Source organism: Bifidobacterium callimiconis (assembly GCF_003952005.1).
GTDB lineage: Bacteria > Actinomycetota > Actinomycetes > Actinomycetales > Bifidobacteriaceae > Galliscardovia > Galliscardovia callimiconis.
Genome location: NZ_QXGJ01000014.1, coordinates 1 through 57,671, shown reverse-complemented (window position 1 = coordinate 57,671; position 57,671 = coordinate 1). Strand labels below are relative to the sequence as shown.

Here is a 57,671-nt window from a genome sequence, read left to right as displayed (position 1 = left end):
ACCTCGAAGTCCTTGCCGTTCGTGCCGTGAACGCCCAGGTTCCAACGGGAGTCCACAACCTCCACGTCGGCCTCGGCCGCGGCGCCAGACAGCACGCCCGCGTCGGCCGCAGCGTCATCGTCGTCATCATCCACGCCGGCACCCGCGCCCTTGACCACGGTCACGTACTGGCCGAACGCCAGTTCGTAGCCGGCCTCCGCCCAATCGGTGGCCTCGGCCAGACGCTGATCCACCTCGTACGTCACCTCAACGTCGTCGGCCTCGCACACGTCGGGGAACGCCACGTCGAAGCGACAGGTCTCACCGGCCGGCACGTCGAAACGGTAGTCGGCGCTCCACGTCTGCACGCCGTTGACCAGCAGACGCGCGGTGAACACGTAGCCGGCGGTGGACACGAACAGGTTGTCGTTCGTGATCGTCACGTCGGTATCGGTCGGCGCGATCTTCACGTTCGCATACAGCTGCTTGACCTCCTGCGCCTTGGGGGACGCGGTACGGTCAGCGAACACGATGCCGTCGCCGGAGAACTCATAGTCGTGCGGACGGTCACCCCAATCGCCACCGTAGGTGAGGCGCTCGCTGCCGTCGCCGAGCTTCTGCCAGATCGCCTGATCGATGTAATCCCAGATGAAGCCGCCCTGATAGTGCGGGTAGCGCTCCAGCTCGGTGTACAGGTGCATGCCGCCCACGGAGTTGCCCATCGCGTGCATGTACTCGCAGGAGATGTACGGCTTCTTCGGGTCGTTGGTCAGGTACTCCTCGATCTCGGCCGGCTTGGCGTACATGCGGCTTTCGATGTCGGACAGCGCGTCGAACTCGCGGTTCCAGAACACGCCCTCGTAGTGCACCGGGCGAACCGGGTCGAGCTCGTGCGTCAGATCGCTCATGGCCTGGAACACGGTGCCGGCGTAGGACTCGTTGCCCATGGACCAGATCACCACGCTCGGGTGGTTGAAATCGCGACGCACCATATTGTTCACGCGGTCGAGGCAGGCGCCGAGCCACTCGTCCTTGTTGCCGGGCACGTTGGTCTCGGCGGTCACCTGATCGCCGGGGGCGTTCCACGTGCCGTGCGTCTCGATGTTGGTCTCGTCGATCACGTACACGCCGTACTCGTCGCACAGCTCGTACCAGCGGGTCTGGTTCGGGTAGTGGCTGGTACGCACGGCGTTGAGGTTGTGGCGCTTGAAGAAGCGGATGTCCCACAGCATGTCCTCTTCAGTGACGGCGCGGCCGTGGCGGGCGTCGAACTCATGACGGTCCACGCCCTTGAACACGACGCGCTTGCCGTTGAGCTTCATGATGCCGTCCTCGATGGCGAAGTGACGGAAGCCGATGCGGGTCTGCGCCACCTCGATCACGTCGTCAACCGTGTCGTTCAGCGGACCGTTGAGCGTGACGGTGAGCGTGTACAGCGTGGGCTCCTCGGCGCTCCACGGGTTCACCTCGCCCACGCCGGATTCGATGTGTAGGACGCCGTCGGCGATGTCCGCGGCGGTGAATTCCTGCTTCCAGATAACGTTGCCGTTGGCGTCGGTGATCTCGGCGACGCCGGAATCGACGGCCTCGGCGTTGGCGATCTGCGCGGTGACGTCGATCGAGCCCTCCTCGGCGGTGTGATCGTAGTCGGCCACGGTGCGCAGATCCACGACGTGGGCCTCGGGCTGGGCGGTGAGCTCCACGCTGCGGAACAGGCCATAGAGGCGCCAGTAGTCCTGATCCTCGAGCCAGCTGGCGGACGTGTATTCGTAGCAGGCGACGGCCAGCACGTTCTCGCCCTCGTGGATCGCGCCGGTCACGTCGAACTCGCTGGGCGTGAAGGAGTCCTCCGCGTAGCCGACGAACGTGCCGTTGAGCCACACGTAGATGGCGGTCTGCGCTCCCTGGAAGGTGATCGTGACGGGGCGCGCGGCAGCGATGGCCGCGGCGATCTCGCCGCCGGCGGTGAACGTGCGACGGTAGAGCGCCACGTGGTTGTTCGCGGGCACGTCGGGGGCGATCGGATCGTCGTGGCCGTCCCACGGGTACTGGATGTTCACGTACTGCGGGTTGAGGTAGCCGCCTTCGCTCAGGTGGGCGGGCACGGCGATGGTGCCGAACGCGGAGTCGTCGTAGTCGGGCTGGGCGAAGTCGGGGGCGTGCTTGCCGGGTTCGCTGGCCACGGGGTAGCCGTCGGCGTCGGTCGTGACCACGCGGACTCGCCATTCGCCGTCGAGGCTGGTGCGCAGGGCCATGGTCTCGCCGGGCTGGGGCTTGTGGTCGTAGAAGCGGTGGCTGGTGTGGGCGGGCAGACGGTTGACGGCGAACGTCTGCGGGTCGGTGATCCATGCGGCGCTGGCCTCGGTGGCGTGCGCGATGTGGATGGATTCCGCGAGGGGTGCGTGTGCGGCGGGCTGGGTGGTCATGTTCCCTGTCTTTCTGACATATAACGTCGTTGTCTCAGTCTGTGGCGGTCGTTACGGCGAGCGTGTCGACCGCATGACCAAGAGTTAAGTAAAACTCTTTACTGATAACAGTAATAACAGATGGTGATTTATGCAAGTCGACGCATCGTCGTGTCGTTGGCGGGGTGTTGTTAGGTGGCGATCTGTGGGGTATGTGAGCGTTTTTGTTGGCATTTTGTGCGACTGATCATGGATTTTTGTGCGATTTCAATGGCGGTGATGGACGTTATTTCCGCACCTCTATATAGAAAGCAAATCAACGCAACAAAAACATTTCAACGCCACACTGACTAATGTCGTTGATATTGCAACGATTTCCGATGCTGATCGCATTCGTCGCCGAAGATCCGAATTACTTGCGCAAGCGCACACGACACGCCCGGATTGCCAGCAAAATAGTAATGGATTTTACTTTATTGTGGTAACGGCATACACTAACGGATGTCAGATCAACGGAAGATCTCGCACACGTTTACGTCTTCTAAGGAGAAGCACGAACATGAAGGAAGAAAACCAGCCGACCACCGCCAAGTCGGGCGGCATCGGACGCCGTATCTGCTACGCCGTCGGCAACTTCGGCCAGTCCGCGTTCTACAACGCGCTGAGCACCTACTTCGTCGTCTACGTCACCAGCACCATGTTCGCCGGAGTCGACAAGGCGCTCGCCACCAAGCTCATCGGCATCATCACCGGCCTGATCGTGGCCATCCGCATCGGCGAGATCTTCATCGACCCGCTGCTGGGCAACCTCATCGACAACACCACCACCAAGTTCGGCCGCTTCCGTCCGTGGCAGGTCATCGGCGGCTGCACCTCTGCCGTGCTGCTCGCCCTCGTCTACACCGGCCTGTTCGGTCTGGTCAACGTGAGCGAGACCTGGTTCATCATCCTGTTCGTCGTCGTGTTCATCGTGCTCGACGTCTTCTACTCCCTGCGTGACATCTCCTACTGGGGCATGATCCCGGCCCTGTCCGAGGACTCCCACGAGCGCAGCGTCTACACCGCACTCGGCTCCTTCACCGGCTCCATCGGCTACAACGGCATCACCGTGGTCGTCATCCCGATCGTCACCTACTTCAGCTACGTGTTCACCGGCTCCCACACCGAAAGCCAGTCCGGCTGGACCGCCTTCGGCGTGATCGTGGCCCTGCTCGGCATCCTCACCGCACTCACCGTCGCGTTCGGTACCAAGGAGAACGAGAGCGCCCTGCGTTCCAAGGCCCAGGAGAACGGCAACCCGCTGCAGGCGTTCGGCGCCCTCGCCCACAACGACCAGCTGCTGTGGGTCGCCCTGAGCTACCTGCTATACGCCATCGCCAACGTGGCCACCACCGGCGTGCTGCTCTACCTGTTCAAGTTCGTGCTCGGCCAGCCCGCCGCCTTCTCCATCGCCGGCGTGATCCCGATCATCACCGGTCTGATCGCCGCGCCGCTCTACCCGATCCTCAACCGCTACATCCCGCGCCGCTACCTGTACCTCGCGGGCATGGTGTTCATGATCGCCGGCTACGTGATGTTCATCATCGGCGCCCAGAGCCTCACCCTCGTGATCGTGGCCCTCGTGCTGTTCTACATCCCCAGCACGTTCATCCAGATGACCGCCATCCTGAGCCTCACCGACTCCATCGAGTACGGCCAGCTCAAGACCGGCCGCCGCAACGAGGCCGTCACCCTGTCTGTGCGTCCGATGCTCGACAAGATCGCCGGAGCCTTCTCCAACGGCATCGTCGGCTTCATCGCCGTGGCCGCAGGCATGGTCGGCACCGCCACCGCCGACGACATGACCGCCGCCAACATCCGCACCTTCAAGATGTTCGCCTTCTACACGCCGCTCGCCCTGATCGTGGCCAGCCTCCTCGTCTTCATGTTCACCGTGAAGATCGACGAGAAGATGCACGCCAAGATCGTCGAGGAGCTCGAGGCCAAGCTCGCCAGCGGCGAGATCAAGTCCGAGGACGCCCAGGACGCCGACGTGGTCGAGGAAAACGCGACCGAGACCGCCGACGCATCCGGTGTCGCCGCCGGCGCTGGCACCGCAGCTGGTTCCGCCTCCGCCAAGTAGGCGCGAACGCAATCATCGGCCGTCGCCGAGCCTTGACGACGACGGCCGGCACCCTCCCTCCCCATCGGAGGCGGGCGAGCCCTTCACCTCCGCTCGCCCGCCTCCGTTTTTCATATCTTTTCCGTATTCGCATCGCAAGGAACCATCATGACCGTTACCGATACCTCCGCATCCACCGTCACCGAACGCACCGCCGACAAACCGCTCGGCCACGGACCCGACGCCGTACGCCGACCCTTCCGCTGGCCCGCCCTGCTCACCGACAACGGCCGCGGCATCGCCTACGGCGGCGACTACAACCCCGACCAGTGGCCCGAAGACGTATGGGACGACGACGTGCGCCTCATGGTCAAGGCCGGCGTGAACACCGTCGCGCTCGCCATCTTCAGCTGGGACCGCATCCAGCCCACCGAGGACACGTGGGACTTCGACTGGCTCGACCGCATCATCGACAAGCTCGGCCGCGCCGGCATCGCCGTCGATCTCGCATCCGCCACCGCCGCAGCACCGCTGTGGCTGTACGAGAAGCACCCCGAAGTGCTGCCGATCGAACGCAACGGCGACGTGGTCAACGCCGGCTCCCGCCAGTCGTGGCGTCCCACCAGCCCTGTGTTCCGCGAGTACGCGCTCGATCTGTGCCGCCGCCTCGCCGAACACTACAAGGACAATCCGTACGTGACCGCCTGGCACATGAACAACGAGTACGGCTGGAACAACCGTCACGACTACTCCGACGACTCGCTGCGCGAATTCCGTCGCTGGTGCGAGCGCAAGTATGGCACGATCGACGCGCTCAACGAGGCGTGGGGCACCGCGTTCTGGTCGCAGCACGTCAACTCGTTCGACGAAGTGCTGCTGCCGCGCCACATGGGCGGCGACTCCATGGTCAACCCCGGCCAGATGCTCGACTACGAACGCTTCGGATCCGACTGCCTCAAGGAGTTCTACAAGGCCGAGCGCGACGCCATCGAGGCCATCTGCCCGGGCAAGCCGTTCACCACCAACTTCATGGTCTCCACCGACCAGTGCTGCATGGACTACGCCGACTGGAGCGACGACGTGGACTTCGTATCCAACGACCACTACTTCACCGCCGGGCGCGACCACCTCGACGAACTCGCCTGCTCCGACTCGCTCGTCTCCGGATTCGCGCAGCGCAGGCCCTGGTACCTCATGGAACACTCCACGTCCGCCGTGCAGTGGAAGCCGCTCAACTCGCGCAAGCGCCACGGCCAGCTCGTGCGCGACGCCCTGGCGCACGTGGCACTCGGCTCCGACGCCATCTGTTTCTTCCAGTGGCGGCAGTCGCGTTCCGGCGCCGAATGCTTCCACTCGGCCATGCTGCCGCACGCTGGTGAGGACTCTGCCGTCTACCGCGAGGTATGCGAACTGGGCGGCATGCTGCGTACGCTCTCCGACGCCGGTGTGCAGGGGAGTGAGGTGCGGCGCTCGCGCACGGCCATCCTGTTCGACGCTGACTGCGAGTGGATGACCCGCTGCGAGACCTTGCCCAGCATGAAGCTCAACCACTGGCATGACGTGCGCGACTGGTATTACGCGTTCCTCGACGCCGGCGTACGCGCCGACGTGGTGCCGCTGCGCGCCGACTGGAGTGAGTACGACACGATCGTGATGCCGACGATGATCAACCTGTCGGAGTTTGCGTGTGATCGCGTACGAGGGTATGTGCGTGACGGCGGTCGCGTGGTGATCGGCTATGCGACCGGACTCATGGACGAGACGTTCCACACCGCGCTTGGCGGCTATCCGGGCATGCTGCGCGATGTGGCCGGAGTGCGTGCCGAGGAGTTCAACATCCTCGGGCCGGTGGATGGCGATCCGGACACGGTCGGTCTGTCGAGCGGTGCGATTGCGCGCCTGTGGGCCAACGTGGTCACGTCCGTGGCGGATTCGGCGGCCGTGCTCGCGACGTACGAGGGCGCGGACGCCGAGGAGTGGGAGCTTGACGGCGTGCCTGCGCTCGTGCGCAACGCCTACGGCGACGGCGAGGCCTACTACGTGGGCTGCGATCTCGACCGCAAGGCGCTGGGCGATTTCGTACGGGGGTATCTCGCCGGGGCGGGTGCTGCCGAGGTTGCTGCTGCCGATGCCGCGATTCTCCATACCGTGCGCGAGACCGCGAATGTCTGCTTCGACTTCTACCTGCCGCGCGGCAAGGAGGACGTGACTCTGGAGTCCGTGCCCGGTGACGTGATCATCGCCCACCGCTGCGAGCCGAACGGCAACGGCGGCTACACCCTCCACCGCAACGCCACCCTCATCACCCGCACCACAAAGTAGCCGCTTCCCTTCCCCTCTGCGCCAGTCGCCCTGCGGCTCCCCTCCCCACCGGAGGGGAGCTGTCGGCGCAGCCGACTGAGGGGAGGAGCTTCAATCCAACCACGTCAAGAACGAGCATTCCGCACAATTCGGTAGTCAATCCGAACTTGGTAGTCCAAACGCGACGTTCCAATCCCTCTGTGTTCGCTCGCACTGTCCCGTTCCGATTCCCAAATTCGCCAAGTGTCGCGTTCTGACTACCGGATTCGTCAAGGAATGAAAACCGATTATTGCGACACGCCGGAGCGGGTGGGTGTGCTACGGTTTGAGGCATGACGTTCTTTTCATGTTGTTGTCGCTAGCCGCCGCCCCTCAGGGTATGCGCACCGGACCGCGGATCGCGGTCGCCGAGTGCAGGCATACGGGGTGCTGGCCAGTGACGCATAACTGAAACAGAACGGTTTTTCATATTCCGCCAAGTCGGGCGACGAATCCATTTCGCATTTCAGCCGATCATCGGTTGACCATACGGATCCGATCTCACGAGCGAATCGCATACCGACGATCGACGGAAATCAACGAAATCCTTGGAACCTCCTCCCGGCCAGCACCGGACGGAATCCAAAATCCCCGCTCTTGTTTCACGCGATTGCAACACCGGTCGGCAAAGGGGTCGGCGGTGTTACCGATGCCGGTCAGATCGGCGCCACATCAAGCATCCGATACCAAACAAGCCAATCGCATATCGTGAAACAAGGGGAACCACAATGACCATCGTCAACTCCATCACCTCGCTCGTCGGCAACACTCCGCTCGTCCGCCTCAACCACGTGACCGACGGCATCGACGCCACCATCGCCGTCAAGGTCGAATACTTCAACCCCGGCGGCTCGTCCAAGGACCGCATCGCCGCCCGCATCATCGACGCCGCCGAACGCTCCGGCCAACTCAAACCCGGCGGCGTGATCGTCGAACCCACCAGCGGCAACACCGGCGTCGGCCTCGCGCTCGTCGCCCAGCAGCGCGGCTACCGCACAATCTTCGTGGTGCCCGACAAGGTCTCCGAGGACAAGCGATCCGTACTGCGCGCATACGGCGCCGAAGTCGTCGTCACGCCCACCGACGTGGAGCCCGACGACCCGCGCTCCTACTACGCGGTGTCCGACCGACTCGCCCGCGAGATCCCCGGCGCGTTCAAGCCCAACCAGTACAGCAACCCCAACGGTCCCGAAAGCCACTACCGCACCACCGGACCGGAGATCTGGGAAGGCACCGACCGCAAGATCACGCACTTCGTGGCCGGCATCGGCACCGGCGGCACCATCTCCGGCACCGGCCGCTTCCTCAAGGACGCGTCCGCCAACCAGGTGACCGTGATCGGCTCCGACCCGGAGGGCTCCATCTACTCCAACCCCGACAACGTGCACCAGTACAAGATCGAAGGCGTAGGCGAGGACTTCTACCCCGAGGCGTACGACCCGACCGTGGTCGACTCGATCGTGCAGGTCAACGACGCCGAGGCGTTCGAGATGACCCGTCGCCTCGCCGCCGAGGAAGGACTGCTCGTGGGCGGTTCGAGCGGCATGGCCGTCGTCTCCGCACTCAAGTACGCGCGCATGCACAAGCTCGGCAAGGACGCGCTCATGGTGGTGCTGCTGCCCGACTCCGGACGCAGCTACCTGGGCAAGATCTTCAACGACCAGTGGATGATCGACAACGGATTCGGCGACATCGTGGCGCGCACGGCACAGCCGTCGCTTGTGGACGCGGTGCTCAGCAAGCCGGTGTACGCGTAACGCGCGTCACCTCATCCGTCCGACAGTCGCCGGACACCTTCCCCTCGAGGGGAAGGGCGGAGGGTGGGAACCCTCCCCTCAGTCCGCCTCGGCGGACAGCTCCCCTCCCCGGGAGGGGAGCCGGAGTAATACGTAAACGACAACACAAAACACAACACCATAAAGGAAACCAGATCATGACCATCGACTTCACCGCAACGCAGCTCGCCACCCGCGCCATCCACGCCGGTCAGGAACCCGATCCGATCACCGGCGCCGTCGTCCCGCCGCTCTACCTGACCTCCACGTTCAAGCAGGACGGCGTCGGCCAGCTGCGCCACGGCTACGACTACAGCCGCTCGGTGAACCCCACGCGCGACTCCTTCGACACGCAGCTCGCCGCGATCGAAGGCGGCAAGTACGCGCTCGCCTTCTCGTCCGGACTCGCCGCGATCGACGTGCTGCTGCGCTCCACCCTCAAGCCCGGCGACCGCGTGCTGCTCGGCAACGACGTGTACGGCGGCACCTACCGACTGCTGAGCAAGGTATTCGTGCCGTGGGGCATCGGCCTCGACGTGGTCGACATCTCCGACCCCGACGCCGTGCGCGAGGCCCTGGAATCCAACGACTACGCGTACATCTGGGTGGAGACCCCGTCGAACCCGATGCTGCGCGTCACCGACATTGAACTCACCGCCGACATCGCCCACAAGCACGGCACCAAGATCGTGGTGGACAACACGTTCGCCTCGCCCGTGCTCCAGCACCCGCTCGAACTCGGCGCCGACGCCGTGGTCTACTCCACCACCAAGTACATCGGCGGCCACTCCGACGTGGTCGGCGGCGCGATCGTGCTCAACGACGAGGAGGTGCGCGACCAGGTGGCGTTCCTGCAGAACTCCGCCGGCGCCGTGCCCGGACCGTTCGACTCCTGGCTGCAGACCCGCGGCCTCAAGACCCTCGAGCTGCGCGTGAAGCGTCACAGCGCCAACGCGCTCGCCATCGCCGAGCACCTGGCCGCCCGCCCCGAAGTGGAGCGCGTGCTCTACCCGGGCCTCGAATCGCACCCCGGCCACGAGATCGCCGCCCGCCAGATGCACGGCGGATTCGGCGGCGTGGTCTCCGTGCAGCTGGCCGCCGGCCGTGACGCGGCGCTCAAGTTCGCCGCCGGCACCGAGATCTTCACGCTGGCCGAATCGCTGGGCGGCGTGGAGTCGCTGATCGAACACCCGGCCGCCATGACCCACGCGTCCGTCTCCGGTACCACCCTGCAGGTGCCCGACAACCTGATCCGCCTGTCCGTGGGCGTGGAGAACGTGGACGATCTGATCGCCGACCTCGATCAGGCGCTCGAGCGCAGCGCGCAGTAAGCGAGCGGGGGAGAAGGTCCGCGGGAATGGGGGATTCCCGCGGACCGGATTCCCGGCTTTTGGGGGTTTCTTACTCGCAGGGGGATGGGTCCCTCCCTCAGTCACGCCATTCGGCGTGACAGCTCCCTCCCGTGGAGGGAGCACGAAGCGATAGCACCTACGTGCTCCCTCCGAGGGAGGGAGCTGGCCGCCGTAGGCGGACTGAGGGAGGGCTCACCCCGCAGAGTGATGACACCCGCGTGCTCCCTCCAAGGGAGGCTGAGTCTGATCAGAAAATGCAAGGGGCATTTTCAGGACTCAGGTGAGCCGACAGGCGAACGGGATGATGTGTCGGCCGCAGGCCGTCCATTCTTGCGGGACGCTGTCACGCCGAACGGCGTGACTGAGGGAGGGATCTAGTTGTAACTGGGGGAGGGGTCCAGCCTCTACGCGCCTACAAACACCATGACGCTCTCGTCATCGTCCCGCACGCACCCATATTGCACATCGTGCTGTTCCCGCATATCGCGCCGTCGCGCTAGCCCAGCACTTTGGTCTTGCCGAGGGTGGCGATGGACTTGGCGTTGAAGCTGATAAGCGGCTTGCGTAGCACCAGACCGAGCAGCAGCATCGGCAGCACGAACGCCAGCAGACGGCCCATCGAAATCCAATAATCATTGCCGTAGATACCGGCGATGGCGGAACGGAACGCGTCCACCGCATGCGTGGCCGGCAGGAACGGGTGCACGTTCTGGAAGAACTCCGGCAACATGGCCACGGGGAACGCGCCGCCCGCGCCGGTGATCTGCATCACCATGATCAGCACGCACAACGCCTTGCCCGGATTGCCGAACGATACGACCAGCGTGTACACGATGAACGCGAACACCAGCGACGTGGTCCAGCCGGTCAGCATGAACAGCATCGGATGGTCACACTGGATCCGCAGATATGCCAGCTCACCAAGGCAGGTGACGGTGCTCTGCAACAGCGCCACGAATGCAAACACGCCGAACCTACCCAGATATAGCTCATGCGGGCGCGGCCGGTCGAGCGTATCCATCCGCTCACGCGACACCTGCGTGAGAATGGCCAGCGACATGAGAAGCGCGCCAAGCCACATGGCCAGCGCCGTATACATCGGCGCCATGGCCGAACCGAAGTTCTCCACCGTGAACACGGCATGACGATTCACGCCCGCTGGCGACACCATCGATGCAGCCAGAGTCGCGGGGTCGTCACCCAGCGCCGTCTTCACGGCCTGCATGTCGTCGCTGTCCAACGCCTTCTGAATCTTGTCGTGCAGCGCCGTCATCTTGTCGGACGAATCGCGTAGCGTCTGCGCGGCGGCCGTGATCTTGTCGTGCGCCGCGGTCATGTTCGACGCGATCGAATCCGCCGAACCGGACAGATCGTCCACCGTGGATTGCAGTCGCGTGGCCGCTTCGGTGCCATCGTCGTACGCCGAGGACACTGCCGACGCCATGCCGTCCAGCTTCTTCTTCAGACCGGAATCGAAGTCACGGCTCGCCTGATCCATGGCGGTGCGCGCGGCCTGCGCCTTGGCCTTGGCGTCGGTGCGCGCCTGATCGGCGTTCGCCATGCCCTTGTCCACGTTGTCGGCGGTGTTGTTGAGCGCATCGCGCACGGACTGCTGCTTGGCGATCGAATCGTCAAGATCGGCGAGCGTGCGCTCCAGCGCCTGTCTGCCGGCGTCGGTCTGCGGGTTGAGCGCGGCAAGGTTGTTTCGCAGCGTCTGATACGAGCTGATCTGTTCGTCAAGTTTGTCGGCGAGCGCGTGCAGCTGCCTGGATGTGTCCGCGCCCTGCGTGCCGATGGCGGCCATGGCGGTGTCGATGTCGTCGGCGGCGTTTTTGTAACTGTCCGCACTCTGTCCGAGTGCGTCGGACACACTCTGCGCCGACGAATTGAGTGCATCGGACACGCTGCTCACGCCCTGCTTGGCCTGATCGGTGGCGGTCTGTGCGGCCTTGGCGCTGTCTGACGCCTTGCCTACCAGGTCGGACGACGAGTCGATCAGTGACTGCGCCGACGTGATGACCTCGCCGTACTGGTCGAGGTTGTCGGCTGTGGCGTTGAGTCGTCCGGCGGTCTGCGCGATGTTCGTGTTGAGGTTGCCCACGAGCGTGGTGGCGGAGTCGCTGTCGAGTGCGTCCACGAGTTCGGATGCGATGGTGAGTCCCACCGTGGAGATCGTGGTGTCGAACACTTGGTTGACCTGCGCCTGCACGGCGTCGGCGCCCTGACTGGTCACCTTGGGGGCGAGCGGGTTCTTCTTCTCGTTCGAATAGTAGGTGAGGCTGGCGTGTTTCACGTCGGGGGAGAATACGGTCATCATGTCGCGGCTGAACGATTTGGGGATGACCACGGCGGCATAGTATTCGCCCGACTTAGTGCCTTCGATGGCCTCCTCGCGGCTGGTGAACACCCAGTCGAGCTGGTCGTTGGCGCGTAGTGCGGAGATCACGTTCTCGCCCACGTTGACTTTCACGGGCACCAGGTCGCTGCGGTAGCCTTCGTCGTTGTTCGCTACGGCGAACTTGAGGTTGCCGGTGTTGCCGAACGGATCCCAGTTGGCCGACACGTTGAACCATGCGAACAGTGAGGGGATGGCCACCAGTCCGATCACCATGGTGATGGCGGTGATGTTGCCGAACAGTCGACGTAGATCGCCGACGACGATGCGGCCGATGTTCTTCAGGGAGCGTATGGGCGAGTAGGCGGGTGTGGCGGGACCGCGCTTGCCGCGTGACGTGCCGGATGCGTGTGATGCGCTGGACTCGCGTGGCGTGCCGGATGTGTGGGTCGTGCGTGGCGTGCTGTTTCGTGTCATCGTCAGTTCTCCTTGGTGGCGGTATGTGCACCGGCATGTGCGCCGGTATGCGCGCTGAACGCGCCGAGGTCGGGAAGGCCGAGCGGCTTCTTGTGCAGGCGCTGTTCGCGGTAGATGTTGCGCAGCGCGTCGTCGTCCATGTCGCCGAGCGCCTTCTGTCGCTGGATGCTGTCGTTGATGAATTCGATGGCCATCAGGAAGCCGATGATCAGTACGATCCAGATGATCCACGCCAGCAGGATGGCGATCTTCTCGTTCGTGGACAACGAGAAGACGGTCAGGCAGACGGGCAACACCACGCCGGCGATTAGCGCGCCGAGCTTGAGGCGGGGGTATGCGCGTTCGAATCGTGCGGCTTTGCGTAGGATGCCGGTGCGGAACTCCGTCGAATCGCTCAGCGCGCGCATCACCTGGTTGAGCGAGTAGCGGTTGCGTACGGCGATGGGCTTGTCGCCGTTCAGCAGGTCGGTCTCCTTGAGCTGGCGGGCGAGCAGCGTGTTGGGGTTGTTCAGGTACGGGCGTACGGCCATGCCGATGAGGAACGCGACGGCCGCGAACAGCGCCAGCACGCCGAGATTACTCCAGTACTGGTGGTCGTAGAATCCGCCGATGGTCTCGCGGATCGCGTTGTTGCCGTACGTGATCGGCAGCCACGGGTAGATGCGCTGGAATTCACGCGGCATCATCTCGATCGGATACATGCCGGACGATCCGGGCACCTGCAGCACGGTGAGCACCACGCACAGGCCGCGGCCCACATGGGCGAGCGACACGCACAGTGCGTAGATGATCGCGCTGTACACCAATGCGATGAGCATCGACGTACCGACGTAGGCGAGCGGTTTCACCGTCTGGACGCCGATGACGAGATTGCCGACCGTGGTCACGACGGCCTGCAGGCAGGCGATCAGCCCCAGCAGCATCCAGCGGCCCATGTACTTCTGGTTCGCCTTCAGCCCGCGGATGCCCTCGTCGTCCACCTCCAGATGGAAGAGCATGGCGAGCGAGAACGCGCCGATCCACAGGGACAGGTTGGTGAACATCGGCGCCACGGCGGAACCGTAGGAGTTGAGCGGATAGATGGTCTTCGTCGTCAGCGTGGTGGGAGAGGCGACGAACTTCGCCACATCCTCGTCCGAGGCGCCGAACATGCTCTTGATCCGGCCGGTCGCGTCGGCGGCGGAGACCGCGTTGAGATCGGTGCCGATGGTCGTCAGCGAATCCTTGGTGCCGTCGAGCGCGTCGCGGGTGGCGGTCAGCGCCTTCGCGGTCTTGTCGAGCGTGGTCTGCAGCTGGTCGAGTGCCACGGTGGCCTCGTCGATGGCGGGACTCACGCCGGCGAGCGCCCCGGAGAGCGTGGTGGTGCTGGCGGAGAACGATCCGATCGCGCTGTTGAGCCCGGTGGAGGCATTGCCGTTGATGGCATTCTGCGTGTTCTGCAGCGAGGTGAGCGTGTTCTGCGTGGCGGTGTTGACGCTGTTCGACGCGTTGGCGATGGCGGTGGCACTGTTGCCGGCGTTGGTGCTGGCGGTGCCGATGGCGTCGAGTGCGCTCTGACTGTCCTTGTTGCGCTGTTCGAGTTCGCCGATGAGCTGTTTGCCTGCGTCGGTCTGTGCGAATTCGGAGGATTTGAGGGTTTCGATGACCTGGCGGTTCGTGTCGACGGCGGTCTGCGCGGTGTCGACCGCGGAATCGAGGCGTTGCTGGGCGCCGAGCATGGTGCCGCTGGCCTGGCCGATGAAGGTGTTCGCGGTCTGGGAGCCCTGGGAGAGCGACTGCGACGCGTTGGCGGAGGCGGCGGCGAGTCCGGTGTTGAGTGTGGTCAGTCCGTTCTGCGCGTCGGAGAGCGAGGCGATGCCGTCGTTGAGCGTGGTTCGCGCGTTGGTGGCCTTGGCGTCGATGGTGGCAAGGCCGGTCTTGGCCTGCTGCACCTTGGCGCTGCCCTGATTCACCGAGTCGATGAGTTCGGTGATCTGCTTTTGTGCGTCGTCCACGCCGGTGCTGGCTTTGTCGATGCCGTCGGAGGCCTTCTGATGGGCTTCGCTGGCGTGTACGTCCACCTGGTCGGCGGCGTTCGACAGCGTGGAGACGGCCACGCGGCTCACCGTGGATATGAACTGGCTATTGATCTGCTGTTCGAGCGTGGTGGCGCCGGCGTCGGTGACCCGGGGAGCGGTGGCGTTGATCTTCTCGTTGACGTAATACTCGAGCTTCGGCTGTGTGAAGTCGCCGCTGGTGATGGTGAGCAGGTCGGCGGAGAAGTCCTTGGGGATGATGATGGCCGCGTAGCTCGTGCCGCTGTGCACCTCGTCGAGTGCCTGCCCTCGATTCATGAACGTCCAGCCGAGCTGGTGATTGCTTTTGAGCGACGTCTCCACCTGGTCGCCGATGTCAATGCGGCCGGTGGCGTCACTGGTTGCGCCGCGGTCCTCGTTCACCACGGCCACGCGCAGGTTGCCGGTGTTGTCGTACGGATTCCAGAACGCGGCCACGTTGAACCACGAATACAGTGCGGGGATCACGCACAGGCCGGCCACGGTGACCACCGCCATGGGAATGGCGATGATGCGCCTGATGTCTCTGACCAGTACTTGGAATGCTTTCTTCATGCCGTCCTCATGCCGTTCTCGGAAATGGATCGGTGGTGTCGGTGGTGCCGTCGGTCAACGATGCGCTGATCGCTGATCGACGATATTGTCAACACATGTTAGTTTTACTACAGATATACGTTATACTACAACTGTAGTTTAATGAACAAGCGTGTATGGTAGCACGATGTCGTTGAGAAGACGTGATGTCGTCGATCAGAGGAAAGCGAGAACAAGTATGACGGAACATCGTCGTTCGTCGGAGAATGGCGCGACCGAGGACCGTCGGGTGCGCCGCACCCGCACCCGGCTCACCGAGGCGCTGCTCGAGCTCATGAAGAGCAAGCCCGTCGATCGCATCACCGTGACCGAGCTCACCGAACGTGCCGACGTGAACCGCGTGACCTTCTACTCGCACTACGGCAACGTGCGCGCCCTGCTCGACACCGTCATGGACGAGGTGACGGTCTCCTGCCGATCGCGCATCGAGACCCACGCCGATCAGATCATCGCCGGCGACTTCCTACCGCTCGCCACCGACATCCTCACCTATGTGGACGAGCACGAGCAGGTGTTCTCCGTGATGGTGTCATCTGCGGGGGAGGTGCTGTTCAACCGGCTCGCCGACGACATCCGCGACGTGTGCAATCGGGTGGTCGATCCGGTCTCGCAGGCCGTGGAGAGCACGGGGGAGAGGCTTGGGGACGCGGAGCTCAGGCGTGCCGAGATGATTCGCGACTACCAGTTCGACTACATCATGGGCGGCATCATGAACGTGGTGCGCAACTGGTTCGCCGGCGGGCGCAGGGAGCCGATCGAGTTCGTGGCGGCCATCCTCGCCTCCACCACCCGAGCCGCCGGCCCCGAATCCCTGCGCCGGAACCTTTCCCTCGCCCAGAAAGGGCCGGAGGAGGGCGAGACCGCTGGAAAAAATCGCAGAACTGCAAAGTAGCCTTTCAGGGGCGTTGCAATTCCGCGGCTCCGATTCCGCTATATTGCAGTTCTGCGATTTTCCCGACGCCAATACGCGGATATGGCGTTCATTTCGTGCCCCACGCATCTTCGTGCTCCCTCCGAGGGAGGGAGCTGTCACGCGTAGCGTGACTGAGGGAGGGCTTGTGGGCTGTGAGTTTCAATTGGTCTTTCTGCTTGTGTTCCCTCCCTCTGTCGTGGCGTCCGCCCCGACATCTCCCTCCCAAGGAGGGAGAACCCGGTTGATCTTCGTGCTCCCTCCGAGGGAGGGAGCTGTCGGCCGCAGGTCGACTGAGGGAGGGCTTACATGGCGTTGTGGTTCAAAGCGGCTTCGTGCTTCTCATCCCTCCCTCTGTCGCGGCATGCGCCCCGACATCTCCCTCCCCAGGAGGGAGAACGAAGGAGTGTCGGTGCTATGGTCGGAATCATGGCAGACATGAACGATGCGCGGGCCGCGCTCAGGCAATACTTCGGCTACGACGGGTTCCGCCCCGGTCAGGAGCCGCTGATCGACGCGATCCTGCAGGGCCGTGATGCGCTCGGCGTCATGCCCACCGGCGCCGGCAAATCCATCTGCTATCAGATCCCCGCCGTCCTCATGCACGGCGTCACCATCGTCATCTCCCCACTCGTCTCGCTCATGGCCGACCAGGTCGCCGGCCTCGAAGGCAACGGCATCCACGCCGTCTGCGTCAACTCCACGCAGACCCCCGAGGAACAGTCGCTCGCGCTCGCCGAAGCCCGATCCGGCCGCTGCAAGGTCATGTACGTGGCCCCCGAACGACTCGACACCCAACGGTTCGTCGAATTCGCGTCCTCGCTCGACATCGCGCTCGTCGCCATCGACGAGGCGCACTGCGTATCCCAATGGGGTCAGGACTTCCGCCCCGCCTATCTCGGCATCGGCGACTTCCTGAACCGACTGCCCGACCGGCCTGTCGTCGCCGCGTTCACCGCCACCGCCACCGAACGCGTGCGCCGCGACATCGTGAACCTCGTGGGCCTCCACGACCCGCAGATCAGCGTCACCGGATTCGACCGCACCAACCTGTACTTCGACGTGATTAAGGCCGTGCCCACCGTCAAACGCCAGTGGATCGAACGCTACGTGACCGCCCGCCCCGACGAATCCGGCATCATCTACTGCGCCACCCGCAAGGAGACCGAATCGCTCGCCGCCGATTTGCGCGCGCACGGCGCCAAGGCCGTCTGCTACCACGCCGGCATGCCGCCCGAGGATCGCCACGCCGCCCAGCGCGCGTTCGTCAACGACGAGGCGCCCGTGGTGGTGGCCACCAACGCGTTCGGCATGGGCATCGACAAATCCAACGTGCGCTACGTGATCCACCACAACATGCCCGACAGCATCGAGGCCTACTATCAGGAGGCCGGGCGCGCTGGACGAGACGGATTGGCATCGCGCTGCACGCTGCTGTGGAGCGACGGCGACATCGCCACCCGACGCCGGTTTATCGAAATGGAGAACGGCAACGAACGTCTCACCGACGAGGAGGCGCAGGCCGTGCGTAACCGCCACCGCGTGCTGCTCGACGGCATGATCGGCTACTGCCGCACCACCAGCTGTCTGCACCAGTACATCACGTCGTACTTCGGCGAGACCGGTACGGTGAAGTGCTCCGGCTGCTCCAACTGCGACGGCGAGTTCGAGACGATCGACGTGACCGACATCGCGCGTGCCGTGAGCCGATGCGTGCACGACGTGAATCAGCGTCTCGGCGCCGGCAAAATCGTACAGGTGCTGCGCGGATCCGACGCCCAGGAGATGCACGACTGGCGGCATCTTGATTCCGTGCCGACCTACGGCATGCTGCGTGACGTGCCCGCCGCGCGCGTCCGTGATGTGATCTCGCAGATGACATCCGACGGCTACCTGGCCGTGGCGGAGGGCAAGTATGCGGTGGTGGTCTTTGGACCGCGTGCGGCCGAGACCGTGGCGCCGGACTTCACCATGACGATCAAGCAGGTGAGCCGGCCGGCTGCCGATGATGGCGCAGACGGCGGTGATGGTGGTGCAACGTACGGCGGATCCGGAAGTGGTTCGGGCGCCGCGGGCTCGAGGCGTTCGCGCGGTTCGGTGCCCGCCGAACTCGACGGTGACGACGCCGACCTGTTCGTGCGGCTACGTGAGCTGCGCACGGAGATCGCGCGGGCGGCAGGCGTGCCGCCGTACATCGTGTTCGGCGACAAGACGCTGCGCGACATGTGCGTGCGCCGTCCACACACTGATGACGACTTCCTCGAGGTCAACGGCGTCGGCCAGAAGAAGCTCGACCAGTACGGCGAGCGCTTCCTCGCCGTGATCCGCGATTTCGAAGCGGGGGAGTGAGGTCACCCGTATCCTCGTGCTCCTTCCCGGGGGACTCCCGATATCTTCGTGCTCCCTCCTTGGGAGGGAGCTGGCCGGCGTAGCCGGTCTGAGGGAGGGCTTGCGGGCTGTGAGTTTCAAGTGGCCTTGTTGCTTATTCCCCTCCCTCTGTCGTGGCGTTCGCCCCGACATCTCCCTCCCGAGGAGGGAGAACACTCCATATCTTCGTGCTCCCTCCGTGGGAGGGAGCTGTCACGCGTAGCGTGACTGAGGGAGGGCTTACATGGCGTTGGGGTTCAAAGTGACTTTATGTTTCTCATCCCTCCCTCTGTCGCGGCATGTGCCACGACATCTCCCTCCCCGGGAGGGAGAACCCCGATATCGTCGTGCTCCCTCCTTGGGAGGGAGCTGGCTGGCGTAGCCGGTCTGAGGGAGGGCTTGCGGGCTTTCCGCTCGTGTTCCCTCCCTCTGTCGCGGCATGCGCCCCGACATCTCCCTCCCCGGGAGGGAGAACGAAGGGGATAGGCTATTCGATATGAGTCGGGATGAAGGAGGCTATATGGCCGGAAATGACGAACGCAGTGTGCGTGTAGCGACGATGGATGATTTCGATACGATCCGCGCGATGTATGCGCGCGCCCGCGAGCTCATGGCGGCGAACGGCAATCCCACGCAGTGGGCCGACCGGTTCCCGCTCGATTCCACGGTTCGCAACGATATCGAGGAGGGACGCGCTCGTTTGCTGATTGATCACGCGGGAGAGTGTGGCGACGGGGCGTCCGCCAGCACATCTGATGCGGTCGGCGGTGCTGATGCGGCAGCTGTCGACTCGGCGGGCGGTGCCGAACGCGTGCTCGCCGTGTTCGTGCTGTGCCCCGGACCGGACCCATCGTATGCGACGATCGACGGCGCATGGCTGGATGACGACGACTATATGGCCGTGCATCGCGTGGCCGCCTCCGGTCTCGGTCCGCACGCCGGCCGCGGCTGTCTGGACTGGGCCGTCGCGCGCTACGGCAACGTGCGCATGGACACGCACCGCAACAATCACGCCATGCAGCACGTGCTGGAGTCCAGCGGATTCACCCGCTGCGGAGTGATCGAACTCGTGAACCGCGAGGGCGACGCCGAACGTCTCGCCTACCAGCGTCACGATCGTTGACTGTCCGGTCTGTCCGCGGTCTGAACAGGCTGATTGTCCAGTTCAGGCCGACGGTGCCACGAGCGGTCCCGGCGGTTGCGATCCGGTCGGTCGCGGGCGACTATAGCCGTCGATAACCGACATGCATGACGAGGTGGTTGACTTGGCGGCCGCGGCGGACCACAGTAGGGGATGGGTTTCGTATATTCCGCCCAACGGGACTAACGGAAATCGAATAAAAAGGAGTCATCATGGCAGACGAGAAGTCCGAGAAGCCGGTCGTCGAAAGCTTCCAGTTGGATCACACCAAGGTCAAGGCGCCGTACGTGCGCTACATCGACACGGAGACCGGCCCCCACGGCGATGTGATCTCCAACTACGACCTGCGTCTGGTGCAACCGAACGAGAACGCCATTCCGACCGGCGGTCTGCACACCATCGAGCACACCATCGCCGTGCTGCTGCGCGAACGCATCCCGGGCTACATCGACTGCTCGCCGTTCGGCTGCCGCACCGGCTTCCATCTGCTCACGTGGGGCGAGCACTCCACCGAGGACGTGGCGAAGGCGCTCAAGGAGTCGCTCGAGTTCATCGCCTACAAGGCCACGTGGGACGACGTGCCGGCCACCACGATCGAAAGCTGCGGCAACTACCGCGACCACAGCCTGTTCACGGCCAAGGAATGGTGCAAGGACATCCTGGCCAAGGGCATCAGCTCCGACCCGTTCGAGCGCAAGATCGTCTGAGCGCAGGAATCGTCGTTCGGAAATAGGCGAAATCCGTGATTCGCAGCGTCAAACGGAAGTCTTCCATTACGGAAAACTTCCGAAAAGCGCTGTGAATCACGGATTTTTCATTGTGCGACCGCCTGCCGCGGCGCCGACCGGCCTGCCTACCGTGCGGCGATGACGGTGCTGACTTCGTCGACGATGTCGTGCATGCCCTTGCGGGCGCGTTCGGCGTCGCCCTTCCACACGGCGTCGGCCACCTCGTCGTGCGCGGCCAGTGCACTCGGTGACGGTCTGCTCGGATACATGTTGATCTCCACGCGCCCGCGCAGGATGGTCGCCACGATCGGTGCGAGCGAGGCGAACAGTTCGTTGCCGCTGTTGCGCAGCAGGGTGGAGTGGAACTCGATGTCGAGTTCGTGGAACGGTTCGAGATCGCCGGCCTCGCCGTGTTTGCGCATTTCCATGGCGAGTACCGGCATTTTGGCGCGAACGTCGAGCGATGCGCGGGTGGCGGCGCCGGCCGCGGCCGCCGGTTCGATGGCGAGGCGCAGTTCGGTGAGCGACATGAGTTCCTGCTTGCGCTGACTGGAGTGCAGCTTCCACTGGATGACCTGCGGGTTGAGCGCGGCCCATGTGGCGGGGCTTTGCGCCACGAGTCCCACGCGTCGGCGGATCGTCACCGCGTGGGTCGCCTCGAGATAGCGTGCGGCGTCGCGCGCCACCGTGCGGGATACGCCGAACCGGTTCTGAATATCCTCCAGCGTGATGTTGCCGTCCACAGGCCAGTGTCCGTCGAGGATGTCGAGGGCCAGCTGGTCGGCGATGGGCAGATGCATGAGCTTGCCGTCGGCGGCTGCGGAGCCGGTCGATGATCCTCGTGATGAGGGTCGTGACGCTGGTGTTGGTGCTGTTGTCGACGATGTCGTCGTTGGCACTGACGTTGATGCCGACGTCGTTCGTGATGCCGGCGTGATCGGTGACGGCGATGCTGCCGGTGATTTCGACGTATCTGTCATAGGAAAAAGACTACCAATTCCGCGTATGGAATGCGATTCCATCGTGTTGATCACAATTTTTCTTTAAAAGTACTCTTTTTGAATTGACAAAGATTATTTAATACGACTATAGTAATCATTAACAACGGCGCATCGATCAGGCAAAGGAGCAGACAATGAACGTGCATGTGGTGGTCATGGGAGTCGCCGGATGCGGCAAATCCACCGTGGCCGAGGCCATCCGAGACCGACTCGGCTACGTGATGGCCGAGGGCGACGATCTTCATCCGCAGTCCAACGTCGACAAGATGGCGGCGGGCATCCCGCTGACCGACGAGGACCGCTGGCCGTGGCTGCGTCTGATCAACGAGTGGATGCGCGACCATGACGCGAAGGGCGAGTCCACCGTCGTCTCCTGTTCGGCGCTCAAGCGGTCCTACCGTGACGTGCTGCGCGAGGGTGTCCCCGTGTTCTTTGTGCACATGGCCGGCAGCGAATCGCTGATCGGCGAGCGCATCGCCGCGCGCAAGGGGCACTTCATGCCGCCGGCGCTGCTGCCCAGCCAGTTCGCCGCACTCGAACCGCTGCAGCCGGACGAGCCCGGCATCGCGATCTCCGTCGAGGGGGATATGGAGGAGATGATCGAGCGGGCCGTCGCCGCGGTGAGGGCGCACGCCGCCAAGGAGGAGCGCGCGCTGATGGCTCGCTAGTGTGATCGCACTATGGTGTTGGCGGCCCGTTGGTGTGATCACACTATGGCCTACGTCGTGTCGTCATGTCGTCGCTGTCGTCGTCGGTGACGGCTGCTCGGGCCGTCAACAAAGCTTTCAATGAGAATCCGGCAGTAACCGCGGTCAGGAACAACCGTGGTCAGGAATAGAACAATCACAGTCAAGAACAACCATCGGAAAGAAGAACATCATGCAGATCGGAATGATCGGACTCGGCCGCATGGGCGGCAACATGGTCAAGCGTCTTCGCGGCGGCGGTCACGAGGTCGTCGGCTTCGATATGAATCCCGATTCCGCACGCGACGTCGACAGTCTCGAAGCGCTGGTCGCCGCGCTTGACGCGCCACGCGTCGTATGGGTCATGGTTCCGGCCGGCAAGCCCACCGAATCCACCATCGACAATCTCAAGGCCCTGCTCGAACCGGGCGATGTGGTGATCGACGGCGGCAACTCCAAGTACACCGAGGATCGCGAACATGCGGCCTCGCTCGCCGAAAAGGGCATCCGCTTCCTCGACTGCGGCGTCTCCGGCGGCGTGTGGGGCGCCGAACGCGGTTACGCGCTCATGCTCGGCGGCGAGCGCGAGACCTTCGAATACGTGCGTCCGCTGCTTGAGGCGCTCAAGCCGGAAGGCGAGCACGGCCTGGTTCTCGCCGGACCGGTGGGTGGCGGCCACTTCGCCAAGATGGTGCACAACGGCATTGAATACGGCATGATGCAGGCGTTCGGCGAGGGCTTCGCCACCATGATGAAGAGCGAGTACATCGACGACCCGGCCAGGACCATGGACTCGTGGCGAGAGGGCTCCGTGGTGGCCTCCTGGCTGCTCGACCTGTTCGACAACGCCACCGAGCATGATCCCGAACTGCAGGACGTGCCGGCCGTGGCGAACGAGTCCGGCGAGGCTCGCTGGATGATCGAGGCGGCGCTCGAGCTCGGTGTGCCCACCCCGGCCACCGCGGCGGCGCTGTGGCAGCGTCAGACCTCGCGCGGCGGCGCCGACGACATCCTGCGCGTGGTCACCGCCATGCGCGCCCAGTTCGGCGGCCACGTCACCAAGGTCGACGAGATCGCCACCTGGTGACGCAATCGCGTCTCTTTTCCTCTTTCCTTTCTTTGGCCCGTACCCACAAGGTGCGGGCCGTTTGCGTTGCGCCGCGCGTCCGAAACGGAACGTACTCGTAACGGGCTCCACGGTTACGTTCCGTTTGCGTTGTGCGACGAAACGTACTCGTAACGGCGTCTCCGATTACGTTCTGTTTGTTTTGCGTGACGGAACGTACTCGTAGTGATGTGTTCGGTTACGTTCTGTTGGGGATGAGAAGAGAAACGTACCCGATGGGCGAGGCGACGGACGAGCGCGTTTCGATGAGGATATCGCGCGAAACGTGACCGCCGTCGAAATAGATCAGACGTCTGATGTCATGATAGACTGGGTTGGTCAATGACGGACCGTGCGTGCACGCTCCGACGAATGCCAGACGCTACGAGGATTCAACGATGAATCACGCAACGGTGAACCAAGGAGGAATGATGATCCAGCCCACCTTCGTGGTCGGCGCATACGCGTCGCTTCCGCAGAACCGGGACGATCAGAGAACATACTACGATCTGCTCGGCGACCAGCCGTGGATCGACGCCACCGAGATCCCATACCCCGGCAACATCGCCGACCCCGCCGACCGAGACTGGCTCGCCGACGCGCTGCCCACCCTCTGGTGCCGCAACGTGATCACCGCCATCCCCGGCACCATGCAAACCATCGGCCGCAATCCGAACTTCGGCCTCGCCAGCCCCGACGACGACGGACGCCAGGCTGCGCTCGACTTCTTCGACAACATCCGCGACGCCATATCCGTCATGGCCGACCGTCGCGGCGCCAACGACGTGGCCTTCGTCGAACTCCACTCCGCACCCACTGGTCGGGCCGACGCCGACGCCATGCGCCGCTCCCTCGACGAACTGACGGGCCGCGACTGGTTCGGCACGCGACTGGTGATCGAACACTGCGATCGCTTTATCGACGGTCAGAAGCCGGAGAAGGGCTTCCTGCCGATCGAATCCGAAATCGACATCTGCCGCCAGACCGGCGTGGGCCTCACCGTGAACTGGGGACGCAGCTGCGTGGAGGGGCGCGACGCCGGACTGCCGCTCGAACACGTTGCCGCGGCGGCCCAGGCCGGCGTGCTCACCGGACTCATGTTCTCCGGCGCCGGCCCCGAGGCCACGCAGTACGGATACGAGTGGATCGACGGCCACCTGCCCATGAACCCCGACGAGCCCACGTCGCTGATGGACGCCGAGCGCATGCGTGCATGCATGGGTGTGGCGATGGGCTGCGAATCGCTGGAATACGTCGGCGCCAAGGTGTGCGTGCCGGCCGACAGCAGCCTCAGCGAGCGGGTGGGCTATCTGGAGCGCATCCACCACGCCGTGATGGCGCGATGAGCGGGGGAGCCATGACAAGCATGCATGACGATCGCGCTGGCCTTGATGTGCCGGCCTGTGACCGACGATATCTGGCCTTCGACATCGGCGGCACCAAGATCGCGTCCGGCGTGGTGTCGCTGCCGCCCGCCGACTCGCTTGCGACGCCTCTGGTCGAGGACGTGACGGAGATTCCCACGCTCGCTGATCGTGGCGGCGACGACGTGCGTGAACGACTGGTGGAATTTGCCGCCCGACGCTTGGAACAGTGCGTTGAAGCCGGGGTCGACATCGCCGGTGTGGGCATCGGCTCGGCCGGCGTGGTCGACTCCGGGACCGGCGTGATCCTCTCCGCCACCGATCTGATGCCCGGATGGGCCGGCCAGCACATCGCCGCCGCGGTGGGTGAGGCTACGGGATTGCCTGTGCACATGGTCGGCGACGTCGGCGCGCATGGACTCGGCGAGGCGACGTACGGCGCCGGACGCGAATATCCGACCATGCTGTCGGTGGGCGTGGGCACGGGCATCGGCGGCGCCTACGTGGATCACGGGCGGCTGATCACCGGCGCGCACGGCGTGGCCGGGCACGTGGGCCATATGCCGCACGGTCTGGGCGCGGGCATGCGCTGCTCGTGCGGCACGACCTGCGGGCACATCGAACCCGTGGCGTCCGGCACCGGCATCGCCGACCTGTTCGAGTCGCGACGGCCCGACGACGTGCCCCCGGCCACGAACGCCGCCGAAATCTCCCGACGCGCGGCGGCGGGGGAGGCGTACGCGACCGAGATCCTGTCGATGAGCGCGCGGGCCCTCGGCGAATGCCTGGCCGGCATGGGCAGCCTCATCGACCCGGCCGTGATCGTGCTGTCTGGGTCGGTGGTCAACGCCGGCGAGGTGTGGTGGAAGGCGCTGCGCGAGGGATTCGCCGACGGCGCGCTGCCCCGCGTGCGCACCACGCCGCTGCTGCGCGGACAGCTCGGCGGCAATGCGCCGCTGATCGGCGCGGCCGTGGGCTTCGTCACCGCCCAATAACCAACAATCATGCATATGCAAAGGAGCATCATATGAATCCGATCATCGAACAGATCAAGGGCGGACTGGTCGTCAGCTGCCAGGCGTATCCCGGCGAGCCGCTGCGTCACCCCGAGACGATGGCGCAGATGGCCATGGCTGCGGAGATCGGCGGCGCGGTCGCCATCCGTTGCCAGGGGCTGGCCGACATCGCCGCGATCAAGGGGCAGGTGAAGGTGCCGGTCATCGGCATCTGGAAGGAGGGCGACGAAGGCGTGTACATCACGCCCACGCTGCGTCACGCCCGCTGCTGCGCCGCCGCCGGCGCCGACATCGTGGCCATCGATGCCACGCGCAGGCCGCGTCCAGACGGACTGACCTACGCGCAGACCGTGGAGGCATTGCACCGGGACGGCGTGACCGTGATGGCCGACTGCGGCAGCTTCGCCGACGCGCAGCAGGCCGTGGACGCCGGCACCGACATCATCTCCACCACGCTGTCCGGCTACACCGGCGAGCGCGAGAAGACCGACGGGCCGGACTTCGAACTGCTGGAGCAGATGATCGCCGCGTTCCCCGACGTGCCGGTGCTGTGCGAGGGGCGCATCCACACGCCCGACCAGCTGGCCGCGGTGATGGAGCGCGGCGCGTGGGCGGCGGTCGTCGGTACGGCGATCACGCATCCGACCAGCATCACCCGCTGGTTCAAGGCGCGGCTGAACGGCTAAGCGCTGCCGGTAGCGGGGTGGGTGGGTCCTCGGCCCAATCGTGTGATGGTCTTCTTCGTTCGTCGTGCAGTCGGTAGCGGGGTGGGCCCTCCCTCAGTCCGCCCTGCGGGCGGCCAGCTCCCTCCCCAGGAGGGAGCATGAAGGATATGCGCGTGCTTCCCACAGCAGGGGCACGCGCTTTCTTCTTTGTGCTCCCTCCGAGGGAGGGAGCTGTCGGGCGCAGCCCGACTGAGGGAGGGCTCACACCCCAAGAGGAGAGTCCACACCCCAACCACTTCCCGCACAGGCGGCCACCCATCTCACCGTCGAGACATCAGACGTCTTACGACACTCCCAAATTGCGATAAGACATCAGACGTCTTATGATTAAACCCAAGTTCGAGGCACACCGAAGCGTCTCGCACTTTCAAGGAAGTAGGAAATCAAAGGAGAGAACTACGATGTCGTTCTTCAAAAACCGACTGATCAAGGCAACCGCCCTGGTCGTCGCCGGCGCCATGACGCTCAGTCTCGGCGCATGTGGCGGAGGCGGAGACTCCGCCAAGACCGCGGCCACCGGCACCTCCGTGGCCGACACCATCACCGCCCAGGTGGCGTACGCCAGCCGCGACTTCGCCCCGTCCACCACGTCCAGCGCCCTCGCCATGGCCGGCAACTGGCACGTGACCGAGCCGCTCTACGCGCTCAACTACTCGGACTTCTCCGTCTACAACGCCCTGGCCAAGGGCGAGCCGGAGCAGGTGTCCGACACCGAATACGTGGTCACCCTGCGCGACGGCGCCAAGTTCTCCGACGGCACCGCCGTCACCCCCGAGGACGTGGTGAGCTCCTGGAAGCGCACCACCGCCGAAGGCAGCCTCTACGTCTCCATGCTGGACTTCATCCAGAACGTCGAGGCCAAGGGCGACAACCAGGTGACCTTCACACTCAAGCAGGCCTTCCCGATGTTCAAGCAGCGTCTGGCCCTCATCCAGATCGTGCCGACCTCCATGAGCGACGCCGACCTCAAGGCCCAGCCCGTCGGCTCCGGCCCGTGGAGGTACACCGAGATCACCGACCAGCAGGTCAAGTTCGACAAGAACGACACGTACAACGGCGACCACCCGGCCCAGACCAAGCACATGGTGTGGAACGTGGCCGTGGACGACACCTCCCGCGTCACCGCCATGCAGGCCGGCAAGACCGACATCATGGAAATGGTGCCCGCCAACGCGTTCAAGACCCTCGAATCCTCCGGATCCAAGCTCGAGACCGTGCAGGGCTTCAACCAGCCGTTCCTGATGTTCAACACCAAGAAGGCCCCGTTCGACAAGGCCGAGGTCCGTCAGGCCGTGTTCTACGCCATCGACACGCAGAAGCTCATCGACAACCAGATGAACGGCCAGGCCACCGCCGCCACCAGCTTCCTGCCGGAGAACTTCCCCAACTACCACAAGGCCAGCACCGTCTACAAGAAGGACCTGAACAAGGCCAAGAAGCTGCTCAAGGAAGCCGGCGTGAGCGGTGAGCTCAACTTCACCCTGTACACCACCGACCAGTCCTGGATCACCCAGCTGGCCCCGCAGATCAAGAACGATCTGGCCGAGATCGGCATGAACGTGGACATCCAGTCCATGGCCTCCTCCGCCCTCTACCCGAACGTGACCGACAAGGCCGACGCCGACTACTCGATGGTCCTCGCCCCCGGCGACCCGTCCGTGTTCGGCAACGACCCCGACCTGCTCATGAACTGGTGGTACGGCGACAACGCCTGGACCAAGACCCGCACCTTCTGGAAGGACTCCGACGGCTACAACCAGCTCCACGAGCTGATGGACAAGGCCATCTCCGCCACCAGCGAGAAGGAACGCCAGGAGTACTGGAACCAGTGCTTCGACCTGCTCAGCGAGCAGGTGCCGCTCTACCCGCTGTTCCACCGCAAGACAACCACCGCGGTCAAGAAGGGCGTGTTCGAGAAGTTCCAGCCCATCGGATCCACCGGCATCAACCTGGTGGAGGCCAAGCTCAGCAAGTAGCAGACGTCCGGCCCGTGGAACGGATCGCGAACGATTCCACATCCACACAGGCGACCCGATCCGCGGGCCGGGCCCCATCCGAGTCTAAAACCCATCCGATCAACCCGATCAGACGATCACCCCGATGATCGCATGATCATCCGATCGCCGACCGCCCATGACGTCGATCGACGATCACCCAGCCGCATCGGCCACACGTCGAAAGAAGGCGACGAACGGCCGACGCAGCCGATCCGACAGCGAAGGCACGGGAGCCTTCCGACACGGATCATCCATTTTCTTTCCTTTCGCAACGGACCCGGCGACAGCCATGCCGTTTTCCGGAAAACACACACCGGAACGACCCTCGCATGACCGCCGCCGGACATCCAAGCCCGGCCGGAACGCCCGGCCGACCCATTCATGTTCACCATTCGTTGGGAGACACAGACGTGAATAACCTCTTACGACTTCTCGGCAGACGACTGATCGCCCTGCCGTTCATGGCATTCGGAGTGACGCTGCTCGTCTACTTCCTCATGTCGTTCTCGCAGTACGATCCCGCCGTCGCCGCGCTCGGCGAAAACGCCACCCCCGAGGCGCTCGCCGCCTACCGTCACGAAATGGGCTTCGACCGCCCCTGGTGGGAGCAGTTCTTCTCCTACCTCGGCGGCCTGCTGCACGGCGACCTCGGCGTGTACGGCGTCAACAAGGACTCCGTGGGCGCGCGCATCGCCGACGCGTTCCCGATCACGCTGCAGCTGACGTTCATCGGCCTGCTCATCGCCGTGGTCCTCGCTGTGATCTTCGGCGTGCTCGCCGCCCTCTACCGCGACACCTGGGTCGACCAGGCCATCCGCGTCGTGTCCATCATCGCCATCGCCACCCCGTCGTTCTGGCTCGGCGTGCTGCTCATCTACCTGTTGCAGATCCAGCTGTCCTGGCTGCCCGGCGCCGGCGAACTGCCCGCGTTCACGCAGGATCCGACCGGCTACCTCGCCCGCATGGCCATGCCCAGCTTCGCGCTCGGCCTGCCCGTCGCCGGCTCGCTGACCCGCATCATCCGCACGTCCATGGTCGAGGAGCTCGACAAGGACTACGTGCGCACCGCCATCGGCGCCGGCGTGCCCAAGCGCGTGGTCGTGGCCCGCAACGTGTTCCGCAACGCGCTGATCACCCCGGTCACCGTGCTCGGCATGAAGATCGGCTACCTCATGGGCGGCGCCATCGTCATCGAGGTCATCTTCTCCCTGCCCGGCATGGGCACGGCCATGTTCGACGGCATCAACAACAACCAGCCGATGCTGGTACAGGGCGTGGTGCTCGTCGTGGCGCTCGCGTTCATGGTGGTCAACGTGATCGTCGACCTGCTGTACGTGCTCATCAACCCGCGAATCAGGACGGTGTGACATGTTCGGAAGCAACAACGCAACCAAGGAATTCAGCAAACCCGGAACCAAGGTGAAGGTGCGCCGCTGGTCGAGCATGACCATCGGCACCCGCATCTCCGTGATCGTGATCGCCGTGCTGGCCCTGGCCGCCATCCTCGCGCCCGTCGTCACCCCGCACGATCCCACCGAGATCACCATGAGCTACGATTCGCCGAGCGGCGACCACTGGTTCGGCACCGACAACCTCGGCCGTGACGTGTTCTCCCGCGTGATCTACGGCGCCCGCTACTCGCTGGTCATCGGCCTGACGTCGATCGCGTTCGCCCTCGTCGTGGGCGCGATCATCGGCGCGATCGCCGCTGTCTCGCGCACGTGGATCTCCGAGATCATCATGCGACTGATCGACGTGGTCATGTCCGTGCCGACGATCGCCCTGGCCGCCGTGTTCGTGTCGATCCTCGGCCAGTCCATGATCGGCATCATCATCTCCATCGGCGTGCTCTACGTGCCGCAGATCGCACGAATCGTGCGAGCGAACATCATCAGCGAATACGGCAAGGACTACGTGCGCGCCGTGATCGTCTCCGGTGCACGCGCCCCGTGGATCCTGTTCAAGCACGTGACGCGCAACATCGCCGCCCCCGTCATGGTGTTCACCACGCTGTCGGTGGCCGACGCGATCGTGTTCGAGGCCTCGCTGAGCTTCATCAACGCCGGCATCCCCGAGCCCACGCCCACGTGGGGCAACATCCTGTCGTCCGCCAAGGCCGGCGTGCTGTACGGCTACTGGTGGCAGGCCATGTTCCCCGGCCTGGCGATCATGATCACCGTGCTGTGCCTCAACATCCTGTCCGAAGGCATCACCGACGCTATGGTGGCCGCCCCGACCGCGCCGATCAGGCAGACCGCCGACGAGGCCGAGCTCAAGCGCAAGGAAGACCAGCTGCTCATCGACCCGGTGGCCGCCTACAAGGCCCAGCACGACAGCCTGGAGCTGCGACTCGCCCAGCTGCGCGAGGCCGAGCTTAAGCGCAAGGACCGCTTCATCCCGCTCTCGCAGGAGAAGCCCGTCATCGAGGTCAAGGACCTGTGCATCAAGTTCCCGCGCCACGGCGACGTGAACGTGGTGGACCACCTGTCGTTCTCCGTACGCCCCGGCGAGACCATGGGCCTGGTCGGCGAGTCCGGCTGCGGCAAGTCCATCACCTCGCTGGCCATCATGGGACTGCTGGACCCCAAGGCCCAGATCAGCGGCGAGATCCTGTTCGACGGCAAGAACCTCGTGGGCATGGACCCCAAGGAGCACAACGCCCTGCGCGGCCACGAGATCGCCATGGTCTACCAGGACGCGCTCTCCAGCCTCAACCCGTCCATGCTCATCAAGGCGCAGATGAAGCAGCTCACCTCCCGCGGCGGCACCCGCAGCGCCGAGGAACTGCTCGAACTCGTGGGTCTGGACCCCAAGCGCACGCTGGAATCCTACCCGCACGAGCTTTCCGGCGGCCAGCGCCAGCGCGTGCTCATCGCCATGGCCCTGACCCGCGACCCGAAGCTCATCATCGCCGACGAGCCCACCACCGCACTCGACGTGACCGTGCAGAAGCAGGTGATCGACCTGCTCAACGAGCTGCGTGAGAAGCTCGGCTTCGCCATGATCTTCGTCTCGCACGACCTGGCGCTCGTGGCCAAGGTGGCCCACTCCGTCACCGTGATGTACGCCGGCCAGGTGGTCGAGCAGGCCTCCATCAAGGAGATCCTCACCGACCCCCGCCACGAGTACACGCGCGGCCTGCTCGGATCCGTCACCTCCATCGAGGCCGGACAGGGACGCCTCCACCAGGTGCCCGGCACCGTGCCGAGCCCCGCCGACTTCCCCAAGGGCAACCGCTTCGCACCGCGCTCCTCGCGCCCCGACCACGGTCTCAACGAGAAGCCCGTGATGAAGGTCGTGCCCGGCACCCAGCACTACGTGGCATGCCAGCCCGACGATCCCGAGCCGGAGCCGGCACCCGACTTCACCTACGACTGGTTCGCGCCAACCCCCGAAGTGGCGGCCCGTGAGGCGGCCGAGGCGCTGAAAGGAGCACAGCGATGAGCGAGACGAACAGCAAGCGCATCGACGGCAGGCATGCCGGTGACAAGGCCACGCCCATCATCGAGCTCAAGGACATCGAGGTCGTGTTCACCACCCGTGCCGGCTCGCTCTTCCACCCCAAGAAGATTACCGCCGTCAACAAGGTGAACCTCAGGCTCATGCCCGGCCGCACGATCGGCATCGTGGGCGAGTCCGGCTGCGGCAAGTCCACCACCGCGAACGTGATGTGCGGACTGCAGAGCGTGACCGGCGGCAAGGTGTTCTTCAAGGGCCAGGACGTCACCCGACGCACCGCCAAGGAGCGCATGGACATCGGCCGTGTGGTCTCCGTGGTCTTCCAGGACCCGGCCACCGCGCTCAACGCCCGCATGAGCGTGCAGGACCAGCTCATGGACCCGCTGATCGTGCACAGCCTCGGCGACGATGCGGCCCGCCGCAAGCGCGCCTACGAGCTGATCGACATGGTGGGCCTGCCCAAGTCCGCGCTCAACGCCCTGCCCGGACAGCTCTCCGGCGGCCAGCGCCAGCGCGTGGCCATCGCCCGCGCCCTGTCGCTCAACCCGGACGCGATCATCGCCGACGAGCCCACCTCCGCACTCGACGTGTCGGTGCGCGCGCAGATCCTCAACCTGCTGAGCGACCTCAAGAAGTCGCTCGGACTATCGATGGTGTTCATCAGCCACGACATCCAGACCGTGCGATACGTGTCCGACGAGATCGTGGTGATGAACCACGGCACCATCGTCGAACACGGCGAGGCGCACGACGTGCTCACCAACCCGCAGGATCCGTACACGCAGATGCTGCTCGGTGCCGCGCCGTCGCTGCTGCACCCCACTCCGGACGAGTGCATCTGAGCCGATCGGGCTCCGCCATTCCCATCCACACCATTCCCATCCACCTTTCCACCAAATACACACCAAAAGGAAACCAACCATCATGACCACCACATTCCGCGGCGTCATCCCGCCCGTCGTCACCCCGCTCACCGCCGAGCGCGAACTCGACCGTGCCAGCTTCAAGCGTTCGATCGACCGACTGATCGACGCCGGCGTCAACGGTCTGTTCTTCCTCGGTTCCTCCGGCGAGGTCGCGTTCAGCACCGACGAACGCCGTCGCGAGATCATCGAAGCCGCCATCGAGTTCGTGGCCGGACGCGTGCCCGTGCTCGTCGGCTGCATCGACACCGAGACCGACCGCGTGATCGAACACGCCAAGGTCGCCAAGGAACTGGGCGCCGACGCCATCGTCGCCACCGCGCCGTTCTACGCGCTCGGCGGCCTGCCGGAGATCGAGAACCACTTCCGTCTGATCCACGAGGCCGTGGACCTGCCGCTGTTCGCCTACGACATCCCCGTGTGCGTACACGTCAAGCTGCCCGGCGACCTGCTCGTGCGCCTCGGCCTCGACGGCGTGCTCGCCGGTGTGAAGGACTCGTCGAACGACGACGTGGCCTTCCGCTTCCTCGTGGATGACAACAACAAGGCCGGCCACCCGCTCACCCTGCTCACCGGACAGGAGGTCGTGGTCGACGGCGCGTACATGGCCGGCGCCGACGGCAGCGTGCCGGGCCTGGGCAACGTGGAATGCACCGGATACGTGCGCATGTGGCAGGCCTGCGAGGCCGGCGACTGGGCCACCGTGCGCGCCGAACAGGACAAGCTCGCCGCGCTCATGCGCATCGTCACCGTCACGTCCGGCGTCTCCGGATTCGGTGCCGGCGTGGGCGCGTTCAAGACCGCCATGGCACTGCTCGGCGTGTTCGACACCAACCAGATGCCCAACCCGGTGCAGGCGCTGCAGGGCGAGAACGTGGAAGCCGTGGCCGCCGTGCTGCGCGAATGCGGACTCGAACCCGTGCGCACCCCCGAGGAAGTCACCAACTCCACCCACTGATCCTCGAAAGAACCCGCGAAAGGAACACCCATGGCGGAAGTCATCATCGTCAAGAACCAGGATGAAGCCGGCGCGCTGTACGCCAAGTCCGTGGCCGATCTCATCGAACGCAAGCCGTTCGCCGTGCTCGGTCTGGCCACCGGATCCACGCCGCTGGTCGCCTACGAGCATCTGGCGCTCGAAGTGCGCGACCGCGGTCTCGACGTCTCCCACGTGCGCGGATTCGCGCTCGACGAGTACGCCGGACTGCCGGTCGAACACCCCGAATCCTACCGCAGCGTGATCACGCGCACCGTGGTGGAGCCGCTCGGCCTCGACCCGAAGCACGTGCACGTGCCCAACGGCGCGCTCGAGACCATCGCCACCGCCGGCGCCGACTACGATCGCGCCATCGAGGAGGCCGGCGGCATCGACGTGCAGATCCTCGGCGTGGGCACCGACGGCCACATCGGCTTCAACGAGCCCGGCAGTTCGCTGGCGTCCGGCACGCGCATCAAGACGCTCACCCAGCAGACGCGCGTCGACAACGCCCGCTTCTTCGACGGCGACATGAACCAGGTGCCCACGCACTGCATCACGCAGGGCATCGGCACGATCATGAAGGCCCGTCATCTGGTGCTGCTCGCGTTCGGCGAGAACAAGGCCGACGCCGTGGCCGCCAGCGTGGAGGGCGGCGTCTCCGCCATGTGCCCGGCGTCCGCGCTGCAGCTGCACCCGCACGCCACGTTCATCGTGGACGAGGCCGCGGCCAGCAAGCTCAAGCTTGCCGACTACTACCGCTGGGTCTACGAGAACAAGCCCGCCTGGCAGGGCATCTGACCGGTCGGGGAGTGGTCACGCGAAGCCTGCCATAGCCGTGTGACTCCCCTCGACCGCATACCGGAGGCGGACTGGATTTTCCCGGCCCGCCTCCGTCGTCCATGCTGTCATCCACGTCGTTTTCCGCCCCCATTGCCGAGCGCCCCCGTCGAAGCCCACCATCCAACGTCGCATGGTTCCGCTTTCGGGCGTTAAAGCGGTTCGATGTGAACGCTGTGTTATGAAATGAACACCTGTGGTTGTCGTTGACGATGTCCCGGTGCAGTTTGGAGGGGCACGACTCCAATTACGTAGTCGAATTGTGAACCATCTGTTCATGACGACGCTGATGTGACCGCACACGTTCTGGAAAGGAACACAGATGTCATCCACGCCTTCGGCCAGCGATTTCGTGGCCGCCGTACCATCGTTGTCCTACCTGGACCGTTCGCCGATCGACACGGACGCCCCTCAGCAGCCCAGCCGCTGCGACATCACCATGGACGCGATCAAGTCGTACATCATCAATCACAAGCTCGTGCCGGGCGACAGCCTTCCCACCGAAACCGAACTGTGCCAGGCCGTCAAGGCGTCACGATCCTCCGTACGCGAAGCCGTGCGCAAGCTCGAGGCACTGCACATCGTCAAGGTGGTGCACGGCCGAGGCACGTTCGTGGGCGACCTGTCGCTGGAACCACTCGTCGAGACGCTGGCCTTCCGCGCCATGGTCAAGGCCACCAGCAAACAGGACTTCAGCGAACTGCGCAACGTGGTGCAGGTCCGCCGTTCGCTCGACAAGGGAGTGGCCGAACCGATCGTGGCCGCACTGAAAGGCACCGATCAGCCCGAACTCATGGAGATCACCGACCGCATGATCGAGCGCGCCGACCATGGCGACAGCTTCCTTGACGAGGACATCGCCTTCCACTCCCGACTGCTCGCCTACGCGGACAACATCGTGCTCACCCAGCTGTCCGACAGCCTGTGGATGGTGCACATGGCAGTGCTGCCCAGCCTCGGACTGCAGGTGTCCGCCCAGCTCAAGGACAGCGCCGAAGCGCATCGAGCGATGCTGAACGCCGCGCTCGCCGGTGACGCCGATGCCTACCGACGGGCCGTGGACGACCACTACCGTCCCATCGACGCCATCCTCGCCGACGCACTCGATCGTTAGATAGCCATACATAAGAGCTACATACACAAAAGCTCCCCTACATAAGAGAGCTGTATATACAAAGGCTCCCCTCTCTGAGGGGAGCTGTCAGACGAATGTCTGACTGAGGGGAGCGTGCGCCCGAACGGTGTCCGGTCAATACTCCCCTCAGTCCGCTTCGCGGACAGCTCCCCTCAGCGAGGGGAGCCTTTGCGTTTGAGACTTAGGACTATTCCTTCGCCTCGGCCTCCTTGACCACGGTCTCGGCCTTGGCCTCGGCGTCGCCGGAAACGGTCGCCGCGGCCTCGCCCTGCTGCTTGGCCACGGCCTCATTGATGGCCTTGCGGGCCTTCTTCTGCGCCTCCTGACCGAGCTTGGAGTTCTTGCGGCTGAAGCCGAAGTACACGGCCAGGCCGATGGCCATCCAGATGGCGAATCGCAGCCAGGTCTCCCAGTTCAGGCCGGCGATGAACACCAGACAGAAGATGATCGACAGGATCGGGGTGAACGGCACGCCCGGCGCCTTGAATCCACGGTGTGCGTTCGGCTGGGTCTTGCGCATCCACAGCACGCCGGCCGACACGATCATGAACGCGGACAGCGTACCGATGTTCACCAGCTCGAACAGGATGTTGATGTTGATGAAGCCGCCGGCGATGGCGGTGAGAATGCCGAAGAACCACGTGCCCTTAAACGGGGTCAGATACTTCTTGTGCACCTCTCCGAACAGCTTGGGGAACAGGCCGTCGCGGGCCATGGCGTAGCAGATGCGGGACTGGCCGTACAGCTGCACGAGCATCACTGTGGTCATGCCCACGAGCGCACCGATGTTCACGATCACGGCCAGCCAGTTCAGACCGGTCGCCAGAATCACGCCGGCCACCGGCGCGTCGATGAACTTCGCGAACTCCTTGTAGGGCACCACGCCGGTCATCACCAGCGTCATGATGATGTAGATCACCGTGGAGACGGCCAGCGACAGCAGGATGCCGCGCGGCAGCGTCTTGTTCGGATTCACGGTCTCCTCGGCGGAGGAGGACACGGCGTCGAATCCGATGAAGCTGAAGAACACGATCGACGCGGCCGGGATGATGCCGTACGGCTGCGTCGAACCGGGCTGGAATGTGTAGATGCCGTACGGGGAGAACGGCTTCCAGTTCGCCGGGTTCACGTACCAGACGGTGCAGATGACGAACAGCACGATGATGGCGAGCTTGATCATCACCATGATGTCGTTGGCGCGCTTGGTCTGGTTGATGCCGATCGACAGCACCCACGTGATGATCAGCACGATCACGAAGCCCGGCAGGTTGAAGTATGTGGTCACGCCCGGCGTGGTGCCGTACGCGGCGGTCAACTCAACGGGCAGATGCAGGCCGAATCCCTCGAGCAGCTTATTAAAGTAGCCCGCCCAGCCGGCCGACACCGTGGCCGCCTGCAACGCGTATTCGAGGATCAGGTTCCATCCGATGACGAACGCCACAAGTTCGCCGAACGCCAGATAGGCGTAGGAGTATGCGGAACCGGAGACGGGGGCCATGGACGCGAACTCCGCGTAGCACAGACCGGCGAAGCCGCAGCAGATGGCGGCCAGCAGGAACGACACCGCCAGCGCCGGGCCGGCGGTGAGCGCGCCCTTGCCGGTGAGGACGAAGATGCCGGTGCCGATGATCGCACCGATGCCCAGCATCGTCAGGTCGAAGGTTTTCATCGTACGTTTCAACGGGGTGGACTCGGCGACGATGCTCGCCACGTCCTTTTTGCGCAGAAGGCTGCTGCTCATGATTCCCTCTCGTATTCGACAATTCACAATTACGAAACTCTCACATCATACGGGGAGAACATGAGTGTTTATGTTTCGGAAGGCTGAAAACAGAGAAAAATCCCAAATTATAGGACGAAAAACGCCGATCTTCACCATAACGACACGCCAAAGTCCATTTATAGCGTGTTCAAAATTCCCTGTGTGATCAAGTCCCGTGGCTCCCCTCTCCGAGGGGAGCTGTCGGACGGATGTCCGACTGAGGGGAGCCGCGCGTAGACATGCGTGGATAGTATGGAAGCGACTTCCGGAGTCGATTCGGGGGATCGACATCGGAAACGCAGACGAGGAGGAACCCATGGGATTGCTGGACATATTCTCGCGCGGCAAGCAGATTGACACGCGCGTACGATCGCTGTCGTTCGTACTGAACGACGCCCGCGCCACATACGAGGACGGTCGTGTCGGCCTCGAACCGACCACACTGACCATCACCGAAAAACGCGTGGCCGTGATCGGACTCAACGGAGCCGGCAAATCCACGCTGCTCAAACTCATCGACGGCGCGATGGCATCCTCGTCCGGCACCGTCAGCGTCGTCCGCCACGTGCTCGACGACGACGGCAACCCCGAACCCGGGCAGGACACCGCCTACGATCCCTCGCGCAAATCCGACGCCAAGGCACTCAAGGATCTGATCGGCATCGTACGTCGCGAGGAGATCCCCAACAGCTACTACATGGCGGAGAACATCTCGGACGCCGTGGCCGCACCACTCAAGAAACGCAAGCTGCCCGAAGCCTACTGCAACGAAACCATCGGCATGCTGTTCGCCCACTTCGGACTGACCGCCTACGCCCGGCAGAAGGCCGACGCACTCGACAGCGAAAAGCGCCACCTGCTCGCCATCGTCAGCGCGCTCGCCATCAACCCGGCCGCCATCGTGGCCGACGAGCCGACCAAGGGACTCGACGAACACGCCACCCGCAACGTGGCACGCGCCCTGTTCGGCTACGACAAGCAGGTCGTGTTCGCCACGCACGACCTGAGTCTGGTGACCGACCCCATCTACGCGATCGACCGCGTGCTGCTGCTCGACGACCACCGCGTGGTCTTCGACGGTGCGCCCGCCGACGCCGCCGACCACTACAACGACCTGATCCGCAAACGCTACGAGGCAATGAAGGCGGGAAAGTAGACCGCCCTCTTCGTGCTCCCTCCAAGGGAGGGAGCTGTCCGCCGCAGGCGGACTGAGGGAGGGAAGCAAAACCCACCACCTAAACCACGCCAACCCCCACACCCTCCACCTTCGAATGTCAAGAAAATCGAAGGAAAATGACACACGTTGCCCGTCCGTCGCATAGCCGGGCCACAATAGGGCACATGACATTGAGTGCAGCGCCCGAATGGGCTTTCTCATCGGAAACCGGACGAAACAACTATGCGCGGGCATGCGAACAGTACCCGGCGCAGTGCATCGTCGATCTCAAGGCATTGCGTGACAACATGCGCCACCTGGTCGACGTGGTCGGCGGGCCGGAATCCAAGACCGCGGTGATGGGCGTGGTCAAGGCTGACGCCTACGGACACGGACTGATCCCCGCCGCGCTCGCCGCGCTCGCCGGTGGCGCCACATGGCTCGGCACCGCGCAGTCGCACGAGGCGCTGCTGCTGCGCAAGGCGGGCATCGGGCCGGACCGCTGCCACATTCTCACGTGGGTGTACAACGGTCGCAACGTGCCGTTCGGCGAGCTCATCGAAAACGACATCGACATCTCCATCGGCTCCATGGCCGGCATCGAAGCCGCCGCCGAGGCTGCGCGCAAGGTGGGCAGGACCGCGCGTGTGCACGTGAAGGTCGACTCCGGATTCGGCCGCAACGGCTTCACCGAGGAGACGTTCGACGCGGCGCTCAAGCGCTTCGTGGAGCTCGCGCACGAGGGCGTGTTCCACATCGTCGGCCAGTGGAGCCACCTCGCCGTGGCCGACTCGCCCGACGTGCCCGAATTCGTGGCGTCCACCGACCGTCAGATCGAGCACTTCAACGCGTTCACCGCGCGCATGGAGAAGGCCGGCATCGCGCCCGAGATCCGTCACCTCGCCAACACGGCGGCCACGCTCGACCGTCCCGAGATCCACTTCGAACTCACCCGTCCGGGCATCGGCCTGTACGGCTACGAGCCCGACCCGGCCATGGGCACCCCCTCCACGTGGGATCTCAAGCCCGCCATGACGCTGCAGGCGCAGCTCGGCACCGTCAAGCACGTGGAGGCCGGCCACGGCATCTCCTACGGCCGCACCTACCTGACCCCCGACGACACGTCCACCGCGATCGTGCCGATCGGCTACGCGGACGGCATCCACCGCTCCGCCTCCGGATTCGACATGCAGGGCGCCAAGCACGTGCAGAAGGACGGCGGTCCGGTGCGCGTGATGACGAACGAGGGTCCCAAGGTCTACCACGTGTCCGGCCGCGTGTGCATGGACCAGTTCATGATCGACCTGCACGGCAAGTGCGAGGAGCTCAACGTGCACGAGGGTGACACCGTGGTGCTGTTCGGCCCCGGCCGCGGCGAGGACCACGCCGAGCCGACCGCCGACGATTGGGCGCGCGCCGCCGGCACGATCAGCTACGAGATCTTCACCTGCCTGCGCAACCGCATCCCGCGCCTGTACCTGCACGCGGCCGAAGTGCTGCCGCCCGAGGATCTGGCCAAGCTCGACCCGGCGTCGCTGCTGTAGGGCTCGACGGCATGAGCAGCGGGGGAGTGGATGATCCCACGAAGGTGATTGGCACCGACGGCTACACCGCGTTCGACCGCGAGCGCTGGGCGACGGAGCCGCCGAAGACCAGCACGCGCACCGCGTTCCAGCGTGATCGCGCCCGCGTCATCCACTCCTCGGCGTTCCGCCGGCTCGGCGCAAAAACCCAGGTGCTCGTGGCCGGCACCGACGATTTCGCCCGCACACGGCTCACCCACACGCTCGAGGTGGCGCAGATCGGCCGTCAGATCGCCGAATCCCTCGGTGCGAACCCCGACGTGGTCGACTGCGCCTGCCTGGCGCATGATCTGGGTCATCCGCCGTTCGGCCACAACGGCGAGCGCGCGCTGGCCTCGCTGGCCGGTGGCATCGGCGGGTTCGAGGGCAATGCGCAGACCCTGCGTCTGCTCACCCGGCTCGAACCGAAGTTCTTCCTGCCGGACGGCCGGTCCGCCGGCGTGAATCTGACCCGCACGTCACTCGATGCCGCGGTGAAATACCCGTGGACGGCGGCCGACGCACCCCTGCGCGCGGACGGCACGCGCAGTCCGAAGTTCTGCGTGTACCCGGACGATCTGCCGGTGTTCCGATGGCTCAAACAGGACGATCCCGACTGTGTGAAGCCGTCGGTCACGGCGAAGCCCGTGGAATGTCAGATCATGGATCTGTCCGACGACATCGCGTACAGCGTGCACGACGTGGAGGACGGCATCGTCTGCGGTTCGATCGACCCCACGCTGCTGCACGACGGTCATGTGATCGACGCGATCGTGGAGTCCACACGGCAGTGGTATGGCGAAACGTGGGACGGTGACGGGCTGGTCCGCGCGTTCGGCCGATTGCGTGCGGCCGGCATGCTGCCCGAACGGTTCGATGGTTCGCGTCGATCGCTGGCCGTGCTCAAGAATCTCACCAGTGCGCAGATCGGCCGGTTCGCCGACTCGGTGGAACGCGCCACGCGCGAACGGCACGGGCACGGTCCGCTCACGCGGTATCACGCGTCGCTGGTCATTCCCGAGGAGACGTCATACGAGATCATGGCGCTCAAAGGCGTGGCAGTGCACTTCGTGATGGCGCCGCGAGAAAACGACGCCATGCATCGGCGTCAGCGGCGGATCATCGAGGAACTAGTCGCCGCGCTGATGGACGGCACGACTACGGCGGACGGCGGTCGCAAGCCGTCGCCGCTGCTCGAACCCGTGTTCCTCGACGACTGGCGGCACGCGTCCAACGACGGCGAACGACTGCGCGTGGCCATCGACCAGGTGGCCAGCCTCACCGACACCTCCGCCCTGACCCTGCACCGGCGGCTGCACGGGTAGCGGGCGTGTGGATACATACATGACTGAAGTCGATGGTCTGCGCTGGCGTTTGCAAGGGTAGTGCGGGCGATCAAGGTGTGGGAGCTCTTGGCATGACATCGGGGCGGTGCGGGTGTGAGCCCTCCCTCAGTCACGCTGCGTGTGCCAGCTCCCTCCCTCGGAGGGAGCACGCGGGTTTTCTCTGTGCTCCCTCCGAGGGAGGGAGCTGTCGGACGCAAGTCCGACTGAGGGAGGGCTGTACCCCTATCACCCTCAGGGAGAGGACTCACGCCACTGACCTAACCCAGGGAGAGGCCGTGCACTGGCCTCGTCAGGGGAGGCCTCACCCTCTCGGTCATCCTCAGGGGCGGGCTCATACCCCCAACGCACCCGATGCCACTCCGCCGACAATCGGAACCCCACCGCCGAGTAGACTGGGGCGTTATGCCGGGATTGATTCTGAAAGAAGACATTGAGAAAGTACGCGCCGCAGCCGACCTGTACGACATCGTCTCCGCCGACGTCACATTGAAGCCGTCGGGTTCCGGCACCTACATGGGCCTGTGCCCGTTCCACGACGAGAAGACGCCAAGCTTCTCCGTACGCCCCGGACTCGGCGCATGGCACTGCTTCGGCTGTGGTCTCGGCGGCGACGTGTTCAAATACGTCGAACAGTCCGAAAACGTCGGATTCGCCGACGCCGTGGAGATCCTCGCCGACAAATACCACATCGAACTGCGTTACGACTCCAACCAGCCGCAGCAGAGGCAGGGCTCCAAACGATCCCGACTGCTCGAGGCCAACGAGGCCGCGCAGAAGTTCTTCGTCTCTCAGATCATGAGCAAGGAGGCGCTCGCCGCGCGCAAGCTGCTCGCCGGTCGCAACTTCTCGCAGGCCGACTGTGAGCGTTTCGGCTGCGGGTACGCGCCGCAGGGGTGGGACAATCTGGTCCGTCATCTCGCATCCAAGGGCTTCACGCAGCAGGAGATGCTCGACGCCGGTCTTGCCCGTCAGGGCCAGCGCGGCGTGTACGACTACTTCCGCGGCCGCGTGACGTGGCCGATCCGCGACGCCACCGGCCGTGCGCTCGGCTTCGGTGCACGCAAACTGTTCGACGACGACACGATCCAGGCGAAGTACATCAACACGCCCGACACCACGCTCTACCACAAGAACCAGGTGCTGTACGGCCTTGATCTGGCCAAGGCGAACATCGTGAAGAAACGTCAGGTGGTGATCGTCGAAGGCTACACCGACGTGATGGCCTGCCATCTGGCCGGCGTGGACACGGCCGTCGCCACGTGCGGCACGGCGTTCGGCAACGAGCATGCGAAGATCGTGCGTCGTCTGATCTCCGACGACAAGCTCGGCGCATTGCAGCTGATCGGTCCGGGCAAGAACCATACGTCGCGCGTGGTGTTCACGTTCGACGGCGACGCGGCCGGACAGAAGGCGGCGCTGCACGCGTTCGGCCTTGACGGAGCGTTCCTGTCGCAGACGTTCGTGGCCGTGGCCGACAACAATCTCGACCCGTGCGATCTGCGTATCCAGCAGGGGGATACGGCCGTGCGGCGTCTGGTGGAGAATGCGTCGCCGCTGTACGACTTCGTGATCAACGCGGCGATCGACCAGTTCGGCACCGAGTACACGACCGGGCAGATGGGTGCGGTGAAGGCCGTGGCGCCGATCATCGCGCAGATCCGCGACCGTTCGCTGGTCGACATGTACGCGCGCAAGGCGGCCCGCCGCATCGGCGTGGACCTGGACGTGATGATCCGCGAGGTGCAGACGGCGCGACGTCGTCTGCGTGTGCGCGACGAGGATGCGTATGCGCCGCGCGGCAACCGGTATGGCAACAATGGCGGCGGTGATCGGTTCGGTGACGGCTACGGCGATGATCGAGGTGCGGTCAGTCCGGCCCGGCGTCGTCAGATCGAACATCAGGACGCGCTCATGCAGGGCTACTACCGGGTGGATGATGCGGTGTTCATCTGCGAACAGCAGTTCATGGGGATTCTGATCCAGGTGCCGCGCGCGGTGAACCGTGACCTGTTCTCACGACTGGACGAGGAGAGCTTCACGACGCCCGTGTTCCGGTCGCTGTATCAGGCGTTGGAGACGGCCGGTGGTCTGCCGCCGGACGAGACGCCGCAGGGTCTGTGGCTGCACAATCTGTCGAAGGCGGCCGGGCCGATGCTTGAACAGGTGATCAATGAGCTGGCGGTGATGCCGCTGCCGTTGCCGAATCTGGACAAGGGCGGTGCTGGCGGTTCCGGTTCGGGTTCGGGGGCGAACGGGGGAGTGCCCGGTCCCGATGGTCCGATCGACCCGCAGGCCAACGGCGCCGCGAACCCGTTGCGTCCGGCCAGCGAGGCCGAACGACAGTATGCGTCGGAACTGCTGGTCCGTCTGCTCGACATGGCGTGCATGCGCAGGATCGCCATGTGGAAGCGACGCATGAACCTGCTGCCGGAGGGCGAGGAGAAGTTCCGTCTGCTCGGCGAGATCACCAAGCAGGAGGCCTCCCGCAAGAACCTCCAAGCCGAAATCTACGGCAACACCGTCGGCTGAGTTTTTCCATTCGCCCGGCTTCCTTCCGGGGCGGCCCCATTCCCATTCCTGACTTCCCCTTGAGGGGAAGCTGTCTGCGTAGCAGACTGATGAGGTGAATCGCCGTAGGCGAAGCAATGTGTCGGCGTAGCCGACTCAATCTGGAATCGGCCACGCCGATCCGTGTTCGTGCCGTCTTTGACGGCGGTCACCTCATCAGTTGGCCTTCGGCCGCCAGCTTCCCCTCAAGGGGAAGCATATGGCTACGTCCTTTGGTCCTTCGCTGAGGGGAGCCTAAGGCGCTATCGGGCGGTGATGGAATTGGCTTCTACTACGGTCACGGGAAGGGTGATCTGGCGGCTTTCGGCATATGGGTCGCCGGTGCGGTCCTCACCGCGGGCCGTGATCTGCGCGAGCAGGTTCCTTGCCGCCTCGCGGCCCAGGGCCTGCGGATCCTGCTCCAGCAGGTAGATGCCGTCCTGCACGTACTGCGACCAACGCCAGTCGTCGAAACTCACCAGACCGACGTCGTTCGGGAAACGAACCCCCAATGTCTTCAATGCGGCGAGGATATCGAACAGCAGCGGTCCCATCAGCGACACCAGCACGGTCCGACCGTTGAGATGGTCGAGCGTCGTACGGATCCGTCGCTCAAGCCAGTCCTGATCATGCGAATCGGCCTCGACCGGCACCATGAGCACATGCCGCTCCTCGGCTGCCCTGGCGAATCCGGACACGCGCGCCGCCTGCGCGGAGATCTCACTGCGCGTGCGGCTGAGCACGACGATGTTGTCGTATCCCATGTCAGCCAGCGTCAGTCCCATGCGACGGCAGGATTCCTCGTTGTCGGCCACCACCTTGGCCACGCCGTCCGGCTGGTCGGCGCACTCGCGGTCGACCATGACCAACGGCGTGCGCGACGAAATGATCGGCTCGTAGGCGGCGAATTCGCGCGCGTTCGGCTGGACGATCAGCCCGTCAACCTCCTGCGACAGGAGCCGGTTGATCTCGTCGTGCTCCTGCGTGGCGGAATTGTTGGCGTTCATGAGCATCACGTCGTATCCGGCCGGCTGCAGCTGCGCGTAGATGCCGCTGAACAACAGCGAGGAGAACACGTTGGAGATGTCGGCCACGATCACGCCCACCACGTGCGTGGACTGCTGACGCATGCGCCGGGCGGAGGCGCTGGGCCGGTACTCGAGTCGGTCGACAGTCTCCTGAATGCGCGCGCGGGTGGCCGGGCTCATCTTGCCATAGTTGCCGTTGATGAATCGCGAGACCGTGGTCACTGAAACCTGCGCCTCGCGTGCGATGTCGGCGATGGTTACCTTGGCCATGATGCTCCTTCTTTGCGGGCGTTCGGGGGTCTCTAGTGCGAGTCTAATGCGTTTCCTCCAGTCGTCCGACGTGTGTTTTCGAAAAACGGCAGCAAATCGCGGCAACACGCCGGATTGACATGATTTATGACTCAGGTATATCTTTGGGGTATCGATACACCACAACGAATGCAAAGAAGTTTATCAACGTTAGGGTATCGATAACCTAAGTTTTGGTCGGTCGACGACAACGCGGTGACGCGGTGGGATCGCCCGGCCGGCCCACGACAACCAGATATTCACATCGACCTTCCATCAAAGGAGAGCATCATGGCCGAGTTTTCCATCAAGAGCTTCGATCTGACCGACAAGGTCGTCCTCATCACCGGTGGTGCCAGCGGACTGGGCCAGTACTACACGCAGGCCGTGAGCAAGGTCGGCGCCGACGTGTTCATCGTCTCCTACGACCAGCAGGGCTGGGAGGAGACCCGCGCCGCCGTCGAGGCCAACGGACGCAAGGCCGTCTTCATGCTGCAGGACATCACCGAACCCGGCGCCGCCAGGAAGATCGTCGACCGCGCCATGGAGGAGTTCGGTCGCATCGACGTGCTCATCAACAACGCCGGCATGCAGCGTCGTCACGACCTCATCGACTTCCCCGACTCCGACTGGAAGGCCGTGATCGAGCTTAACCTCAACGCGCTGTACTACCTCTCGCACGAGGTCGCCAAGATCATGATCAAGCAGAACAGCGGCAAGATCGTGAACATCGGATCCATGCAGTCCTACCGCGCCGGCAAGTTCATCTACCCGTACGCCGCCAGCAAGCACGCCGTCATGGGCCTCACCCGCGCCTACGCCGACGCGCTCGCGCCGCACAACATCCAGGTCAACGGCCTGGCGCCAGGCTACATCAACACCCCCATGACCAAGGCCCTGCAGGAGGATCCGGTGCGCAGCGTGGAGATCCGCGAGCACATCCCCGCCGGCCACTGGGGCGAGCCCAAGGAGCTCATGGGCGCCATGGTGTTCCTCTGCTCCGCCGCCTCCGACTACATCAACGGCGTGATGCTCCCCGTCGACGGCGGCTACCTCCTGCGCTAGGCGCACTCGAGGGCAATCCCTTCCGCACCCTTGGCTCCCCTCTCTGAGGGGAGCTGTCGACGCAGTCGACTGAGGGGAGCCCTGCCCGTACCCCTATCCGTCCGTACTCCCTCAGTCTGTATGGAATCGGCTGTGCCGATCCGTGTCCATGCCGTCCTCGACGACGGTCACCTCATCAGTCAGCCTTCGGCTGCCAGCTTCCCCTCAAGGGGAAGCCAGGAAGCATCTATTCGTTCAATCATCCATCACCCAGAGCTAGCAAAGGAGCTGACTCATGCCTCTGGTCATCGTGGCCTGCGCCGTCGCGGTCCTCATCTTCCTTATCGTCAAACTCAAGCTCAACACGTTCGTCTCGCTGGTCATCGTCTCATTCCTCACCGCACTCGTTCTGCAGATCCCGGTGGACAAGATCCCCACCACCATCGAGACCGGCATCGGCGGCCAGCTCGGCCACCTCGCCGTGATCTTCGGCTTCGGATCCATGCTCGGCAAGCTCGTCTCCGACTCCGGCGGCGGCCATCGCATCGCCATGACGCTGATCAAACGATTCGGCCGCAAGCACATTCAGATCGCCGTGGTGCTCGCTTCGTTCATCGTGGGCATCGCCCTGTTCTTCGAGGTCGGCCTCGTGGTGCTGCTGCCGATTATCTTCGTGATCGCGCGCGAACTCGACATGCCGCTCATGTTCCTCGGCATCCCCATGGCCATCACCCTCAACGTGGCGCACGCGTTCCTGCCGCCGCACCCCGCGCCCACCGCCATCACCTCCACGCTCGGCGCCAACATGGGCCACGTGCTGCTCTACGGCATCATCGTCTCCATCCCCACCATCATCGTGGCCGGACCGCTGTTCAACTCGATGCTGCACAAGTTCAGGCCCGACCTGTACCACACCGACGTCGAAGTGACCGCGCTCGGCGAATTCAAGGAGTTCAAGGAGGAGGACACCCCCGGCTTCGCGATCTCCGTCATCACCTCCATGATGCCGGTCATCCTCATCGCCGTGGCCACCATCTGCTCGTTCGTGCTGCCCGAAGGCAACGTCGTCAACGAGGTGATCCAGTTCGTGGGCGCGCCCGACGCCGCCATGCTGCTGTCCATGCTGTTCGCCGTGTGGACCATGGGCCTGGCCCGCAAGCGCACCATGGCCGACATCGCCGGCAGCATGACCGAATCCGTCAAGCAGATCGCCATGATGCTGCTCATCATCGGCGGTGGCGGCGCCTTCAAGCAGGTGCTCGTCGACGGCGGCATCTCCGACTACATCTCCACCATGTTCTCCAACATCAACATGCCGCCGCTGATCGCTGCCTGGCTCGTGGCCGCCGTGCTGCGCGTGTGCCTCGGCTCCGCCACGGTCGCCTCGCTCACCGCCGCCGGCCTGGTGGCCCCGATGGTCGCCATGTCCGGCGTGAACCCGGCGCTCATGGTACTGGCCGTCGGCGCGGGCTCCGTGATCGCCGACCACGTGAACGACGCCGGCTTCTGGATGATCAAGGAGTACTTCGGCCTCTCGCTCAAGGAGACGTTCATGTCGTGGACGGCCGCCACCACCGTGATGTCGGTGATGGGCCTGATCTCCGTGCTCACGCTCTCCCTGTTCGTGTGATCGCCTCGACGACCACCTGATATGCGGCTGTCAGATCCGGCAGCCGCATTCTTGCGTTCGCGGGGCTCGTGGACGGCAGGGGAGTCATGGGGACGTCGATGCCCGCGCTCGCAAGATGCGGCGCGCAGAGTCTTCGATACAGCTGTGCCGCTTTGCCTCCGGTCGTGAATACATGCGCGATGCGCGACGCTCGGATGATCGGTGCAAGATCGTTCGGCACGGCGTTGCGAATCGACGAATCACTGGCGCCCACGATGTCGCATTCTTTGATCACATCCCACAGCGCGAACCGGTGTTCCAATGCGAACTCACGCCGTGCCTCCGGTTCGGCGGCCGGCGTCGGCTCTCCGAAGAGCGCGGCCATCACCGGCCAGAACCGGTTCTGCGGATGCATGTAGTAGAACGACGCCTCACGCGACTTCGGACTCGGCATCGAACCGAGGACCAGCACGCGCGAATCCGCATCCCACACCGGGCCGAATCCGTGGGTCACGTGGAGAAGAGGGGAATTTGGATGAGTGGCCATGGTGTCTAGCGTAATTGCGGTTCACAAATCGAAGAAACCTCGGGATGAGTGTTGAAAATCCGCGGCATCATTTCCGCATCTTCGATTTGTGAACCGCTTCTTCTGAGGCGTTGTCCGTAAACGTTCCCTATTGGTGCTTTTTATTCGGATTCTTTCAAAAATTCCGAGGATATGTTCGATTCTGTGCGTGTTGTGGTTCTTGAATCTGAAGAATGGTGGAATTGCGGTTCACAAATCGAAGAAACCCGTAAAACGTGGTGATATTTCAACGGGATTGGTTGTATATTTTCGATTTGTGAACCGCTAATGGCGTTTATGAGGCTTGGCGTGAATCTTCGCGGTGAATCGCGTCGACTCGATCTTCCACACGGCCACGCTCGCCGCCTGCTGCGGGGTGAACGGAATGTCCGCAGTGCCCATCTGCTGCTCCATGAGCAGCTGCAGACCACGGATCTTCTCATCCACGTCGGTCACGATACTTGCCGTACCGTTGCCGATCACCGACTTGAACGCCTCGCCCCAATTGCACCACGTACGTCCCTCGATGATCTCCCGATCCGTGTTCATCTCGAACGCCACCGGCAGAGCATTGCCGGCCGCGAGCATCGCGTCGTACTTGCGACCCTCTGGCGCGGAATGCATGTAGAGGGTTAACATGCCGGTGTCGACGGGGGTGCCGGTGTCGTCATCGAGCTTTTCGGCGTCGTATGTGAATCCGAAGTTCATCGGCACGATCGTCAGCCCTTCGGCGTCCACATACGACACATGCACCACGTCGCAGTGCCGCACGATATCAAGCATCTGAGCGATATCGGTCACCTCGCGGTCGGCGCGACGCATACGACGGTGCTCGCCGGCAACGGTCTTTTCATCATGACGTTTGGCGGGCTTATGCAGCGCCGCCAAATCCTCGGGACGTTCATCGGTCATGACCGCCACTGTAGTCGCCGTCTGTAACGGCGAACGAGACGATTCCGGCTGCCGGCAGGCCGTAATCGTGTCCCATCGTGTCCGGGGTGGTGAGATGATGCTGACGTTCATCGGGGACAGATCAGGGACGAAGAGGCCCGATCAGGCCCAAGTCATTGAATTCCCAAGATGACGAGGCCCCTGAAACCTAGTGGTTTCAAGGGCTTGGTGGTGACCCCGGCCGGGTTCGAACCGGCGACCTACAGATTAGAAGTCAGTTGCTCTATCCAACTGAGCTACGGGGCCGAAAAGCAACGAGTAGCCATTGTAGCAACCTCATGCCGTTTTCGCCATGGCGTGAGTCGTAGCGGCCGCGGGATTTTGCAAAACCAGTGCAACAGGATTCCTCATGGTCCGTTCCGTCCTACGATGAGGGATGCACGTCTCCGCCCCTCAAGGCAATCAGCGCAGGGGGTGTGAGCGATGCGCAGGATGTGGATAGTATTGTAGGTTGGCGTCGTGAGCCGGATCGGTCACGACGACGAGAGGGAAAAGGGTGATGACGACATGCAGTTGAATATGCTGGCCAGCTTGACCACGGAACCGGCGGGAACCCCCGTCGAGCCCGTTACCGGACAGATCGTGCCGCAGAACGGCGCGACCAGCGACATCGTATACGTGATGTTCCACGGCTACGGCAACGACGAGCATGAAATGGTCCGCATCATCACCGCGGTGGATCCCGGCTGCGACTACATCTCCGTGCAGGGCCCCATTCATCGTCAGTATCTCGGCGGTCACGCCTGGTACAACAGCACCGACTGGGACGACATGCAGATCCAGTCGCAGTGCTCCGCCATCGGCGACCAGGTCGTCGGCATGCTCGACTCGTCGGCGCTCAAAGGCCGCCGCAAGGTGCTCGTCGGCTTCTCCCAGGGCGGATATCTCGCGTACCGCATCCTCGCCGACCATCCCGATATGTTCGCCGCGGCCGTGCTGTTCGCCCCGTCGTTCCACGACGCGCAGGTACGATTCGCCGAACCGACCCGTCGTCCCAAGGTATTCCTCGGCTACGGCAGCCTCGACCAGCAGATCCCCGAAGAGCAGAAGTCCGCGATCCGTGCCTCGCTCGCCACGTTCGCCAACGTGGAGGAGCGCGCCTACCTCGGCATGCGCCACGACGTGTGCGACGCCGAACTCACCGACGTCTACCGTTTCCTCCAGTCCCTGCCGCGCATCTGACCGTATCGTCGCCGTCTCCGCCGCCCCGATATACCCGATATACCCAAGACCGGAGTGCGAGGTCTCCGCGTGATTCGTCATCGCGCATCCGCCGGTGGTTTCCGCCCATCGTCGTCATTCGGCGATTCGATACGATCGGATTGATATGGTCAAAACAAATGGATCGGACTGATCGGAGGGCGTGCGCATGAACTGGCGATCGGACGTATATGGGCGCGGTTCCGGCGGCAATCCCGGCGGCAACTTCGGAAGCGCCTCCGGTGGCGGCAGTTTCGGTGGCAGTTTCGGCGGCAGTCTGAGTGATGACGACGGCTATTACGACGACGAATACAACGATTACGCGAACGCCGCGAATACCGTGCATTCCGCCGACGTCGATTCTCCCGCCTACGGCCACCAGTCCGACGCCGTTCCCGAATATGAACTGCGCGATCTCGGCGGCACCGCCTTCTACCGCGCCTACGACGTCATCACCAGCGGGCGCATGCATAGTCTGCGCTGCGACGTCGACGCCGACGGCGACACCGTCATCTCCGCGCTCGTCCACAGCAACGCCAGCGGCCGCGACGACTACGCCGTGCACGCCGCCATCGACGAAACCACGCACGAGCTGACCGACTCTGCCTGCACCTGCCCCGCTTACGGGGTCTACAGCAAAATCTGCAAACACGTGGTTGCGCTGATCATGCAATACAACGATCATCCGCAGACGTTCACCCAGATCGGCGACCCCACGCAGACGAAAACGCATCACACCTCACGACTGCTGCAGCTCTACATGCGCCAGCGGGAACACGAGACGGCACTGCGCGCGCACGAACAGCGGCTGAACCTGCTCAAACAAGTCAGCGCGCTCGCCGAATCCAACGGCGACGCGGCAGGCACGGCCGGTTCGGCAGGCTCACAGGGCACCGTCGATGCCAGCCGTCACATGCCCATCGGCAGCGTGAACCTGCGCCCCTGTCTGCACCCATCCAACGACGGATGGCGTCTGAAACTGCGGATCCGCATCCCCCGCAGCGGCGTCGAATACACGGTGAAGAACATTCGCGCCATGCTGAACGCCATCCAGCACGGCGACTACCTCTACTACGGCAAGAAACTCGGATTCGTGCACACGCGCGACTCGTTCGACGACCGTTCCCGACAACTGCTCGACATGCTCACGCAAGCGCTCGCCATCCGTACCGCGCTTGGTATCTACGAGTCGTACGACAGCTACTATTACCGGCGCAAACCCACGTTGGGTGAGATGGATCTGGTCGCCGACGAGGTTGTCGAACTGTTGGACATCTATCTCGATTCCAGGGAGCACATCGACTATATTCCCGTCGATTCGTTCGGTTCGACGTCAGCTTCCTCTCCGGCCTCCTCGTCGTTCCGTGAGGCAATCGACGTCGCCGTGATCGACGGTGATCCGGATCCAGGCATCACCGTGCGCGAGGCCGATTCCGGCGACGGCTATGTGATCGACCACACCACGTATTTCGACCTGCTGGTGGAGGGGCGGAACGCGGCCTACGTCGTCGTGCGGCAGACCGCCGAAACCTACCGTCCGGTATTCCGCAAGTGCAGCGCGCAGTTCGTCAAGGACTTCGACATGCTGTCCATTCTGTGCAACGACGCCGATCATGGACTATTCCTGAGCCGCGATGATCTGGACATGTTCGGCCGCACGGTTCTGCCGTATCTGGGCACGAGCGTGACCGTGAACGCGGACGGCACGACCTCCACGCACGGCATTCCGGCCGAACTGCCGAGCGACCTGCTGCGGCGCAAACGCCTGCCCTGCGTGATCGAAATCTATCTGGATCGCGACCGCGACGGCATCAGCTGCGACGTGCAGGCGCGGTACGGCGACCAGCGGTTCCACGTGTTCGCCGGCATCGCGCCGGGCGACGCGACGCGTGACCCCAACACCGAACGGCTGGCCGTGGAGGCCGTGCTGCACTACTTCCCGCAGCCCGACGACGTGGTGGCGCGCATCCCCGAATCCGACGACGACGCCATCTACCGGTTGCTCACCGAAGGACTGCCGGTACTGCGCGGGCTCGGCGAGGTGTTCTCCACGCCCGCGTTCGACGGGCTGACCGCCGCGCCGCGGCCCACGATTCGCATCGGCCTGTCCGTAGCATCCGATCTGGTGCGTATTTCGCCCATCGCCGACGAGATCGATCCCAAGGATGTGCCGGCCCTGCTGAACAGTTACCGTCGTAGGCGGCGGTTCCATCGCCTGTCCACCGGCGCGTTCGTTGATATCCGTGACGTGGACGCGAGTGCGGTCGACGAGGTCGCCGCCGATCTTGGCGTGCCCGCCGCCAGTTTGGATGCGGGGACGCTGGAAGTGCCGGCCTATGAGGCGTATTACCTCGACCATCAGGCCGATGACGACGACAAGAGCGCGAGTTTCACGGCGTATCTGGATGGTCTGCGCGTGATCGACCCGTCCACGTATACGGTTCCCGCGTCGCTTGCGGGTGTGCTGCGTCCGTATCAGGTGGAGGGCTTCCGATGGCTGAGTGCGGTGTGCGACAAGGGATTCGGCGGGATTCTGGCCGATGAGATGGGTTTGGGCAAGACCGTGCAGATGCTGTCGTTGCTGGTGTCGCGGCATGGGCGGGGGAGTGCCGGAACGAGTGCCGGGGAAGGTCTGGTTGCAGGCGATGGACGGTCGGCCCACGTCGACGGTGCAGATGTCGATAATGCTGAGGCCGTCGGAGGCGACGCTGGTGGTGTCGACTCCGGCATTGGCAATGTCAACGCTGTTGATGGCGGTGCCAAGCCCAATGTCAGCGTCAATGTCAGCGTCAATGTCAATCTGATCGTCTGCCCGGCGTCGTTGGTTTACAACTGGCTTGCCGAATGCGGCAGATTCGCGCCTGAACTGCGTGTGGTGGCGGTCGCCGGCACCAAGGCCGCACGCCGGTCGATGATCGAAGCGGCAAAACGCGGCGACTACGACGTACTCATCACGTCATACGACCTGCTGCGCCGCGACATCGCCGAATACGACGGAATCGACTTCGATGTGATGACGCTCGACGAGGCGCAGTACGTGAAGAACCACGCCACCAAGGCATCGCAGGCAGTGCGGTCGATTCATGCGCGGCATCGGTTCGCGCTCACCGGCACGCCGATCGAGAACCGGCTGAGCGAACTGTGGAGCATCTTCGACTTTCTGATGCCCGGCATGCTTGGTTCGTACGCGCACTTCCGCGAACGGTTCGAAATGCCGATCCTTGCGGGCGACGAGAACGCGCAGGGCAAGCTGCAGGCGTTCGTCGGGCCGTTCATTCTGCGCAGACTCAAGGCCGACGTGCTCGCGGACCTGCCCGACAAGATCGAGAACGTGATCACCGTGCAGCTTGCCGGCGAGCAGCGACGGCTGTACGCGGCGCTTGAGCAGCGGCTTCGTGACACGCTCACGAGGCAGAAGGACAAGGATTTCAACGAGTCCAAGATCCAGGTGCTGGCGCAGCTGACCCGGTTGCGGCAGGTGTGCTGTGATCCGCGGCTGGCGTTCGGTGAGCGGGACGAGGTCGTGGAATCCGCTTCGGAGTCCTCGTCTGGTGAGCGAACCTCGAGTTTTGTGGTCAATGCCGACGGTACGCCGGCTACAGAGCCTGCGGTATCCCGGTCGGAGAGGGGTTCCCGGGCCGTGACCAAGGCCGCGAAGCCGAGAAAAACCACAAAACCCAGTTCTGCGAAGCTCGACGCCATCGAGGAGCTGGTGTCGAGCTGCCGCGACGCCGGCCGCAAGATGCTGATCTTCTCGCAGTTCACCAGTTATCTCGACCTTATCGCCGAGCGATTGCGCGCCGACGGCGTCGACTATGACGTGATCACCGGCGCCACGCCCAAACGCAAGCGCCTCGAGCTGGTCGACGCATTCAACCGCGATGACACGCCCGTCTTCCTCATCTCGCTCAAAGCCGGCAACACGGGCCTCAATCTCACCGGCGCATGCGTGGTGGTGCATGCCGACCCGTGGTGGAACGCCGCGGCGCAGAACCAGGCCACCGACCGCGCGCATCGCATCGGACAGACGCAGGATGTGAACGTGTACCAGATCGTGGCCAAGGACACGATCGAGGAACGCATCCTGAACCTGCAGCGCACCAAAACCGATCTTGCCGCCCGGTTCGTCGACGCCGCATCCACCGGCGGCAACGCCATCGGCTCCCTCACCAAGGACGATCTGCTTCGTTTGCTGGGATGACGGCCGTCATTGGACACATTTGGCGAATATGGCTGAAGATTTCGTTTGTGCGGTGTTCTTCAGTCATATTCGGTTATTTTGTTATTTCGCCGCTCCACTGTTCCACCGTTCCTTGGTCTGGGATTTCCATTCCTGCTCACGAGGTTCATGATTATTGGCACCGATTCGCAAACGTGATCTGGATTACATTCCCCGGTATTTGAAGGTTCCAAACGTGACCTGCATAACGTTTTTCATGAAGTTCGTATGCAACAGATGGAAAATTGTTGCCATGTGATAATCAGGTTCTTATAGTCGCAGATGTCAGTTGGAAATCGATTCCAATTGCAGCAACCATATACAACGTATAAGGAGAAGAAAAAATGAAGTTCGGTAAGATGATGTCTCTTGGTCTGGCAATGTCCGATTTCGCCGCCAGCGACTACGTGAACGGTGAGACCCTGAAGACCATGGCCTACGTCGCTCGTCAGCTCGACGAGGAGAAGTGATTCGTCGATTCGCCTCCTGCGAATCATGAACGATCGCTTCGGAATCATAACGATTCCAGCATTGCGCAGTATTGCAACTCATTTCCAATCAGCGAAGAAGATGCGGCCAACGGCGTCCGTGTCCTGTTCCTTGTTCTTCATTCCTTAATTCTTTGCAGATTTCCCGCGTGATGGGTTTTCGCGGTGAAAATAATCATGTGGCGGCCGGCCGGGGCGGTAATCTTCGAGTTCTGAAGTTATTTCGGAGCATTGCAGACATCAATCTCCAAATTCTGAAGTGACGATGACGGATATTCAATGTATGGACGCTGCAATTCCAACGGTTGTACTTCGGTTTTGATGATTTGATACTTCAGAACTTGGAGATTGGTGGTTGCAACGTGGCCAAATCACTTCAGAACTTGGAGATTGCGCGTTATGCGGGCTGCTCCGGGTGGCTGCGTTCGCCAGGCTCCGCGAAGGCCTTGGATTCATGAATTGCGGTCATGATGAGGCGCGTCCGCAATCACACGAATCGCCCTTCGCAATCACACGAATCGCCCTTCGCAATCACACGAATCGCCCTTCGCAATCACACGAATCACCCTTCGCAATCGCCGAATCACCCTTTGCGTTCACTCGTATTTCGGATCCGCCTTGGCGTTGTCGAAGATGAGAACGCGGTCGAAGCTGTTCTGGTCATTGCCCCAATAGGTGAGCAAAAGATGACGTCCCTCCTGCCCCGCCTGCTGCTCGATCGTGGTGCGCTGATCCCAGTCGGTGGTGATGGTGAGAGTCCTCCCGTTTTCCGTGCGGAAATGGAAGTCGGCGTAGATGGTGATGGAACCATCATCCTCGTCGGTCTCCTCGCGATGCTCCACGCCCTGATAGGTGACGGGCACGGTCTGCGGCCCGGCGATTGCCGTCTGTATGGGGCCGATCAGCATCATCACGGCGAATATGGCCACGATGATCGTCCAGATCGGATGCCGTATTCCATTGTCACGTATCTCGGTATCGATCTCGTCCTTCGGCAACGGAACGCGTTCCCCCGTGTCCTGTTCCAGGACCGTTGTCCGCTTGCTAAGGCGACGCAGCAGCATGCGTCTGCCGGTCGCGTGCACCAGTATCCACACGACGATGCATGCGAAGACCAGCCCCAGTGACATGTTCTTGTACACGCCCTGCCTGCCGAATGGTAAGGAATTGGCCGCTTGAATGATCAGCATGGCGATGATGCCCAGCATGACGACCGCGAGTATGATGTTGAAGATTCTGAACGGCTTGGGATTGAGTGTTCTGATCGTCGGTTTGGGCGGTTCGGAGCTGTTGTCTTCGGCATGCTGAGTGTCAGCCGTGTTGGATGCGCCGTCGGCATTGTCCGTGCCGCTGCCGTCATTGTTTCCCGCCGACGCGAACGCCCGGTCCATCGTCTCGTCCAGCTTCCGGTCTAGCTCCGGATCCCAGGTGGGGTCGGCGATCCGATGCCGTTCGTCGGCCGTGGCCGGCACGGGATGCTCCGGATCGGGGCGCAGCGCCACGCAGATGAACGGCTTCTCATACCACGTCATGATCACGTACGTGCCCGGCGTGATGAACTTGTCCCACATCATGCCGTCTCGGAACGCCGACTGCGGAATCCGTTCGAGGCTGTACAGAATCTCACCGTCGTCCAGACGCATGGTGTGCGTCACGTGCGTCACGGTGTCGCCATCGGAGTCCTTGGTCTGCGTTTTCTTGTACTCCCAGATTATGCCGTGCGCCGTGCGTGGCCCCTCGCGCAGCAGCATGATATACGTGGCGAGCTTGTACAGACAGAAGCACAGCAGCGCGAGAAAGATGACGATCGCGCCGATGTCGCCGACCGTGTTTTTCATCCAGGCGTAGAAGGCCGGCCTGAGCAGATCGTAGACCGCCTCCCACAGCATCCACAGTGAAAGCAGGATTCCGAAGCCCGCCGCCATCATTCGTATGATCAGCCGGTGCATCCCCAGTGACTCCTCTCGGCGACGTTGACGATTGCCGTGTTCGGCACGTTTCCGATTCCAGTATTTCGCGTGCCTGTGGAGCGGGGGAGGGGCTTCGTGGGGGATTCGCTCACTGTTCATCGTCCGGATTCGCTCTGTTCACCGATTTCCGGTGGGGTGCTGGGGTATGGGG

Annotated in this window: 38 protein-coding genes, 1 tRNA gene and 1 pseudogene (1 of these 40 running past the window's edge); 30 read left to right on the top strand and 10 right to left on the bottom strand. The window is 63.7% G+C overall.

Translation table 11 applies throughout. The features are described 5' to 3' along the window. Positions 1 to 2,405, bottom strand: partial view of a beta-galactosidase, LacZ type gene (gene lacZ, locus D2E23_RS10485; RefSeq protein ID WP_126030854.1) — the 5' portion only. Its footprint begins 814 nt before the window's first position; the window shows 2,405 of its 3,219 coding nt (coding positions 1-2,405); the start codon lies at positions 2,403 to 2,405; the stop codon falls past the left edge of the window. A gap of 538 nt (positions 2,406 to 2,943) precedes the next feature. Here lacZ and D2E23_RS10480 point away from each other — a divergent pair. The 4 genes from D2E23_RS10480 (at position 2,944) to D2E23_RS10465 (ending at position 9,931) form a co-directional block, all read left to right on the top strand. Continuing rightward, positions 2,944 to 4,506, top strand: coding sequence for a glycoside-pentoside-hexuronide (GPH):cation symporter (locus D2E23_RS10480; RefSeq protein WP_126030853.1), 1,563 nt, complete (start codon positions 2,944 to 2,946; stop codon positions 4,504 to 4,506). A gap of 147 nt (positions 4,507 to 4,653) precedes the next feature. After that, a complete protein-coding gene (locus D2E23_RS10475) occupies positions 4,654 to 6,807 on the top strand; it encodes a beta-galactosidase (protein ID WP_126030852.1) in 2,154 nt (717 codons plus the stop codon). Positions 6,808 to 7,553: 746 nt separating this feature from the next. Further along, positions 7,554 to 8,582 (top strand): cystathionine beta-synthase, encoded by a 1,029-nt coding sequence (locus D2E23_RS10470; protein ID WP_126030851.1) that lies wholly within the window; start codon positions 7,554 to 7,556, stop codon positions 8,580 to 8,582. 176 nt (positions 8,583 to 8,758) lie between these two features. Further along, on the top strand, positions 8,759 to 9,931 hold the full coding sequence (locus D2E23_RS10465) for a cystathionine gamma-synthase (protein ID WP_126030850.1): 1,173 nt from the start codon (positions 8,759 to 8,761) through the stop codon (positions 9,929 to 9,931). Positions 9,932 to 10,448: 517 nt separating this feature from the next. Here D2E23_RS10465 and D2E23_RS10460 read toward each other — a convergent pair. Both D2E23_RS10460 and D2E23_RS10455 read right to left on the bottom strand, forming a co-directional pair. Then, positions 10,449 to 12,764 carry a YhgE/Pip domain-containing protein gene (locus D2E23_RS10460; RefSeq protein WP_126030849.1) on the bottom strand — a complete coding sequence of 772 codons (2,316 nt, stop codon included), beginning with the start codon at positions 12,762 to 12,764 and terminating at the stop codon, positions 10,449 to 10,451. A 2-nt stretch (positions 12,765 to 12,766) separates the two neighbouring features. Further along, a complete protein-coding gene (locus tag D2E23_RS10455) occupies positions 12,767 to 15,373 on the bottom strand; it encodes a YhgE/Pip domain-containing protein (protein WP_126030848.1) in 2,607 nt (868 codons plus the stop codon). A gap of 217 nt (positions 15,374 to 15,590) precedes the next feature. Between D2E23_RS10455 and D2E23_RS10450 the strand changes: the two genes are divergently transcribed. From D2E23_RS10450 to D2E23_RS10435, 4 genes are all read left to right on the top strand, one after another. Then, positions 15,591 to 16,304, top strand: coding sequence for a TetR/AcrR family transcriptional regulator (locus tag D2E23_RS10450; RefSeq protein ID WP_164520792.1), 714 nt, complete (start codon positions 15,591 to 15,593; stop codon positions 16,302 to 16,304). A gap of 447 nt (positions 16,305 to 16,751) precedes the next feature. After that, positions 16,752 to 18,671 carry a DNA helicase RecQ gene (gene recQ, locus D2E23_RS10445; protein WP_126030846.1) on the top strand — a complete coding sequence of 640 codons (1,920 nt, stop codon included), beginning with the start codon at positions 16,752 to 16,754 and terminating at the stop codon, positions 18,669 to 18,671. Positions 18,672 to 19,209: 538 nt separating this feature from the next. After that, positions 19,210 to 19,812 carry a GNAT family N-acetyltransferase gene (locus tag D2E23_RS10440; RefSeq protein ID WP_126030845.1) on the top strand — a complete coding sequence of 201 codons (603 nt, stop codon included), beginning with the start codon at positions 19,210 to 19,212 and terminating at the stop codon, positions 19,810 to 19,812. A gap of 230 nt (positions 19,813 to 20,042) precedes the next feature. Next, the gene (locus D2E23_RS10435) at positions 20,043 to 20,537 is read left to right on the top strand and encodes an S-ribosylhomocysteine lyase (RefSeq protein ID WP_093959914.1); all 495 of its coding nucleotides are present in this window, start codon (positions 20,043 to 20,045) and stop codon (positions 20,535 to 20,537) included. A 146-nt stretch (positions 20,538 to 20,683) separates the two neighbouring features. Here D2E23_RS10435 and D2E23_RS10430 read toward each other — a convergent pair whose 3' ends face one another. Further along, entirely contained in the window at positions 20,684 to 21,358 is a 675-nt protein-coding gene (locus tag D2E23_RS10430; protein WP_126030844.1) for a FadR/GntR family transcriptional regulator, read from the bottom strand. Here D2E23_RS10430 and D2E23_RS10425 point away from each other — a divergent pair. From D2E23_RS10425 to D2E23_RS10365, 13 genes and pseudogenes are all read left to right on the top strand, one after another. Next, entirely contained in the window at positions 21,357 to 21,605 is a 249-nt protein-coding gene (locus tag D2E23_RS10425; RefSeq protein WP_126030843.1) for a hypothetical protein, read from the top strand. The two genes, D2E23_RS10430 and D2E23_RS10425, sit on opposite strands and share 2 nt — an antisense overlap. An 88-nt stretch (positions 21,606 to 21,693) precedes the next feature. Next, positions 21,694 to 22,227: a gluconokinase gene (locus D2E23_RS10420; RefSeq protein WP_126030842.1), complete on the top strand. Its 534-nt coding sequence runs from the start codon at positions 21,694 to 21,696 to the stop codon at positions 22,225 to 22,227. Between the two features lie 160 nt (positions 22,228 to 22,387). After that, positions 22,388 to 23,332, top strand: a pseudogene (gnd, locus tag D2E23_RS10415) (phosphogluconate dehydrogenase (NAD(+)-dependent, decarboxylating)); the annotation flags it as partial. A gap of 449 nt (positions 23,333 to 23,781) precedes the next feature. Further along, the gene (locus tag D2E23_RS10410) at positions 23,782 to 24,696 is read left to right on the top strand and encodes a DUF4862 family protein (protein WP_126030856.1); all 915 of its coding nucleotides are present in this window, start codon (positions 23,782 to 23,784) and stop codon (positions 24,694 to 24,696) included. An 11-nt stretch (positions 24,697 to 24,707) separates the two neighbouring features. Further along, complete coding sequence (locus tag D2E23_RS10405) at positions 24,708 to 25,709, top strand: ROK family protein (protein WP_241227282.1); 1,002 nt, start codon at positions 24,708 to 24,710, stop codon at positions 25,707 to 25,709. Positions 25,710 to 25,741: 32 nt separating this feature from the next. Then, positions 25,742 to 26,416 carry an N-acetylmannosamine-6-phosphate 2-epimerase gene (locus tag D2E23_RS10400; RefSeq protein ID WP_093959918.1) on the top strand — a complete coding sequence of 225 codons (675 nt, stop codon included), beginning with the start codon at positions 25,742 to 25,744 and terminating at the stop codon, positions 26,414 to 26,416. Between the two features lie 440 nt (positions 26,417 to 26,856). After that, positions 26,857 to 28,431: an ABC transporter substrate-binding protein gene (locus D2E23_RS10395; protein WP_126030840.1), complete on the top strand. Its 1,575-nt coding sequence runs from the start codon at positions 26,857 to 26,859 to the stop codon at positions 28,429 to 28,431. Between the two features lie 431 nt (positions 28,432 to 28,862). Beyond that, entirely contained in the window at positions 28,863 to 29,819 is a 957-nt protein-coding gene (locus D2E23_RS10390; protein ID WP_093959920.1) for an ABC transporter permease, read from the top strand. 1 nt (position 29,820) lies between these two features. Next, complete coding sequence (locus tag D2E23_RS10385) at positions 29,821 to 31,896, top strand: dipeptide/oligopeptide/nickel ABC transporter permease/ATP-binding protein (RefSeq protein WP_126030839.1); 2,076 nt, start codon at positions 29,821 to 29,823, stop codon at positions 31,894 to 31,896. After that, positions 31,893 to 32,753, top strand: coding sequence for an ABC transporter ATP-binding protein (locus D2E23_RS10380; RefSeq protein ID WP_126030838.1), 861 nt, complete (start codon positions 31,893 to 31,895; stop codon positions 32,751 to 32,753). The genes D2E23_RS10385 and D2E23_RS10380 overlap by 4 nt, the downstream gene beginning before the upstream one ends. Positions 32,754 to 32,835: 82 nt before the next feature. After that, positions 32,836 to 33,792, top strand: a complete 957-nt coding sequence (locus tag D2E23_RS10375; protein ID WP_126030837.1) for a dihydrodipicolinate synthase family protein — start codon at positions 32,836 to 32,838, stop codon at positions 33,790 to 33,792. A 30-nt stretch (positions 33,793 to 33,822) separates the two neighbouring features. After that, on the top strand, positions 33,823 to 34,611 hold the full coding sequence (gene nagB, locus D2E23_RS10370) for a glucosamine-6-phosphate deaminase (RefSeq protein ID WP_126030836.1): 789 nt from the start codon (positions 33,823 to 33,825) through the stop codon (positions 34,609 to 34,611). Positions 34,612 to 34,972: 361 nt separating this feature from the next. After that, complete coding sequence (locus tag D2E23_RS10365; RefSeq protein ID WP_126030835.1) at positions 34,973 to 35,764, top strand: FadR/GntR family transcriptional regulator; 792 nt, start codon at positions 34,973 to 34,975, stop codon at positions 35,762 to 35,764. Between the two features lie 208 nt (positions 35,765 to 35,972). Here D2E23_RS10365 and D2E23_RS10360 read toward each other — a convergent pair whose 3' ends face one another. Continuing rightward, the gene (locus D2E23_RS10360; protein WP_126030834.1) at positions 35,973 to 37,526 is read right to left on the bottom strand and encodes an APC family permease; all 1,554 of its coding nucleotides are present in this window, start codon (positions 37,524 to 37,526) and stop codon (positions 35,973 to 35,975) included. A 337-nt stretch (positions 37,527 to 37,863) separates the two neighbouring features. On the opposite strand from D2E23_RS10360, the gene D2E23_RS10355 reads away from it, so the two are divergent. From D2E23_RS10355 to dnaG, 4 genes are all read left to right on the top strand, one after another. Beyond that, positions 37,864 to 38,703: an ATP-binding cassette domain-containing protein gene (locus D2E23_RS10355; RefSeq protein WP_126030833.1), complete on the top strand. Its 840-nt coding sequence runs from the start codon at positions 37,864 to 37,866 to the stop codon at positions 38,701 to 38,703. A gap of 185 nt (positions 38,704 to 38,888) precedes the next feature. Then, positions 38,889 to 40,247: an alanine racemase gene (gene alr, locus D2E23_RS10350; protein ID WP_126030832.1), complete on the top strand. Its 1,359-nt coding sequence runs from the start codon at positions 38,889 to 38,891 to the stop codon at positions 40,245 to 40,247. An 11-nt stretch (positions 40,248 to 40,258) separates the two neighbouring features. Then, positions 40,259 to 41,590: a deoxyguanosinetriphosphate triphosphohydrolase gene (locus tag D2E23_RS10345; RefSeq protein ID WP_126030831.1), complete on the top strand. Its 1,332-nt coding sequence runs from the start codon at positions 40,259 to 40,261 to the stop codon at positions 41,588 to 41,590. 423 nt (positions 41,591 to 42,013) lie between these two features. After that, positions 42,014 to 44,140 carry a DNA primase gene (dnaG, locus tag D2E23_RS10340; RefSeq protein WP_126030830.1) on the top strand — a complete coding sequence of 709 codons (2,127 nt, stop codon included), beginning with the start codon at positions 42,014 to 42,016 and terminating at the stop codon, positions 44,138 to 44,140. Between the two features lie 281 nt (positions 44,141 to 44,421). Here dnaG and D2E23_RS10335 read toward each other — a convergent pair whose 3' ends face one another. Continuing rightward, a complete protein-coding gene (locus tag D2E23_RS10335; RefSeq protein ID WP_126030829.1) occupies positions 44,422 to 45,456 on the bottom strand; it encodes a LacI family DNA-binding transcriptional regulator in 1,035 nt (344 codons plus the stop codon). Positions 45,457 to 45,765: 309 nt separating this feature from the next. On the opposite strand from D2E23_RS10335, the gene D2E23_RS10330 reads away from it, so the two are divergent. After that, positions 45,766 to 46,539, top strand: coding sequence for an SDR family NAD(P)-dependent oxidoreductase (locus D2E23_RS10330; protein ID WP_126030828.1), 774 nt, complete (start codon positions 45,766 to 45,768; stop codon positions 46,537 to 46,539). Between the two features lie 274 nt (positions 46,540 to 46,813). Continuing rightward, on the top strand, positions 46,814 to 48,148 hold the full coding sequence (locus tag D2E23_RS10325) for a gluconate:H+ symporter (protein WP_126030827.1): 1,335 nt from the start codon (positions 46,814 to 46,816) through the stop codon (positions 48,146 to 48,148). On the opposite strand, the gene D2E23_RS10320 is transcribed toward D2E23_RS10325, so the two are convergent. The 3 genes from D2E23_RS10320 to D2E23_RS10310 form a co-directional block, all read right to left on the bottom strand. After that, positions 48,126 to 48,674: a DNA-deoxyinosine glycosylase gene (locus D2E23_RS10320; RefSeq protein ID WP_126030826.1), complete on the bottom strand. Its 549-nt coding sequence runs from the start codon at positions 48,672 to 48,674 to the stop codon at positions 48,126 to 48,128. The genes D2E23_RS10325 and D2E23_RS10320 overlap by 23 nt on opposite strands. 303 nt (positions 48,675 to 48,977) lie before the next feature. Continuing rightward, positions 48,978 to 49,604: a pyridoxamine 5'-phosphate oxidase family protein gene (locus D2E23_RS10315; protein WP_126030825.1), complete on the bottom strand. Its 627-nt coding sequence runs from the start codon at positions 49,602 to 49,604 to the stop codon at positions 48,978 to 48,980. A 208-nt stretch (positions 49,605 to 49,812) separates the two neighbouring features. After that, positions 49,813 to 49,889, bottom strand: a tRNA-Arg gene (locus D2E23_RS10310). Positions 49,890 to 50,150: 261 nt separating this feature from the next. On the opposite strand from D2E23_RS10310, the gene D2E23_RS10305 reads away from it, so the two are divergent. The 3 genes from D2E23_RS10305 (at position 50,151) to D2E23_RS12000 (ending at position 55,532) form a co-directional block, all read left to right on the top strand. Then, positions 50,151 to 50,825, top strand: coding sequence for an alpha/beta hydrolase (locus D2E23_RS10305; RefSeq protein ID WP_126030824.1), 675 nt, complete (start codon positions 50,151 to 50,153; stop codon positions 50,823 to 50,825). Between the two features lie 187 nt (positions 50,826 to 51,012). Then, positions 51,013 to 55,044 carry a DEAD/DEAH box helicase gene (locus tag D2E23_RS11885; protein WP_126030823.1) on the top strand — a complete coding sequence of 1,344 codons (4,032 nt, stop codon included), beginning with the start codon at positions 51,013 to 51,015 and terminating at the stop codon, positions 55,042 to 55,044. Between the two features lie 362 nt (positions 55,045 to 55,406). Continuing rightward, positions 55,407 to 55,532 carry a hypothetical protein gene (locus D2E23_RS12000; protein ID WP_276313592.1) on the top strand — a complete coding sequence of 42 codons (126 nt, stop codon included), beginning with the start codon at positions 55,407 to 55,409 and terminating at the stop codon, positions 55,530 to 55,532. A gap of 614 nt (positions 55,533 to 56,146) precedes the next feature. On the opposite strand, the gene D2E23_RS10295 is transcribed toward D2E23_RS12000, so the two are convergent. Then, entirely contained in the window at positions 56,147 to 57,499 is a 1,353-nt protein-coding gene (locus D2E23_RS10295; RefSeq protein WP_126030822.1) for a hypothetical protein, read from the bottom strand. Between the last annotated feature and the right edge of the window lie 172 nt (positions 57,500 to 57,671).

Coding starts and splice junctions, on each gene's coding strand:
- D2E23_RS10480 (WP_126030853.1), top strand. CDS start 2,944: ATGAAGGAAGAAAACCAGCCGACCACCGCCAAGTCGGGCGGCATCGGA.
- D2E23_RS10475 (WP_126030852.1), top strand. CDS start 4,654: ATGACCGTTACCGATACCTCCGCATCCACCGTCACCGAACGCACCGCC.
- D2E23_RS10470 (WP_126030851.1), top strand. CDS start 7,554: ATGACCATCGTCAACTCCATCACCTCGCTCGTCGGCAACACTCCGCTC.
- D2E23_RS10465 (WP_126030850.1), top strand. CDS start 8,759: ATGACCATCGACTTCACCGCAACGCAGCTCGCCACCCGCGCCATCCAC.
- D2E23_RS10460 (WP_126030849.1), bottom strand. CDS start 12,764: ATGACACGAAACAGCACGCCACGCACGACCCACACATCCGGCACGCCA.
- D2E23_RS10455 (WP_126030848.1), bottom strand. CDS start 15,373: ATGAAGAAAGCATTCCAAGTACTGGTCAGAGACATCAGGCGCATCATC.
- D2E23_RS10450 (WP_164520792.1), top strand. CDS start 15,591: ATGACGGAACATCGTCGTTCGTCGGAGAATGGCGCGACCGAGGACCGT.
- recQ (WP_126030846.1), top strand. CDS start 16,752: ATGGCAGACATGAACGATGCGCGGGCCGCGCTCAGGCAATACTTCGGC.
- D2E23_RS10440 (WP_126030845.1), top strand. CDS start 19,210: ATGGCCGGAAATGACGAACGCAGTGTGCGTGTAGCGACGATGGATGAT.
- D2E23_RS10435 (WP_093959914.1), top strand. CDS start 20,043: ATGGCAGACGAGAAGTCCGAGAAGCCGGTCGTCGAAAGCTTCCAGTTG.
- D2E23_RS10425 (WP_126030843.1), top strand. CDS start 21,357: ATGAGCTTGCCGTCGGCGGCTGCGGAGCCGGTCGATGATCCTCGTGAT.
- D2E23_RS10430 (WP_126030844.1), bottom strand. CDS start 21,358: ATGCATCTGCCCATCGCCGACCAGCTGGCCCTCGACATCCTCGACGGA.
- D2E23_RS10420 (WP_126030842.1), top strand. CDS start 21,694: ATGAACGTGCATGTGGTGGTCATGGGAGTCGCCGGATGCGGCAAATCC.
- D2E23_RS10410 (WP_126030856.1), top strand. CDS start 23,782: ATGATCCAGCCCACCTTCGTGGTCGGCGCATACGCGTCGCTTCCGCAG.
- D2E23_RS10405 (WP_241227282.1), top strand. CDS start 24,708: ATGACAAGCATGCATGACGATCGCGCTGGCCTTGATGTGCCGGCCTGT.
- D2E23_RS10400 (WP_093959918.1), top strand. CDS start 25,742: ATGAATCCGATCATCGAACAGATCAAGGGCGGACTGGTCGTCAGCTGC.
- D2E23_RS10395 (WP_126030840.1), top strand. CDS start 26,857: ATGTCGTTCTTCAAAAACCGACTGATCAAGGCAACCGCCCTGGTCGTC.
- D2E23_RS10385 (WP_126030839.1), top strand. CDS start 29,821: ATGTTCGGAAGCAACAACGCAACCAAGGAATTCAGCAAACCCGGAACC.
- D2E23_RS10380 (WP_126030838.1), top strand. CDS start 31,893: ATGAGCGAGACGAACAGCAAGCGCATCGACGGCAGGCATGCCGGTGAC.
- D2E23_RS10375 (WP_126030837.1), top strand. CDS start 32,836: ATGACCACCACATTCCGCGGCGTCATCCCGCCCGTCGTCACCCCGCTC.
- nagB (WP_126030836.1), top strand. CDS start 33,823: ATGGCGGAAGTCATCATCGTCAAGAACCAGGATGAAGCCGGCGCGCTG.
- D2E23_RS10365 (WP_126030835.1), top strand. CDS start 34,973: ATGTCATCCACGCCTTCGGCCAGCGATTTCGTGGCCGCCGTACCATCG.
- D2E23_RS10360 (WP_126030834.1), bottom strand. CDS start 37,526: ATGAGCAGCAGCCTTCTGCGCAAAAAGGACGTGGCGAGCATCGTCGCC.
- D2E23_RS10355 (WP_126030833.1), top strand. CDS start 37,864: ATGGGATTGCTGGACATATTCTCGCGCGGCAAGCAGATTGACACGCGC.
- alr (WP_126030832.1), top strand. CDS start 38,889: ATGACATTGAGTGCAGCGCCCGAATGGGCTTTCTCATCGGAAACCGGA.
- D2E23_RS10345 (WP_126030831.1), top strand. CDS start 40,259: ATGAGCAGCGGGGGAGTGGATGATCCCACGAAGGTGATTGGCACCGAC.
- dnaG (WP_126030830.1), top strand. CDS start 42,014: ATGCCGGGATTGATTCTGAAAGAAGACATTGAGAAAGTACGCGCCGCA.
- D2E23_RS10335 (WP_126030829.1), bottom strand. CDS start 45,456: ATGGCCAAGGTAACCATCGCCGACATCGCACGCGAGGCGCAGGTTTCA.
- D2E23_RS10330 (WP_126030828.1), top strand. CDS start 45,766: ATGGCCGAGTTTTCCATCAAGAGCTTCGATCTGACCGACAAGGTCGTC.
- D2E23_RS10325 (WP_126030827.1), top strand. CDS start 46,814: ATGCCTCTGGTCATCGTGGCCTGCGCCGTCGCGGTCCTCATCTTCCTT.
- D2E23_RS10320 (WP_126030826.1), bottom strand. CDS start 48,674: ATGGCCACTCATCCAAATTCCCCTCTTCTCCACGTGACCCACGGATTC.
- D2E23_RS10315 (WP_126030825.1), bottom strand. CDS start 49,604: ATGACCGATGAACGTCCCGAGGATTTGGCGGCGCTGCATAAGCCCGCC.
- D2E23_RS10305 (WP_126030824.1), top strand. CDS start 50,151: ATGCAGTTGAATATGCTGGCCAGCTTGACCACGGAACCGGCGGGAACC.
- D2E23_RS11885 (WP_126030823.1), top strand. CDS start 51,013: ATGAACTGGCGATCGGACGTATATGGGCGCGGTTCCGGCGGCAATCCC.
- D2E23_RS12000 (WP_276313592.1), top strand. CDS start 55,407: ATGAAGTTCGGTAAGATGATGTCTCTTGGTCTGGCAATGTCCGATTTC.
- D2E23_RS10295 (WP_126030822.1), bottom strand. CDS start 57,499: ATGCACCGGCTGATCATACGAATGATGGCGGCGGGCTTCGGAATCCTG.